Here is a 57671-nt window from a genome sequence, read left to right as displayed (position 1 = left end):
CAATGTACGGCTATGCAGGACAGGTGCAGCTAAGCGCGCAAGTTCGCTCGCTTCATCCAATCGCAGTAACGGCAACAAGCAAGCATCTTCTACTTTACGCGGGTCGGAACTAAACACCCCCGCCACATCACTCCAAATCGTCACTCGGCTCGACTCAGATAGCGCACCAATCACAGTCGCAGAGTAATCCGAACCATTACGGCCAAGCAGCACGGTTTCACCGGCTTGGTTGCGAGCCATAAAACCTGTAATGACTAAACGGCAATGAGAATGCTGTGCTAACACCGACTTCATAAGCGGCCAAGAGCGTGCTCGGTCCACTTCTGGTTGCGCACCTAAATCCGCACGGAGAAAATCGCGAGAGTCTAACCAAACTGACTCCATCTCACTTTGGCTAAGTAGTGCTGCTAGCAAACGAGCAGACCATACTTCACCATGACCAAGTGCTGCCGATTTTTGGGTGGCACTCAGCGGTGCACCCAACTCACCTAATGCAGCAAACTCTTGATTTAGCTGTTCAAGCAGTGGAGTGGCATAAGCTTCATCGAGCAGATCTTCCACCAGCGAGGTTTGAAACTGACGCAAGTTTTGTAAGTGCTCGTGAGCCACTCGACCATCTTTGTCCAGCGCCCCCAGCCAAGCGAGTAGCTGGTTGGTGGTGCTGCCAGCGGCAGAAACCACGACGATATCGTCAACTTGCGAGTATTCTTTTAAGATCCCAACCACACGTTTATAACAGTCTGGGTCGGCTAAACTGCTGCCACCAAATTTGTGCAGCTGTCGTGAATTAGTCATTGCCAAACTCCTTGGCTTTTGCAAAGGCTTGCTCAAGATCAGCGATTAGGTCTTCTTCATCTTCAAGACCCACTGAAAGGCGCAGCAACTTAGTCGTAATGCCCGCTTCCAGCTGTGCTTCATCGCTCATCGCTCGGTGAGTCATTGAGCTTGGGTGACAAATCAAACTTTCAACGCCACCTAGAGACTCCGCTAAAGAGAATAACTGCAATTCACTGACAAAGTGCTCCAACTTCTCTTGGCTGCCTGCAAATTCAAAGCTCAGCATCGAGCCAAAACCTTTCTGCTGCTTCTTAGCAATGTCATGCCCAGGGTGCTCAGGCAGACTTGGATGATAAAGTGTACCCACCAAGGATTGAGATTGAAGGTAAGTCAGGATTTTGGCAGAGCTTTCTTCATGCTGCCTCATACGAGCGCTCAAAGTGCGTAGGCCGCGCAAAGTCATGTAACTATCAAACGGAGTGCCCGTTGCCCCCAGACAGTTGCCCCACCAAGCCATTTCTTCAACGTGTTTTTCGTCTTTACAGATCAATACACCACCAATCACATCTGAGTGACCGTTGATAAACTTGGTGGTGGAATGAATAACAAAATCAGCGCCGAGAGTGAGCGGCTTTTGGTAAACCGGAGTAAGGAAAGTATTATCCACCGCTACCAGTGCGCCCACTTGACGAGCTTTTTCACACACTTGAGCGATGTCTACCACGCGCACCAATGGGTTGGATGGTGTTTCTAGCAACACCAGTTTCGGTTTTTTGCTAAGCGCAGCATCTAAGGCTTCACTGTCCGACTGATCGACAAACTCAACTTTAAAATCCCCTTTAAGGGCTCGAGTATTAAACAGGCGATAGGTACCGCCATAACAGTCGTGCGGTGCAATAATTAAGTCATCAGGGCCAAGTAAACTGGTCACCCACAGGTTAATCGCCGCTGTACCCGTGTTGGTTATCACCGCACCCGCACCTGATTCTAGCTCAGCAAGGGCCGTTTCTAATTGGTTGCGATTTGGGTTTCCTGAACGGGTGTAATCGAACTTTGGCACTTCTCCAAAAGAAGGGAAGCCATAGTTGGTCGATAGGTAAATAGGTGGAACAACGGCGTGATACTGACTATCTTCTTCAATACCTGTACGTACAGCAATGGTAGCTGGCTTGCGATCACTCATGGGGCTGGTCTTCCTTTCCAAATAGCATGCTATCTGTTATACCACTATTGGTATCAGACAACATTCGGTGTCTTACTTTTCGCTTTTGTTAGCGCTACACAATACTCTACCGATCACAGTTTAGGACGTCAACACTTCTAGACGTCTATATGTCTTTGCTTATGGCGGTAAAAGTCGCTAAAATCTATCCTTATTCAGATATTGAGGGGCTGCATAGATTCACTCAATATCCCACTGATGACAAAAGCATAATTAAAGGTGCGCAATGGCAGACTGGAACGGCGAATATATTAGCCCTTACGCCGAGCATGGTAAAAAGAGCGAACAAGTAAAGAAAATCACTGTATCTATTCCACTTAAAGTGTTGAAGGTATTAACCGATGAGCGCACTCGTCGTCAGATAAACAATCTGCGTCACGCAACTAACAGTGAACTTCTATGTGAAGCTTTCTTACATGCCTACACAGGCCAGCCACTGCCAACCGATGAAGACTTGCGTAAAGACCGCCCAGATGAGATCCCTGCTGAAGCCAAAGCGCTGATGACAGAAATGGGTATCGAATTTGAAGCGTTTGACGAAGAGTAAGACGTCAGTAGAACCAATAAAAAACGGGGTGCTCAATGAGCACCCCGTTTTTTATTCCAGCGGATTTTACGCCATGTAATTTTCTGGCATGTCGATGCGCGCCACACCTGAGTCAATGGCCGCTTGAGCAACCGCTTTAGCCACTCGAGGGAGCAGACGTGGGTCCATCGGTTTTGGAATGATGTAACCCGAACCAAACTCAAGGCTATCCACGCCCGCAGCCGTTAGTACTTCCGCAGGCACTGGCTCTTTAGCCAGCTGGCGAATCGCTTCAACGGCGGCAAGCTTCATCTCATCGTTGATTTCGCTAGCGCGAACATCCAGTGCGCCACGGAAGATAAATGGGAAACAGATAACGTTATTCACCTGATTCGGGTAATCCGAACGGCCTGTACCCATGATCAAATCGCTACGCACTTCATGCGCTAACTCAGGTTTGATTTCTGGATCTGGGTTTGAACACGCAAATACCACTGGCTTATCTGCCATCAAGGTCAGTGCTTCTGGCGCAAGCAGATTTGGACCTGATACCCCTAAGAACAGATCAGCCCCTTCAATCACATCTTCTAGTGTGCGCTTGTCGGTGTTGTTGGCAAACAGCTTCTTATATTCGTTCAAGTCATCACGACGAGTGTGGATCACGCCTTTGCGATCCAGCATGTAGATTTTCTCACGCTGAGCGCCACATTTAATCAACAGCTCCATACATGCTACCGCCGCTGCGCCCGCACCCAAACAAACAATGGTTGCTTCTTCTAGCTTCTTGCCTTGCAGCTCAATCGCATTAAGCATGCCCGCAGCCGTTACGATCGCCGTACCATGCTGATCATCATGGAACACAGGCACGTCACAGCGCTCGATAAGACGCTGCTCAATTTCAAAACAGTCCGGTGCTTTAATATCTTCTAGGTTAATTCCACCAAAGGTATCTGCAATGTTAGCCACCGTATCAACAAACTCATCAATGGTGCGATGCTTCACTTCAATATCAATGGAGTCTAGGCCAGCAAAGCGCTTAAACAGCAGCGACTTACCTTCCATTACTGGCTTTGACGCCAACGGACCAAGGTTACCCAAACCAAGAATCGCAGTACCGTTAGAGATCACTGCCACCATGTTGCCTTTAGCGGTGTATTTGTAGACGTTATCAGCATTTTGAGCGATTTCACGTACGGGCTCAGCCACACCTGGGCTGTATGCGAGCGCAAGATCTTCTACCGTGTCGGCAGGTTTGGTGAGTGCCACACCGATCTTACCTGCGGTAGGGAATGCATGGTAATCAAGCGCTTGTTGGCGAAAGTCATTTTGCTGATTGTCGTCTGACATGGTGGGGAGATTCCTAAAGCTGAAGTTACAAAAAAGTTAACAGGCTCGCTATTTTATTTAAGTTCGCTTTGAATGCCTATTAAGAAGTCAATAACCATAACATTGAGTTGTGATTGATAAAACATTCTGATTGGTAAAGTTTGGGCTAGATTCAAACTATGTGCAGGAATTTTAGGTATAAAAAAAGGACGCCGTAGCGTCCTTTTTCTCGAATTCGGTCAGAATTACTTCTTGCTTGATAGAGCACCGAAACGCTTGTTGAAGCGATCAACACGGCCGCCTGTATCAACGATACGTTGCTTACCAGTGTAGAATGGGTGACACTTGTCACATACATCTAGGTGGATGCTTTCTTTAGCAAGAGTTGAGTTGAACTCAAAAGTGTTGCCGCAAGAACAAGTTGCTTTTACAGCTTTGTATTCTGGGTGGATACCAGTTTTCATAGGGATAACCTCAATTAGGCCGTGTCGCTATCCGATTCTAAGCCGGACACCACACGTAGTTTACAAAAGACGTAGATGTTACGTCGATTAAGGCCGCGTATATTAAAGAATCGTTGGCGTAGGATCAACCAGTTTCGCTAAATTTTCGGCTTTTTTTTAAGCAATTGTCTTAGACAATTGGTGCCGGTTTCGATTCCTTCATTTTCATTGCTACAATAGCGCCACTTTCGATTCTATCTAACGGCTGTTATGTCTTTGACCATCGCTCAAGTTGCCCTACCCGTTCCTTTGGATAAACGCTTTGATTACCTGGTGAGTCAAGGGCAACACCCTGTGGTTGGTGGCCGTGTGAGTGTGCCATTCGGGCCAAAGACTCTAGTGGGTATAGTGACTGGGTTTAGCCATAAGTCTGAATTTGCGATTGAGAAACTCAAACCACTCAAAACCGTCATTGATGACAAACCGTTATGGCCATCGGACCTCTACGATTTACTCAACTGGTGCAGCCAATTCTATCAATACCCGCTGGGCGATACGCTTGCCAATGCGATGCCAACCTTATTGCGCAAAGGCAAACCCGCTGAACTTGCGCCGCAAGTTCAATGGCAAATGACCGAGGCTGGCAAGAATAAACTCATGCAAGGCTTTGCCAGTAATGCAGTAAAGCAGGCTCGCGCCATGCACTTACTGCAAAGTGGCCCAGTTAGCCGTGAGTTATTGAACGAAAATGACGTCACAAGCAGTGTGCTAAAACGCATCAAAGAAAATGGTTGGGCACAAGAGTTAGTGCAAATGCCCATCGCCAAACCTTGGCCTACAAATATTGAAGCGAACGTCGACAAACCCAAGCTCAATCAAGAACAATGTGTCGCCATTGCTGCCGTCAACAGCCAGCCTGGCTACGGCTGCTTTTTGCTGCAAGGCGTCACTGGGTCGGGAAAAACCGAAGTCTACCTCAACATGATAAAGCCTGTGCTCGAGCGTGGAGAGCAGGCTTTAGTTTTGGTGCCTGAAATTGGCCTAACTCCACAGACCATCAACCGCTTTCGCCAACGCTTTGACGTGCCCATTGAAGTGGTTCATTCAGGGCTCAATGACACCGAACGACTCAATGCTTGGCTTGCTGCGAAAGACAAACACGCAGGCATAGTCATTGGTACCCGCTCAGCACTGCTGACCCCGTTTACCAAGCTAGGCATTATCATCGTCGATGAAGAGCACGATAGCTCTTATAAACAACAAGACAGTCTTCGCTATCACGCTCGAGATGTGGCCATCATGCGAGCCCATAAAGAAGGTATCCCCGTCGTCTTAGGTTCTGCTACCCCAGCACTAGAAACCTTGTACAATGCCCGTAGTGGTAAATATCACCACTTGCGCTTAACGGCGAGAGCGGGCAATGCACGCCCGACAACCAATAAAGTGGTCGACATCAAGGGCCAATACTTAGAAAGTGGATTGTCAGCTGCGTTAATCGCCGAAATGCGCCGCCACTTGAATGCGGGCAACCAAGTGATGCTGTTTCTCAACCGCCGAGGCTACTCTCCTGCACTGATGTGCCATGACTGTGGCTGGACGGCAGAGTGCCAACGCTGCGATGCGTATTACACCTATCATAACAACACCCGAGACATGCGCTGCCACCACTGTGGCTCACAACGCCCTGTCGTTCATAGCTGCAAGCAGTGTGGCTCGCATCAATTGGTATCGGTCGGTGTGGGTACCGAGCAATTAGAGGGCTACCTAGCCCAGCTGTTTCCTGAGTTTAAGACCATCCGCATCGATCGTGATAGCACCCGCCGCAAAGGCAGCTTGGAGAGTGCGCTCAGTGCAATTCGTAACAATGAATACCAAATTTTAATCGGTACCCAAATGCTCGCCAAAGGTCACCACTTTCCAGACGTCACTCTCGTTGGCCTGCTGGACGTTGATGGATCACTATATAGCAGCGATTTTCGAGCATCAGAGCGGCTTGCCCAACTGTTCACCCAAGTTGCGGGTCGAGCGGGTCGAGCGAGTAAACCGGGAGAAGTGATCTTGCAATCACACCACCCTGAGCACAGTTTGCTGCAAGCACTATTGCACAAAGACTACGACCATTTTGCTGACGCCGCATTAATGGAGCGCCGCGCCGCCCAGCTACCGCCGTTCAGTTTCGTCACCCTATTTCGTGCAGAGGCGAACAACAACGCCATTGTAGAGCGCTTTATGCAGCAACTCAGGCAAACACTCGAAGCCCATCCACTATTTGACCACTATTGCCTAGTGCTGGGCCCAATGCCGGCACCTCTTGCTCGACGAGCAGGAAAGTTTCGTTGGCAACTCTTGCTGCAAGTGCCGAGTCGCCCACAAATGCAAAAAATCCTCTATAGCGCCAAAACTGTCATCGACCTGCTGCCCGATGCCAAAAAAGTACGCTGGACTCTGGATATCGAACCTCAGGACATGAGCTAAACCGCTTAGATTTGCCAAACGATTGCGTTTGATGTGAGAATGGTCACGTTTCAGATGTAATTTTTGTTAATCTCGCCGTAAATCCCATCGCTTTTTGAACATAAAATAGCCAAGATATACAAGCTTTTAATTTAAAGTTACTAACAAAAGTCACAATAACTATTATAACTTTGCCAAAGTTTACAGGCAGGGATCTTGTATCAAATTTCTGCTTAGTCAGTTCGCCGTATTATGACTAAGCCATGCAGAACCATGAGGAAAATCTATGGCGACAATGAAGGATGTTGCCCAGCTTGCTGGCGTATCCACGGCTACCGTATCTCGGGCGTTAATGAACCCTGAGAAAGTCTCATCTTCAACTCGCAAACGCGTTGAAGATGCGGTACTTGAAGCGGGCTACGCACCTAACTCATTAGCACGTAATTTGCGTCGCAACGAATCTAAAACGATTGTTACTATCGTTCCAGATATTTGTGACTCTTACTTCAGCGAAATCATCCGAGGGATTGAAGATGCCGCTGTCGAACACGGCTATCTCGTTCTGCTCGGTAACAGCGGACAACAAGAAAAGCGTGAAAGCTCCTTAGTCAATCTGGTGTTTACCAAACAGGCCGATGGCATGCTACTGCTAGGGACCCAACTACCATTTGACGTCAGTAAGCCTGAACAAAAGAACCTACCACCACTGGTGATGGGGTGTGAGTTTGCGCCAGAGCTTGAGCTGCCAACAGTTCATATCGATAACCTGACCTCTTCATTTGAAGCGGTTAACTATCTGACCCAAATGGGGCATCGACACGTCGCCCAACTCAAAGGGCCAGAAAATACTCAGCTTTGCCACTTTCGTAACCAAGGCTACCAACAAGCCCTTAGGCGCGCTGGCATTACCATGAACCCTGATTATCAGGTTGAAGGGGACTTTAGCTTTGAGTCTGGAGAAGCCGCTGCGGCGCAGCTACTTTCCCTGCCTGAGCCACCAACAGCGGTCTTTTGCCACAATGACGTCATGGCTATCGGTGCCATTCAAAAAGCCAAGCAAATGGGTAAAAAAGTACCTGAAGAGATCTCTTTTGTCGGCTTTGATGACATTCAGTTCGCTCAGTATTGCGATCCACCGTTGACAACCATTTCGCAGCCTCGCTATGAGATTGGTCGCCAAGCGATGTTGATGCTGCTCGAAATTCTAAAAGGACGCGATGTACGTGCGGGTTCTAGATTGCTCGATACTAAATTGGTGGTCAGAAAAAGTGCCTGTCCCCCAAGGGCATAACGGCACCAGCATCACCAATTTGCTATCTAACCTCTAGCAATAACGCCTAATTGTGGATTACCATGTTAGGCGTTTTTCCTTTTACCTAAGCAAATCAAAGTGGCGAATAAAGATTACGTTAGACGCGGCCGAGGACAAAAAAAACCGGCTCGTAGATCGGCTCCTAAATCCAAGCCGTGGAAAGCTGGCCTCGTTGCTATTCTGTTGGTTGGCGTGTTCGGCTACGGCCTTTTTACTTTAAGCCAAGACCCAGAGCCGCCCACTCCTGTAAGCAAACCTGCTGAGAAAAAAGTGGTCAAGAAGCCAAGCAAACCACTACCACCACCTCCAGAGGAGGAGTGGGAGTACATGGAGTCTTTGCCAAATAAAGAAGTGAAGGTCGAAGCCAAAGAAGCCGTGGTGTCTGACATTCCATACATCATGCAATGCGGTGCTTTTAAACTGGAATCTCAAGCAGAAGAGCGCAAGGTCAACATCGCTTTTCAAGGCATCAGCAGCCAGATCCGCAAGAAAGAAGGCAGTAGCTGGTATCGTGTCGTCCTAGGCCCGTACACCCGCAAACGCGACGCCGAGCGAGACAAGCATAAATTGCAAAAAGCACGAATTGAACCTTGTGCTATTTGGAAAGAAGCGCAATAGCACAATGTAAACAAGCGCCATGTCTACGACTGGCGCTTGTTTTTATTTCGGTTTAAGAAGCCACGAACTAATGCCCAACCTTTGGTTCGAATGACCCACCAGTGCGTCACTCGAAAGCGCGGTGAACTTTTCAAAAGTCCTTCATAAGCCTCTTGATCAAACGCCATCTCCCCCTGATGAGCCAACAGCAGTGTTTGTGGCTGATACTCATACACTCGCTTGAGCGAATACCGATACTGATGAGGCAAAAACACCGGGAACGGAGCAACGTATTTGTGCTTTAGCGCCACAATAAGATCGGCGACATAGAGTAACCTCGTCGGCTGATGACATAAGGTCAGATCTCTATCGGTATGTCCGACCGTATGCCAAACCTGCCAATCTTCGAACTCAGGGATAACCTCCCCGTCACCAAGTTTAATATCAGGAAAAAGATGGCGTGAGTACCACAAGTTTTTAAATCGAGACCCTTTGCGACTGGCCACGTAGGTCGCAAGCAATAAGTCCATCCAGTGCATTAAAATGCCCGCTACCCCCTGATACCACTGTCCGGGTTGGTCACCTGCGATAATTTTTGTGCCATAACGTTGCCTGAGCATGTTCGCCGCTCCAGCATGATCTGGGTGCATGTGAGTCACCACCACCGCTTTAAGATCATGTATACTGCGGCCCAGCTCATTCTCTATGTACGCCACTAACGGCTCGATGTCCGCCCGACAGCCCCCGTCAAGCAGCAACAGCTTATCTGGGTACTCCGCCAAATATATCGATTGAATATGACCGGGAATGGTATGCAGCTTCACAAATGGCTCACTTTGTTAATCTTTTGTTAAAACAAGTGTATCAAACATACGTTTGAATTGTCATGACAAATTTTTAACCCGCCCCATTATCACTCACCCTTGAAATTGATATTCCTAGCCGCATATATCATGTAATAGACAGGCGAATCATAAGGTAAATAACGTGACTACGATTGTATCAGTACGCCGCAACAACAAAGTGGTTATCGCTGGCGATGGCCAAGTATCGCTAGGCAACACAGTAATGAAAGGCAATGCAAAGAAAGTGCGTCGCCTGTACAACAACAAAGTATTAGCTGGATTTGCAGGGGGCACCGCAGACGCATTCACCCTATTTGAGCGTTTCGAAAGTAAACTGCAAATGCACCAAGGCCACCTAACTAAAGCGGCGGTTGAGCTGGCAAAAGACTGGCGTAGCGACCGTGCGCTACGCAAACTAGAAGCACTATTAGCCGTCGCTGATGAAACCGCTTCTCTTATCATCACTGGTAATGGCGATGTTGTTCAGCCAGAAAATGACCTGATTGCCATCGGTTCTGGTGGTAACTTCGCTCAAGCGGCTGCAACTGCGCTGCTAGAAAACACCGAGCTAGACGCTCGTGAAATCGCTGAGAAATCTCTAAAAATTGCTGGTGATATCTGTGTTTTCACCAACCACCACCACACTATCGAAGAGCTAGACGCTGCGTCTGCCGAGTAATAAGGAATCGACTATGTCTGAAATGACGCCTCGCGAAATTGTTCACGAACTAAATCGCCACATTATCGGCCAAGACAAAGCAAAGCGAGCGGTAGCCATTGCACTACGTAACCGCTGGCGTCGTATGCAGCTTGAAGAGAGTCTGCGCGCTGAAGTAACCCCTAAAAACATTCTAATGATTGGCCCAACGGGTGTGGGTAAAACTGAGATCGCTCGTCGTCTAGCTAAACTGGCCAACGCTCCTTTCATGAAAGTGGAAGCGACTAAGTTTACTGAAGTGGGCTACGTAGGTAAGGAAGTGGAAACCATTATCCGAGATCTTACCGATGTGGCGATCAAGATGACCCATCAACAAGCGATGGAAAAAGTGAAATTCCGCGCCGAAGAGCAAGCAGAAGAGCGCATTCTTGATGCCTTACTGCCACCACCTCGCGAAGGTTGGGGCTCAACCGATGGCCAAGAAGATACCTCGAACACACGTCAAATCTTCCGCAAGAAGCTGCGTGAAGGCAAACTTGATGACAAAGAGATTGACATCGACGTTGCCGCTCCTCAGATGGGCGTTGAAATCATGGCTCCTCCGGGCATGGAAGAGATGACCAACCAACTTCAGGGCATGTTCCAAAACCTTGCTGGCGATACGAAAAAGAGCCGCAAGATGAAGATCAAAGATGCCTTTAAAGCGCTGACGGAAGAAGAAGCTGCAAAGCTGGTTAATCAAGAAGAGCTAAAAGAGCAAGCGATCTACAACGTCGAGAACAACGGCATCGTATTCCTAGATGAGATCGACAAAATCTGTAAACGTGGCGAAAGCTCCGGCCCTGATGTATCTCGTGAAGGCGTTCAACGTGACCTACTGCCTCTAATCGAAGGTAGCACGGTATCGACCAAACACGGCATGGTCAAAACCGACCATATTTTGTTTATTGCATCAGGTGCATTCCAAGTGGCAAAACCTTCAGACCTCATTCCCGAGCTGCAAGGTCGACTGCCAATTCGTGTTGAGCTAGAGGCTCTGACCAGTGATGACTTCAAACGCATCCTAACTGAACCTAAAGCATCGCTCACCGAGCAGTACCAAGCGCTGATGGCAACAGAGGAAGTTGGGGTTGAATTTACCCAAGACGGTATCCAGAAAATCGCTGATGCTGCGTGGCAAGTGAACGAAACCACAGAAAACATCGGTGCACGTCGTCTACACACTGTGATGGAACGTCTGATGGAAGAAATTTCATTTGCAGCAACCGAACACCCACAAGATGAAAAAGTGATCGTAGATGCTGAATACGTCAGCAAACGTCTGGGCGAGTTTGTTGAAGACGAAGACCTAAGCCGCTTCATTCTTTAACCCTACTGCGAGCAAAATCCCAATGCCTGTTTCAACCATGGTTGAAACAGGCATTTTTTTGCTCTGAATTTGAATTGCATCGGTCGAACTTAGTCTTATTGTGGTTATACTGTCGCCATCTTTAGGTGATCTGTTTGACATTATGACCAACACTCTAGCCATCTGGCTTGACGCAGCACGACCAAAAACTCTCCCACTAGCTATTGCCTCAATTACCACCGGCAGTAGCATGGCGCTATTAAATGGTCAGTTGTCACTGCCAATCATGTTTCTGGCGCTGCTGACGGCAATCTTGCTTCAAATCCTCTCTAACCTAGCCAATGACTATGGCGATGCCGTAAAAGGCACAGACAACGAAGCACGACTTGGACCAACTCGTGCGATGCAATCTGGTGCGGTTACCCCGCAAATGATGCGCCGTGCCATCGCCATCAATATTGCGCTTACCATAGCTTCGGGGTTAGCCCTGGTGCTTTATGCGCTGCAATCACCGAGCAGCATCATCGCTTTCTTGCTACTTGGACTGCTCGCCATTATTAGCGCCATCGCTTACACCGTCGGCAGTAAACCTTATGGCTATGTAGGTCTGGGTGACTTATCCGTATTCATCTTCTTTGGCCTACTTGGGGTTGCGGGTACTTACTTTCTGCACACGGGCACACTATCGAGTGACGTTTTCTTACCTGCGTTAGGTTGCGGCCTGCTTGCGGTGGCGGTATTGAACATCAACAACATGCGAGATATCGACAACGATCGCGCTTGTGGCAAAAAAACCATGGCGGTACGCCTAGGCAGTGGCAAAGCAAAGCTTTATCACATGTTACTACTAGCAGGTGGTGGCGCAGCCTTCATCGCCTACCTATGGCTCAACACTTACATCACCTTGTGGTCAATGATCATGCTGGCGGCCATCGCCTTGCTACTCAAGCACGGCAAGGCGGTGCTCGCGGCAAAACAGCCCGTTGAGCTAGCGCCGATGATGCCAGTTATCGTCAAGTGTGCCTTAGTGACTAACTTGTTGTTCTCAATCGTGATCACAGGCCAAACTCTGGCCAGTTAATTGAGGCTTGTCATTGCAATGACTTATCGGGGTTATATACTCGAAGAAGACACTTGCTATAGAAGACGATGCGTATGGAATACAACACCTCAGCGTTATGCGATATCTACCTTGATTCGGTCGATGTAGTTGAGCCTATGTTCAGTAACTTTGGCGGTAGCGCCTCTTTTGCTGGCCAGCTCACCACGGTTAAGTGCTTTGAAGACAACGGATTGATCCGTTCCATCTTAGAGCAAGAAGGCCAAGGACGAGTGTTGCTGATTGACGGTGGTGGTTCACTGCGCCGCGCTCTTATCGACTCTGAACTCGCTTCTCTGGCAGAAGAAAACGAATGGGAAGGCATTGTCGTTTATGGCTGTGTGCGTGAAGTAGACGAGCTTGAAGACATGAACGTTGGCATTCAAGCACTGGCGTCCATTCCGGTTGGCGCAGCATCACAAGACATTGGTGAAATCGATGTAGCGGTAAACTTTGGCGGTGTTACTTTCCTGCCGGAAGATTACCTCTATGCTGATAACACGGGCATCATCTTGTCTCAGGAACCACTCGACGCCGACGGTGAAGAGCTGGAAGAAGATGAAGAAGAGTATCTAGAAGACTAACAATGAAAAAAGGGAGCCTTGGCTCCCTTTTTACTGTTTGATTGAGATTACTCAACGTCATCCATTTTACCAAGTAGGTTACGGATGCGCTCTTGCCAAGCATTGTGCTCTTCACGCATGCGTTGGTTTTGCTGCTCAAGCTCTTCGCGGTTGCCTTTAAGCTCGCTTGCTTCTGATGCTAGCTGCTCGTTTTGCTCTTTAAGCTCTTCAACTTCCATTTGTAGTAGTGCGATAGTGTCTACTGCTGTTTGAACTTTCGCTTCTAGTTTTTCTAACACTTCTAATGACATTTTAGCTACCTGTCTTCTTATCCGATTGACGTGAACACTCCATTCACGGTAATGAATCCATTCTACTGGGCTAGCACGTCAGACTCACGCCCAAAATCTGCCATATTTGTTCATTTGATTAAAAAAACTGCGATTTCGAGCAAATTTTGACACTTCCTTGTACTACCAAGCGCTTAGCCAGTATTTAACTCCGCCTTTTGCCAGCATAAACCACACTAGTGACAGTTCTCCTGCAAAAAAGCAAACGTTTACTCTAACTTGTGGTAGAATCGCCGCGAAATTTACCAATGCGATGAAAAAAAGTGCATTCAACCCAGTGTTGGAGCTTTTTGGCATGGCTTGGATACAAACTCTTCCCTCTTCTTCATAATTTTGGAGTCAGCATGAAACGCGATTTAGCGATGGCATTTTCTCGTGTCACCGAAGGTGCAGCACTAGCAGGATACAAGTGGTTAGGACGTGGTGATAAAAACGCAGCCGACGGTGCCGCCGTTGAAGTGATGCGTACCCTACTTAACAAAACTGATATCAGTGGCGAAATCGTGATTGGTGAAGGTGAAATCGATGACGCACCAATGCTGTACATCGGTGAGAACGTTGGCCTAGGTGGTGATGCTGTAGATATCGCCGTTGACCCAATCGAAGGCACTCGCATGACGGCGATGGGCCAATCAAATGCCCTAGCAGTGCTAGCAGCGGGCGAGAAAGGTAGCTTCCTAAAAGCACCTGACATGTACATGGAAAAGCTGGTTGTAGGCCCTGGCGCTAAAGGTGTTATCGACCTAAGTAAGCCACTTAAAGAGAACCTAGAGAACACTGCTAAAGCACTAGGTAAAACTCTAGAGACGCTAACCGTGATCACGCTGGCGAAACCTCGTCACGACGCAGTGATTGCCGAAATGCAAGCGATGGGTGTACGTGTATTTGCTGTGCCAGATGGCGACGTAGCCGCATCTATCCTAACTTGTATGCCAGACAGCGAAGTCGACATGATGTACTGCATCGGCGGTGCACCAGAAGGTGTTGTTTCTGCGGCGGTTATCCGTGCTCTAGACGGTGACATGCAAGGTCGCCTTCTACCGCGTCACGAAGTGAAAGGCGATACTGAAGAGAACCGCAAACACGGTGAACTTGAGCTTGAACGTTGTAAAGAGATGGGCGTTGAAGCGAACGTTATTCTTAAGATGTCTGACATGGCTCGCAGCGACAACGTTGTGTTCTCTGCAACGGGTATCACGAAAGGTGACCTACTAGAAGGCATCGCTCGCCAAGGCAACATCGCAACCACAGAAACACTGCTTATCCGTGGTCGCTGCCGTACTATTCGTCGCATTAAGTCGACGCACTACTTAGAGCGTAAAGATCCTGAGGTTCGCGATCGTATTCTTTAATACTTGCAGCGCACTTTGAAGGTTATGGAGCCGGGCTATTTAGTCCGGCTTTTTTGTGCGAACGGGGAAAGGGGACGCTTTGCTAACGGACGCTATCGCTAAGGGTAAAAGGGAAGTGCAATTTCGCCTTAAACCCTTAAACCCCACTATCTTTCAATTCCTCAAGAACCTTGGTTAGGCTTTCAGTTACCTTGTGCCCTAAAGCTATCACTTCCTCGCACGGTGAGACTAAATCGGGGATTTGGTAAGTGATCATCTGTGCGGCTACGGCTGAGCGTACACCATTGTTTGAGTCTTCAAACGCCAAACATGAATGTGCAGGTACGCCTAAACGTTTGGCGGCCAGCTGATAAATTTCTGGGTGTGGTTTGCCATGCTCAACTTCACAACCAGTTGTCACGTGGTCAAAGTAATGGTCTAGGCCTGCGTGTTGTAGCTTTAACACGGCAACCTCTTTACGCGTTGAGGTCGCTACCGCCGTTGGGATCTTATTGAGCTTTAACCATTCTAAAAGCTCCACCACGCCCGCCTTCTTTGGGATAGGTTCATGCTTAACGATCGCATCATATCGACCACGCCACTCGTTGTTTAACCGAGGGTAATCTAGCTTTGGTCCGTACCCATCCCTAATCACTTTCTCAATACCTTGTGCGTTGCGACCAATGATTTGTAGGTAAACATCTTCAAGAAATGGCTCATCCAAAGCCTCACACGCTTGCTTAAACACTCGCATGCAAACACGCTCAGTATCGAGCAGTAGTCCGTCCATATCAAAAATTGCGGCTTGGAAATTCATGACTCACCTGGTTGAAAAAACTAAGGGCAGTCAGTTTACTTGGTTTGTAAGCTATCGGCTATCGGCTATCGGCTATCGGCTATCGGCTATCGGCTACATGATAAAAGGCCAAGCCACTAACACAACCACAATAGCGCCCTTTTTCCTACTATCGTTTTCCGCTTACCCGTTTACCGTTTACCGTTTACCGAGAATATTTATAAGCCATTTGCTTTATTAACTGGATACTTCATAATAGCCATGAATAGCCTAGCCGATATGCCCAGTGGGGATGGATGAAAACCACCGATAGAATTCTCGATAAGATTAAACGCGAAGGTCCTTTGACCGCTAAAAAACTCGCTGAAGATCTATCCATGACCACCATGGGGGCAAGGCAGCACCTGCAAAGTTTGGAAGATGAAGGGTATTTGCAGTTTGAAGACGTGAAAGTCAAAGTCGGTCGGCCGACTCGGCATTGGCAACTGACGTCCAAAGGACATACTCGCTTTTCAGACCGACATGGGGAACTGGCGATTCAGGTCTTAGATTCCGTTGAAGCGCTATTTGGTGCAGATGCACTGTCGCAAGTAGCACTCGAGCGCGAAAACAAAACCTTCCTACACTATCAGCAAGCCCTATCTGGATGTGAAACGCTAGCAGAGAAACTCGAAACTATCCGTTCACTTCGAGAAAGCGAAGGCTACATGGCCGAGTTAAGCGAAACAGAATCTGGCTTTTTATTGGTGGAAAACCACTGCCCAATTTGTAAAGCTGCGGAGAGGTGCCCGAGTTTATGCCAATCTGAGTTAAACGTTTTTCAGCGTTTGCTCGGGGAAGAAATCGACATTTCTCGCCAAGAACACATCATCCAAGGTGAACGACGTTGCAGCTATCAGATCAATAATAAATGACGCAAAGCTGCTGAAAAACCTCTAATAAGTTCATTATAAAGCTCATAAATACGCCCTTCTTTATTCACCAGCGCACATATCTCAAAATTAAGACACCCCGCGATCAGTGCGTTTTTTAATCAATTATGGTTTATGCTTCAAGTATGGATACACGGATTCTGCTTGGAGTACGTATGGAACGAGCACAATATGACCAAACTCTACCGCCTTTTGATGAACTCGTAGAGCTTGCCGAGAACGACCCTGCCGCATTTGATGAATTTCGTCAGCAGATGTGTGAGGAGATGATTACTTGTGCCTCAACAGAAATGCAGCCAAGACTAAGAGCACAACAAACCCATATTGAACGAGTCATTCAGACCTGCAAGAACCCGACCCATACCAATGTCACCTTGATGTATGAGCTATCCAGCCAGATGGGGAAATTTCGTAGTGCACTCGAAGGTGATATCGAGCCTGAGCATCAAGCGACAGTGATCCCTTTTCAGCCCAGAGCTCGCCAATAAGCGCATCACTAGTGAACAACGCATCAGGGAAGAAAAGTATAAAGGACAACACAAAAGGGGCTTTCGCCCCTTTTGTGTTTATTTACTAGGCTTGCCGTAACGATTGGCCTCATCATCCCCCTTGAGCAACCCACACTCAATGAAGATCCATGCACCACAGACAAGCGCTACAATCGACACTAACGCTTGCATGGTTGTCGAACTGGTTTGCGTGCCTGCCACACTAGCAGGAACAAACACTCGACCAAGAATAAGAGGTATATTGAGCAGCAAATACCAATTCGATTTATTTCTGTCGTGCCAACGCTTAGCGGTGATCGCCAAATCAGGGATGAGTAACCCTGAAAGCAGCACGACGAGTATGATGCTCGCATAGGCAGGAAACAGCACCCCAACACCTATCGAGGCCCCCATGACACTGCCGTAATATATGGCGTTCCAGATCCAAAAATGCTTGCGCCCTATGCGCCCTTGAAACGAAAAAAGTAACGACTTAATCGACATCTAATACCCTTGGCTCAATTGAGCACTTTCTGAAAGCAGCTCCTATCCATGTCTCGTACGTTGACGGTTAGGCTATGAATAGAGTCTGCCTGTTGCTGTAAAACTGCCATTAGCTGACGAGATAAGTCGCGCTTTTGCTCCTCAGTCCGGCCAGATAACAGCTCAAAGCTGATATGAATAAAATCTTCGCTGTCCTCTTTATCACCAATTAGCCAGTGATGACAACGTAAAGCGCGTGATTTGATTGAGGCAATGTCAAACAATCCACTTTCCATCGCAACTTGGTGCAAATCTTCGAGCAGTCCTTGGACATTCACTCTTTGCTCTACCGAGTTAGAGTACTCCAATACTAAATTAGGCATAACAACACTCCCTGTTTGCTCGGTTAGAGTTTCATTTTAACTTTCCACTCTAACCCTCAACGACAAATTTGCCCTCAATGCCCTAACATAGCCCAAAAAAGTATGAAATCCGATGTAACACCAGTGGAAATGCCTGACTGATCACGCCATGCCACCAAGATCTCCTGACTCAATTCGGTCACTTGTGAGAAAAATTGTTAGCAGCTACTCTGACCTTTACACCAGAAGCGTAAAAGAGATGATGCGAGTCATGTTTTTGGCTTATGAATCTGTTATATTCTTTCGCATCAAGGGAAGTTTTTTACATTAATCGAAATAAATTTGGAGAAAATCCTATGCGTCAACCTGTAGTTATGGGTAACTGGAAACTGAACGGCAGCAAGGCAATGGTAACTGAGCTGTTAAACGGACTTAATGCCGAGCTTGAAGGCGTAACGGGTGTCGACGTTGCAGTTGCTCCACCAGCACTATACATCGACCTAGCTGAGCGTCTAATCAAAGAAGGCGGCAGCAAAATCATTCTTGGTGCACAAAACACTGACGTAAACAACAGCGGTGCATTCACTGGTGACGTATCTCCAGAAATGCTAAAAGATTTCGGCGCTAGCCACATCATCATCGGTCACTCAGAGCGTCGTGAATACCACGCTGAGTCTGACGAGTTCGTTGCTAAGAAATTTGCATTCCTAAAAGAGAACGGCCTAACTCCTGTTCTATGTATCGGTGAGTCTGAAGCACAAAACGAAGCAGGCGAAACTGTTGCTGTATGTGCTCGTCAAATTGACGCAGTAATCAACACTCAAGGTGTTGAAGCTCTTGAAGGCGCTATCATCGCTTACGAACCAATCTGGGCAATCGGTACTGGTAAAGCAGCAACAGCAGAAGATGCACAACGTATCCACGCTGCTATCCGTGCTCACATCGCAGAGAAGAGTGAAGAAGTTGCTAAGAAAGTTGTTATCCAATACGGCGGTTCTGTTAAGCCAGAAAACGCAGCATCTTACTTCGAGCAACCAGACATCGACGGCGCTCTAGTAGGCGGTGCAGCACTAAACGCTGAAGGTTTCGCAGCAATCGCTAAAGCAGCGGCAGCAGCAAAAGCGTAATCTAGATAGATTCTAGACAATAAATGATAAAGGCCAGCATTCGTGCTGGCCTTTTTAGTTCTATACGTGTTGCCTAACGATATTTCTTCTTCAATGCCCAGTTCACAAGTGCAATCAGAACCGGCACTTCAATTAAGGGACCAATCACCCCAGCAAATGCTTGGTCTGAGTGAATACCAAAGATAGAAATCGCCACTGCAATAGCCAGCTCAAAGTTGTTGCCAGTTGCGGTAAACGCAATAGATGCGTTCTTGTCGTAAGCGATACCCATGCGCTTACCAAGCCAGAAGCTAATAAAGAACATAGCGACAAAATAGATACACAGTGGGACAGCAATGCGCAAAACATCCATTGGTAGCTCTAAGATAAGCTCCCCTTTAAGGCTGAACATCACTACGATGGTTGCCAAAAGTGCCACCAAAGTCATCGGTGACACCTTTGGTAAGAACACTTGCTCGTACCAATCTTTACCATTACGAGCGACCAATATTTTTCGCGATAAATATCCCGCCGCAAATGGAATGCCTAAGTAGATCATCACGCTATGAGCAATGTCTAACATCGACAAATCGACCTCAAAACCTTGATAGCCCAGCATTGGTGGCAATACCGTAATAAATAGCCACGCCATAAAACTGTAGGTCACGATTTGGAAAGCACTATTTAACGCCACCAGCGCTGCACCATACTCCCGATTGCCACCACCAATATCATTCCATACCAACACCATAGCGATACAGCGAGCTAAACCAATCAGGATCACTCCCACCATATACCCTGGATGATCCCCAAGAAACGTCAGCGCCAGTACGAACATCAATACCGGGCCGACTAGCCAGTTCATGACCAAAGATAGCTTGATCGCTTGCTTATCCTTAGCCACTTGCCCAAGCAGGCTGTAATCAACCTTCGCGAGCGGTGGGTACATCATCAAAATCAAGCCAATCGCCAAAGGTATATTGGTACTGCCAACACTCATGGATTCCTGCCACTCGGCCATTTGCGGAAAAGCCACTCCTAGACCAACACCAACCGCCATCGCCAAGAATATCCAGACCGTTAAATACCGGTCGAGTAGGCTCATCTTCGCTGAGCCCAATTGCTCAGCCATTGCATTACTCATTTTTCTCTCCAACACTTCATCGCCAAAAGACGATTAATTCAGAACGTAAAAAGCCGCTCAGACTTATTTGTCTCAGCGGCTTAACTTAATTCAACCAAATAGGTCACCGAATAGCGCCTGGAAACCTGCTAGGTTTTGACGATGGATTCGGTAACAAGTTCTCGGAGGGTTCGATTCCGCTATCACCAATTCAGCGTTTTTTAAAATGCGTAGATGCTCTGACACCGTCGATTGTGCCAGCCCAAGCTCCGCCACTAAATCACCATTTAAGCACACACCATAGTTATCGAGCTGATGCAGCATTTTTAGGATACGAACTCTCACAGGGTGCGAGAGCGCTTTGGCCTGTTCGGCAAACCTTTTCTCTCTAGCGAGGTCAGCTTCAGTCGCCTGAATATCTGACACTGCCATACATACTGTTTGCATTTGAGCATTACCCTTCATCGTCTATCGACGATAAAGTATGTTTAATTGGGCACAATTGCAACCAGTAATCATGGAAATTTGCAAAGACTCGCTTTTATTACAGTTCTTCACTCATAAACAAAATTCTTTCCATCGCTTCTGGCCAACCTTCTTCAAACATCGGCATGAAGTCTGGATGGGTGGTCACCTCCACGACTAGCGTCGCTTGCAAGCCTTGTTGATGGATTTGGTATTTCTCAAGCGAGCCTATCCACTTATCAGCCATCTCTCCGCTGCGGTTTTTTTGTCCGTCTTTATCTACCAGTGCAATATGACGAATCACCAACTCTTGCTCTGGTGACCAGACGTCTACCTCGGCGATGGTGCCGCCCAGCTCGGGGTCGAAAAAGCACACTTGCGCCCCTTCTTTCCATTCCCCTTGCAATGTCGAACCAGGCGAAAACACACTCGCCCAACGCTGATAATGGGCTTTTTCGGTCAGCACTTGCCATATCTTCTGTGGAGATGCTGTGATCGCTTTTTTATACACTCGGCTTAACATCTTATCGCCTCTTCACTCTCAACTTCCCCTGAGTATAGACATAAAAAAAGCCGCTGATAAATCAGCGGCTTGTTATCTTTTGACGAGATTCGCTCTTAGAACAACTCTTTCGCTACTTGGAACAGATCGTCACGTACTGGACGCTTCATGTTCTCAATACAGTCGATGATATCGTGGTGAACCAACTGTTCTTTAACGATACCTACACAACGACCACCCTCGCCCTCTAGCAATAGGTGAACGGCGTAGTTACCCATACGAGAAGCCAGTACGCGGTCAAACGCTGTTGGACGACCACCACGTTGGATATGACCAAGCACAGTTGCACGTGTCTCACGGCCTGTCGCTTCTTCAATGCACTCTGCTAGGTCGTTAGCATCCATCATCAACTCTGTTAGTGCGATGATTGCGTGCTTCTTACCTTTTGCAATGCCTTCTTGAAGACTTTCGATAAGCTCTTTCTTGTTCAGACCTGTTTCTGGAGTGATGATGTATTCACAACCACCAGCAATCGCAGACATTAGAGTCAAATCACCACAGTGGCGACCCATGATTTCTACGATAGAAATACGTTGGTGAGAAGACGAAGTATCACGCAGACGGTCAATTGCGTCGATAACTGTGTTCAGTGCTGTTAGGTAACCGATTGTGTAGTCCGTACCTGCAATGTCGTTATCGATTGTGCCCGGCAGACCGATACATGGGTAACCCATCTCCGTCAGTTTTTTCGCACCCATGTACGAACCGTCACCACCGATAACTACCAGTGCTTCGATGCCGTGTTTTTGCAAGTTTTCGATTGCCTTCTGGCGTACTTCAACTTCCTTAAATTCAGGGAAGCGAGCAGAGCCAAGGAAAGTACCGCCGCGGTTGATCACATCTGAAACGCTAGAACGGTCTAGCTTTTCAATGCGGTCTTCATATAGGCCTAGGTAGCCATCATGGATGCCGTACACTTCTAGACCTTCCGATAGTGCTGTACGAACAACACCACGAACGGCTGCATTCATGCCCGGTGCATCACCGCCACTTGTCAAAACACCAATCTTTTTAATCATGGTCACCCTCTAATCTTTGAGATTCAAATACTTATTTTTATGCCATCAATGGCGAATCTTTATAGTGTCGTCAGTGTGCCACTTCTCGTTGCTCACACCAACACCTGACGACTGAAACTTTTTTACTTATGTAAGAGTATTACAATTATGCCCATATTCTAAGTTGATTCATATCACAATCAAATAGAGTTTATGTCGTTTTAACAAAAAAGGCGCATTTGTTTAATTCGACAATATTCAACCAAAGGCATGTCAACTTGGCGATTCCCACCCACGCTGCTGCTCCTGCTCTCTATCAGAGGTAAGCACAACAGACAATGGGTCTTGGTGGATCAATATGTCAGCCATAGGGAAATGCTCCATTAGCTTGTCTTCAACCAAATCGGACAAACGATGAGCTTCGATCAGCGGAATGGTATCTTCAAGTTCAAGATGTAACTGAATAAAACGAACAGGGCCAGACATGCGAGTTCTTAACTGATGCACACCAAGAACACCTTCCACAGAACAAGCAAGCTGCTTAATCTCTTGCAGCTCTTCATCAGGCAACTGACGATCAAGTAAGGATTGGATCGCCTCTCTGGCCATCTGAATCGCACTGTAAAGAATAAACACCCCAATACCGACCGCAAATACCGCATCCGCTTGGCTAATGCCATACCATGTCAAGCCAAGTGCCACCATGATGGCGACATTCATATACAAGTCAGATTGATAATGAAGTGAGTCTGCCGCGATGGCTTGGCTGCCGGTTTTTCTCACCACATATTTTTGAAAGCTAACCAAAGCGCCCGTAACAACGATAGCAAAAATGCTGACGTAGATACCTAATTCGGGGGCATGCAGTTCATGTGGTCGGAAGAAACGATCGATACCATTTAAGATCAAGAAGATGGCTGAGCCTGAGATAAACATCGACTGGGCTAGTGCCGCCAAAGATTCGGCTTTACCGTGACCAAAGGTGTGTTCTTTATCAGCGGGTTGCAGCGCATAACGCAGCGCCAATAAGTTAACCCCAGAAGCGGCAATATCTAAAAATGAGTCGATGAGTGAAGCAAGTAGGCTCACCGATCCTGTCATCCACCAAGCGATGACTTTGACGATTAGTAATACGGTGGCGGTGAGTGTGGCTAACCATGCTGCCCAGGTCACCAGTTTTGAGTAGTCGTTGTTCATTGCACTGTTTGATTTATAAGCGTGACCTCAGTATAAACCTTGAACAAATACAATGGCATAAAAAAAGCAGCCCGAAGGCTGCTAGGGAACGAATAATTACAGTGGACAATTATTCAGAATCTTGTTTGTCCATGCGCTCTTGCATGCGAGTTTGACACTTTTCAGCGCGCTCTTTTTGCAGTTCAACCAATTGCGCTTTTTGCTCTGCGGTCAGCACGCTTAGCATCTGGTGCTGTTTCTCAAGTTTTTGCAGGCGACGTTCAGTTTGCTTCTCTACCATGTCTGCTGCTAGCGCCTGTGCCTGCGCTTGATCAAAGGTATCGGCTAGCAACAGTGCTTGTACCTTTTCTTGCTGAGCTTGACGCTCAGCAAACTTCGCACTCATGTCGCCTTTGTTCGCTTTGCGATTTTCACGCTCCGCTTCACGCATCTCTTTAAGCTGAGTTTTCTGCTCTTCGGTTAGGTCGAGCTTTTTGAAAATCTTTTTGTCAAAACCGCCACCACATTTGTTGTGGAAGCCTTTGCCATCACGGCCACCATCTTTACCACCAAATGCATATGCACTTGCAGAACCTAAAGCGATTGGAAGAACAGCAGCGGCGATAACCATTTTTTTAGCGAATTTCATAATCTTTTCCTCAATAGTCTGTGATTCGACCTGCTGTTTTCACAGCGGTTGAGTGTAGATTACAAATTGGTGTGTAAAGTGGTGTTTAGGAAGCGTAAAGATACGTAAAGAGGCGCAAAAGCCTACCCACAATGCGTATGATTTAATCATCAAAGTAGTAAAGATCAGGAACACCATGGCTAACATTCTTATTGTCGATGACGACACCGAACTCACCGGTCTACTTAAAGACATTCTATCTTTCGAAGGTTTCAACGTCTCGGAAGCCAATGATGGAATAGAAGGCCTGCAAGCGATCAACGACGAGATTGACCTTATCTTGCTCGATTACATGATGCCACGACTCAACGGCATGGAGATGCTTAAAAAGCTACGTGAGAATTATGAAACTCCAGTGTTGATGTTAACAGCCAAAGGCGAAGAAATAGACCGAGTCATTGGATTAGAGCTTGGTGCGGATGATTACCTGCCCAAACCCTTTTCTGACCGTGAACTGCTGGCAAGAATACGGGCGATACTGCGACGCACGCAAAAAGACACCAGCAACCCAAAAGCTTCTGACAAGCTGGTTTACCAAGATATCGAAGTCTATCCAAGTAAGCAGGAGGCCTACTGCAACCAAGCGCTCATCGAGCTAACCACAACTGAATTTAGCTTGTTGCAGCACTTTATTTCTCACCCTTGTGAAGTGATAACCAAAGAAGTACTGAGCTTAGAAGTGCTAGGGAAACGTCTGGCTCCGTTTGACCGAGCGATCGATATGCACGTCTCAAACCTTCGTAAAAAACTGCCATTGCGCCCTGATAACAAACCACGCATCAAAACACTGCGTGGCCGTGGCTACATGCTGGTGGAGTCAGAATAATGCGTTTGCCTCGCCGCCTGCCCACCATATCCAGCCTTTACGGGCGGATCTTTGCCATCTTTTGGTTCACCATGTTACTGGTGCTCTTGGCGGTGCTACTGATCCCAAGACTCGATCCTCGACAGAGCCACCAGATTTCAGAGCAGCACCTAGAGCGTATCGAAAAACTGAGCTCGGGCTTAGAAATGCGTTTTAGTGATGCACCTGATCTTAACGTGCTGATGGCACAGCTCAATAATTGGGATCGACGCAATGACAAAGTCGATTTCTACATCACAGATCTTGAAGGCAACTTGCTCAATCGCAAACACTTTAAACTCAAGCGCATGATGCAGAACTTCATCAGTGAGCGAGACCTAACGCAGCCTGCCAAGCAAAAACTGTATGGAAGAAATATGGTCGCAGGTCCATTTCCAATCACCCTCGCTAATACCCCTTTATTGATGTTTAGTTCGGTAAAATGGAAAGAGTCTCCACCGTTTCTGATTCAACTTTTAGACCAACCTTTCCGCTTACTCTTAGTGGTCATGGTGGTCTCAACTCCGCTATTGCTATGGCTGGCTTGGGCTCTCAGCATCCCTGCTCGTCGCCTAGAAGAAGCGGCTAAACGCGTTGCTCAAGGCGAGTTCACCGTTGACCCAGAGCTTGAAAAAGGCACTAAGGAGTTTCGTCAAACCGGGGCGAGCTTCAATCAGATGGTAGAAGCAGTCAATCAGATGATTGGTGGTCAGCAGCGCCTGCTTTCCGATATCTCCCACGAACTGCGTTCTCCCTTAACACGACTGCGGATGGCGAATGCGCTTGCGACGCGCAAGCAAGGGGAAAGTGCCGAATTAAGCAGAATTGACACTGAAGCAGAGCGCTTAGAAAAAATGATCAGCGAGCTGCTGACCTTGTCGCGAATGCAAACTAATAGCCACCAAGAACGAGAAAGTTTATCCGCTAATGAACTGTGGCTTGATCTGCTCGAAGACGCCAAGTTTGAAGCGGAAAACAAAGATAAATCTCTCACCTTTGGCTCAATACCGAATGTCTTGATCAAAGGTAATCCAAACCTATTGATGAGTGCGGTCGAAAATGTAGTACGCAACGCAATCCACTACAGTGAGTCGAGCATAGCTGTTAGTTTAACCACCAGTGAAAAACGTTTATCGATTACTGTAGACGACGATGGTGCAGGGGTCCCTGAAAGTGAGTTAGACCAAATTTTCCGACCGTTTTACCGAGTATCGACTGCTCGTGACCGCCACTCGGGTGGCGCAGGTTTAGGCCTAGCGATCACTGAAAGTGCCATACGCCAGCATAGCGGAAGCTTGTCGGCCTCAGTCAGCCCAATGGGAGGGTTACGAGTCACTATGACGCTTCCTTGCAACCAAGAGTAAATCGCACCAGTAATGGCGAAGCGAAGACTTTGCCCTACTTTTTTGCGTATACTGAGCAAAATTTGTCATCAGAGAACATAGTAACCCATGTTTGATATTGCGCTTTATGAGCCTGAAATTGCCCCAAACACAGGCAATATTATTCGTTTATGTGCCAACTGTGGCGCTAACTTGCATCTTATCGAGCCACTAGGCTTCGATCTTGAAGAAAAAAAAGTGCGCCGTGCGGGCTTGGATTATCATGACTTGGCGCGAGTAAAGCGCCACAAAGATTACGCCGCTTTCTTAGAGCACTTAGAATCGCGGGAAGGTGACTACCGCTTATTCGCCTGCACCACCAAAACGACAGGCCATCATACCGACGCTCAATATCAACTAGGGGATGTACTGCTGTTTGGCCCTGAGACTCGTGGATTGCCCGCAGAAGTGATCGAAAGCCTACCTATGGAGCAGCGCATTCGCATCCCGATGATGCCAGATGCCCGCAGCCTGAACTTATCCAATGCGGTCGCAATCATTGGCTACGAGGCGTGGCGTCAGTTTGGGTTTGAAGGTGCAGTTTAAACCCCTAATTCAATCTAGTGCGCAAAACCATCCTCCCCCTTTTCAAGGGGAGTTAGAGGGGGTTAACCCTTAGCTATCAGATAATTATAAAGTTTAAAGCTTGCATTCAATCTAACAACTTAGAGCTTCGCTCTATTCAAGTTCAGAGTATATCTTAAGATCTTTTTAACCCCTCCTAACCTCCCCTTTTCAAGGGGAGGGACTAGTCCTGCGCAATAAAAAACGGGCAAGTTGATAACCAACCTGCCCGTTTTTTTATTTAAAAGCTCACACAAGATCAATTCAAGCGATTGCGATCGTTATGATCATCATCCTTACGCTCATACTCTCCCTCAAAGGTCGATCCATCTTGATCACGCTTAAAGGGGTCTTGCTGCTCGAATGGGTTGTGTTGCTCAAAGCCACCTTGACCAAACTGGCTATGAGAAGAAAAGCCCCCATGCATACCTTGGACTTTCACTCGGCTCATCAACTGTTTTGCCAAGTAAGCACGTGGCGCAGGCAGTAACACCGCCATCCCCATTGCGTCGGTCATAAAGCCGGGAGTCAGCAACAGCACACCAGAAACAGCAAGCATCACTCCTTCAACAATTTGCTGCGCAGGCAACTCGCCTTGTTGTAGACGGCTTTGCACCGACATCAAGGTCTGCAATCCTTGGCTTCGAACCAGTGAAGCGCCAACAAATGCCGTTAGCAGTACAAGACCCATGGTTGGCCAAAAACCTAAAAACCCGCCCACCTGAATAAACAGGGCAATCTCAATCATTGGAACGGCAATAAATAGCAGTAATAAAATCGGGAACACACATCCTCCTCAATGTTTGAGTTCAGTGTATTAACTAACACAATAAACAACAAACTTTGTCAGTAAAAAGACCGATGTGATCGGCTTTTGATTCCCATGCAATGATTGAAAACATTTAGCTCAAAAGGTGATCTAGCTACTATATTTAAGCCACCAGTCGTATAAGATGAGCTACAGAAAACTCGGAGAAGTTTTACAGTTTTATCGTCTAAAGAATGGATTCCTTAACACACGATAAACCAATAATTGCTCAATAATTCAATAAATTATTCTAAGGAATCCAGTATGAATAAGACTGAAGCTCTTACTCAAACCACTCCCCATGCTGCGACTCGAATTGAAGAAGACCTGTTAGGCCAACGTCATGTTCCTGCTGATGCGTACTACGGTATCCATACCCTACGTGCGGTCGAAAACTTTAATATCTCAAACGTTACCATTTCCGATGTGCCTGAATTTGTCCGTGGCATGGTAATGACCAAAAAAGCGGCAGCGCTGGCCAACAAAGAGCTGGGAGTGATTCCGGCTGACGTCGCACAATACATTGTTGATGCGTGTGACCTGATCCTTACCACAGGTAAGTGCATGGATCAGTTCCCTTCAGATGTCTTCCAAGGCGGTGCTGGCACTTCGGTTAACATGAATGCTAACGAGGTAATCGCCAACGTAGCGCTCGAGCTGATGGGCAAACCAAAAGGCGATTACGACACCTGTAATCCCAACGATCACGTCAACAAGAGCCAGTCGACCAACTGTGCGTACCCGACGGGTTTCAGAATTGCGGTCTACAACAGTGTGCAAAAGCTGGTTGAAGCCATTGAATACCTGAAAGGCGCTTTCGAAGCCAAAGAGCATGAGTTCAGTAACATCCTCAAGATGGGGCGCACCCAGCTGCAAGACGCAGTACCAATGACGGTAGGCCAAGAGTTCCGCGCGTGGAAAGTCACCTTAGCAGAAGAGATCCGTAACTTAGAATATACCGCTAAGTTACTGCTTGAAGTTAACTTGGGCGCAACAGCCATTGGTACGGGTCTAAACGCCGCTGAAGGCTACCAAGCGCTTGCAGTGAAGCACCTTGCCAAAGTGACTGGCCACGATTGTGTGCCTGCAGAAGATTTGATTGAAGCGACCTCTGACTGTGGTGCTTACGTCATGGTACACGGCGCTTTGAAACGTCTGGCGGTCAAAATGTCGAAGATCTGTAATGACCTGCGCTTATTGTCATCCGGCCCACGCGCTGGCCTCAACGAGTTGAACCTTCCTGAGCTTCAAGCGGGCTCATCGATCATGCCTGCCAAAGTTAACCCTGTAGTGCCTGAAGTGGTTAACCAAGTCTGCTTCAAAGTGCTTGGCAACGACAACACCATTTCTTTCGCAGCCGAAGGCGGACAGTTGCAGCTCAACGTGATGGAACCTGTCATCGCTCAGGCCATGTTTGAGTCGCTCGATATCTTGAAAAACGCCTGCCTCAACCTGCGTGATAAGTGCATTGATGGCATCACCGTCAATAAAGAGGTCTGTGAAGGTTATGTGTTTGGCTCAATCGGTATCGTGACCTACCTAAACCCTTACATTGGTCACCATGAAGGCGACATTGTCGGCAAGATCTGTGCAGAAACAGGTAAGAGTGTCCGAGAAGTGGTCTTAGAGCGTGGATTACTCACCGAAGACGAGTTGGATGACATTTTTTCTATCGACAACTTGATGCATCCAAAGTATAAAGCCAAGCGCTTTAACTAAACGCAAAGAGGGCTGTGTTTCACAGTCCTCTTTTACTTGCCAGACGCCTTTTTATTTTCACTTTTTCTGGCATTCCAAATTCCCCGTGTGTAAGTGCCTACTCCTCCATTGCACTTGCGCATTTAAATTTATGAAAAATAAAGAGGTATGCTTATGATCGTCGCAGAACTGCTGGTCGTTTTATTCTTCATCTTCTTAGGTGCAAGAATTGGCGGCATTGGTATTGGTCTCGCCGGTGGTGCGGGTGTGGTCGCCCTATCACTGATTTTAGGAGTCCCAACCAGCCAAGCGTTTATCCCAGTAGACGTAATTCTAATCATCATGTCGGTAATTACTGCCATCGCAGCCATGCAAGTGGCGGGTGGTATGGATTGGCTTGTGCAATTGGCGGAAGACTTTTTGCGTAAACACCCTGAGCGCATCACCTTCTATGCGCCAATCGTGACTTTCGTGATGACGCTGATGGCGGGTACAGGCCATACGGCATTTTCAACCTTGCCAGTGATCGCTGAAGTGGCTAAAGGTCAAGGCATTCGCCCTTCGCGTCCATTGTCGATTGCAGTTGTTGCCTCTCAAATTGCTATTACTGCATCACCAATCTCTGCAGCCGTAGTGGCATTTGCTGCGATGTTGGCACCCTTTGGTGTAGATTACCTGACACTACTGGCAGTGTGCATCCCAACCACTTTCATCGCGTGTATGATTGGTGCGTTTGTTGCGAACTTTATGGGCAGCGAACTTAAAGATGACGAAGTGTATCAAGAGCGCCTAGCGAAAGGCCTTATTAAGCTTAACACTCAAACTGAGCGCACTATTCTACCAACAGCAAAAACGGCAACTTACATCTTCTTAGCCGCAATCGGCTTGGTGGTATGTTACGCAGCAGCCATTTCTAATTCAGTTGGCCTCATTACTGACCCTGCGCTGGGTCGTAACGAAGCGATCATGACTTTCATGCTTGGTGCTGCGGCAGCAATCGTACTGATCACTAAAATTGATGCAGCGAAAATCCCATCAGCAGCAACTTTCCGTTCAGGTATGACGGCGTGTATCTGTGTTCTTGGTGTGGCATGGCTTGGCTCAACCTTCGTCAACGCTCACGTTGATGGCATCAAAGAATTTGCAGGCACGCTATTGGCAGACTACCCATGGATGCTAGCACTGGTGCTCTTCTTTGCTTCTATGCTGCTTTACTCACAAGGTGCAACGACAGTAGCACTGATGCCTGCGGCGCTTGCCATTGGTGTTGCTCCACTTACGGCAGTAGCTTCATTTGCTGCGGTATCTGCGCTATTTGTTCTGCCAACTTATCCAACGCTGCTAGCGGCAGTAGAAATGGATGATACTGGTTCAACTCGCATCGGTGCGTACGTGTTCAACCACCCGTTCTTTATCCCTGGTGTGGTGACCATTGCTTCTGCGGTAACTCTAGGCTTCACCTTCGGTAGCCTGTTCATCTAATCGCAACGCAATAGAATGTCTAAGGGAGCTTTGGCTCCCTTTTTTTATACCTAAGTAACCTCTGAGCTGCTGTTCAAGCACAGAAATCATGGTATTGGTCATGTTGCCAAGATATGATGAAACTTATTCAAATCAATTCCGGTCTGAATAGGTACCTTAAAACTGTAGTATCTTGATATGATGAATTTTCTCTGGCGCCAATGGCTAGTGGTCAGTGCAATTGCGCTTTCTATGGCTTCGGGTTTTGCTATCGCCAACACCTTCACCGCTCAACCCTTAAGTGACTTCAACCAAAACCAGCAGTTTGTGCCGGTTGACCAAGCTTTTGCATTTAATTTTGTTCACCAAGGTGACCAACTAACACTGCAATGGGATGTGGCAGAAGGTTACTACCTATACCAAGACAAGATCTCTATCTCAGCCGCTAATCTCACGCTCACAGATATCAAGATGCGCGAGGGTGAGCCTTATCACGACGAATTCTTTGGTGACGTAAAAATCTACACCACCCCGCTAGAAGTCACCGTCTCCTTGCCAGCCATTACCCAAGCGACTGATTTGGTGGTGCGTTATCAAGGCTGTGCCAAAGCTGGGTTTTGTTATCCGCCAGAGATCCGCACCATTCCTTTGAGTGCTGACGGCAGCGATATCGCGGGCATTGTAGACTCGTCACCAAGCTCAACACCTTCTTTGCCTCAATCGAATGATTTCGCCAGTCACCTGGCGCAGCAGTGGTGGACCCCGCTGCTATTTTTGGCGCTTGGCGTAGGGCTGGCTTTCACTCCATGTGTCTTGCCGATGTATCCGATTTTAACCAGCATTGTGCTTGGTGGAGAGAGGCTAAACCAACGTCGTGCGTTAATGTTGTCGCTCATTTACGTACAAGGCATGGCGCTCACCTATACCTTGTTAGGCTTAGTGGTAGCCTCCGCCGGACTGCAATTTCAAGCGGCAATGCAACACCCGTATGTGCTGATTGGTCTTAGCACCTTATTTGTGTTGTTATCTTTGTCCATGTTCGGTGTTTACACCATACAACTGCCAGCCAGTGCGCAAACTTGGCTTAACAACCTCAGTAATCAACAACAAGGCGGTTCCAATGCTGGCGTCTTTGCCATGGGAGCAATTTCTGGGTTGGTCTGCTCGCCGTGTACCACGGCACCTCTATCTGGGGCTTTGCTGTACGTGGCACAAAGTGGCGATCTACTTACTGGAGGCGTCGCACTTTATGCGCTCGCCCTAGGCATGGGTATTCCACTTATCGCCGTTGCCGTATTTGGTAATAAATTGCTGCCAAAAGCAGGCGCTTGGATGGACCGAGTCAAAGTCCTATTCGGTTTCGTTTTGCTGGCTGCGCCAATATTCCTTCTTGAGCGCATCCTACCGGAGTTGTGGAGCCAAGCCCTGTGGAGCGTACTGGGTGTAGCGGCCTTCGGTTGGCTGTACTATTTGAAAAATCAGCTACCTTTTGGCGGTTGGAAGCAAAGTGCGGTTGGCATCACGGCCATGTTGGGCATATTGGCATCCGCACAACCGATAATGCAGCACTTCTTTGCACCATCCACCGAACTTCAAGCCAAACAAGATAGTGGCTTTATTCGTATCCACAATGTTGAAGAACTTAGCCAACAGTTAGCACTGGCGAAAAGCCAAGGCAAACCCGTCATGCTCGATTTCTACGCGGATTGGTGCGTCGCCTGTAAAGAGTTTGAGAAGTACACCTTCCACGACCCAAGTGTGGCACCCAAGCTCGATAGCTTTGTGCTTCTGCAAGCCGATGTCACTAAGAACCAACCCCAAGATATCGAGTTACTGAAGCAACTTCAGGTATTAGGTTTACCAACGCTGGATTTTTGGGATAGCCAAGGCAACCCTCTACCGAATGCTCGCCTGACTGGCTTTATGCCTGCCGAACCGTTCAGCCAGCATCTAGATGCGATCAACTAAGCAATTCTGAGCCAGCGTAAGCTGGCTCTTTCACATTTTAAGGCGAAAGATCCGTGCTTGAGTTGTTGATTTTACAAACGAATGTTAATACTTAAAGAGTCGCTTTATAAAGAGAGCCAAGCCCCATGGATTCGAGTTACACCATTATTATTGCAGATGATCATCCGTTGTTTCGCAATGCCCTATTTCAGTCGGTGCATATGGCGGTCAGCGGTGCAAATTTACTCGAAGCAGACTCGCTAGAGGGCTTGCTCGACCTACTCAAAAAAGAGCCAGATGCCGACCTTATCTTGCTCGATCTGAAAATGCCGGGCGCAAATGGGATGTCTGGGCTTATTCAGTTACGTGCCGAATATCCAGATATGCCGATCGTCGTCGTATCTGCCAGCGAAGAATCAAGCGTGGTGACGCAAGTCAAAAACCATGGTGCATTTGGATTCATTCCTAAATCATCCGATATGCGTGCTTTGGTGTCTGCGCTCAATCAAGTCCTAGGTGGCGAACCTTTCTTCCCTGCCGATCTACTGATCGAAAGTGAAGCCAACAACGATTTAGCTGAGAAAATCGCAGCGCTTACCCCGCAACAATATCGCGTGCTGGGCATGCTTTCTGATGGTCTATTGAACAAACAGATCGCCTACGAGCTCAACGTCTCTGAAGCGACCATTAAGGCGCATATGACGGCGATCTTTCGCAAACTTGGGGTGAAAAACAGGACTCAAGCGGTGATCTTGCTTCAGCAGATGGAAGGGGAATTATAAGCCCTAACTCCTGACCTTAGGCTAACCTTTACTCAATCACGCTATGCTAATGTATAGCGCCATGTAGAGGAGAGCCTGACTTGATAAGCTTAATTATCACCCAATTCATTGTTCTTTGGGCGGTTATCGACCCTGTAGGTACCGTACCTGTCTACTTGTCACAAACTCAGCACCTTCCCGCTAATCAACGTCGAGTCGTGGCATATAAAGCCATTGCTATCGCCACAGGAGTGCTACTGTTCTTCCTCGTGGTCGGCCAGATCCTGCTCGAAGCGATGCAAATTCCCCTACCCGCTTTTCAGGCTGCTGGTGGCTTAGTGCTATTGCTGTTTGCACTCAGCATGATTTTTGGGGAAAGCAAACCCGAGCAAGAACAAAAGATCAGTCAAGAAGTGAGCCGTTCTGAACTAGGTAACCTCGCCGTCTACCCATTAGCTATCCCATCCATTGCTTCACCGGGAGCGATGATGGCCATTGTAATGCTCACTGACAACCACCGCTTTTCACTCGTTGACCAAGCTATAACCGCAGGTGTCATGCTGGCAGTGCTACTCACTACCCTACTCTTGCTAATGAGTGCCAACTGGATCCAAAAATGGCTTGGTAACATTGGTGCTGCGATCATTAGTCGCGTTATGGGACTGATCCTTGCGGCTGTGGCGGTCACAAATTTGCTGACTGGGATAAAAGATTTTTATCTTTAATCACCAATAGTGTTAGACCTTTGGCTAAGTTAACACCCTGTTAACATCACATTTTGACGTCAGTATTTATATAACCGCCCAATTTATGGGCGGTTTTTGTTTTTATGCGCCCGACTAAAGTTGAAAAGCTTTCTTGAAATACGCTTGCTAAGGTAAATCGTGTAACACCTCGTTAACAACGACTAACCAATAGCGTAAGGAGAAGGCAATGGCGTTCGAATCAACAGAACATGCTCAAGCCTACTGGAAAGAAAACCTAGGGATCATGGGCTCACTACTAGCAGTTTGGTTCTTAGTTTCCTACGGAGCAGGCATCTTATTCGTCGATGTACTTAACAACATCCAATTCGGTGGATTCAAACTAGGATTCTGGTTTGCACAACAAGGCTCAATATACACCTTTGTCGCCTTAATCTTTGTTTATGTTGCGCGCATGAATGCGCTCGACAAGAAGTACAACGTACAAGAAGACTAAGAGGCAGGCACAAAAATGGATATTCAAACTTGGACGTTTATTCTGGTCGGTATCACCTTCGCTCTGTATATCGGCATCGCAATCTGGGCTCGTGCGGGCTCAACCAGTGAATTCTACGTAGCAGGCGGTGGTGTACACCCAGTCGCTAACGGCATGGCAACCGCTGCAGACTGGATGTCAGCAGCATCTTTCATCTCAATGGCAGGTATCATCTCATTCATCGGTTACGATGGCGGTGTTTACCTCATGGGTTGGACTGGTGGTTACGTACTACTTGCACTTTGTCTTGCGCCTTACCTGCGTAAATTCGGTAAGTTCACCGTGCCAGATTTCATCGGTGACCGTTACTACTCTAAAACCGCTCGTATGGTGGCAGTATTCTGTGCGATCTTCGTATCGTTCACGTATGTTGCAGGCCAAATGCGTGGTGTAGGTGTGGTATTTGCTCGTTTCCTAGAAGTTGATATCAACATGGGTATCATCATCGGTATGGCAATCGTATTCTTCTACGCTGTAATGGGCGGTATGAAGGGGATTACCTATACTCAGGTTGCGCAGTACTGTGTACTTATCTTCGCTTTCATGGTGCCAGCTATCTTTACCTCGCTAATGATGACAGGTACTCCAATCCCACAAATTGGCTTCGGTTCAACCATGGCGGGCAGCGATGTCTACCTACTTGAGAAACTCGATGGTCTGACCCAAGAACTCGGCTTCACCGCCTATACCGACGGCTCGAAGAGTATGGTTGACGTATTCTTTATCTGTGCGGCACTTATGGTAGGTACTGCAGGACTTCCACACGTTATTATCCGCTTCTTTACGGTTCCTAAAGTATCAGATGCACGTATCTCAGCAGGTTGGGCACTAGTATTTATCGCGTTCCTATACACCACTGCACCAGCAGTCGCAGCGTTTGCTCGCGTTAACATGATCGACACCATTAATGGTCCAGACATGAAAGGTGTAGCAGCGACAGAAGCACCTAGCTGGTACAAGAACTGGGAAAGCACAGGTCTAGTTTCTTGGGAAGATAAGAACGGCGATGGCAAGATGTTCTACTCGGGCGATGCTCGTAACGAAATGAAGATCAACCGAGACATCATCGTACTAGCATCTCCAGAACTAGCACAGCTACCAAACTGGGTAGTTGCACTATTGGCTGCAGGTGGTCTAGCAGCAGCACTATCGACGGCAGCAGGTCTACTACTGGTAATCTCCACCTCGATATCGCACGACTTACTCAAGAAAGGCTTTAAACCCGACATGACCGATAAACAAGAGCTACTCGCCGCCCGAATAGGTGCAGCTCTGGCCATCGTCGGCGCAGGTTACTTGGGCATCAACCCACCGGGCTTCGTAGCGCAGGTTGTCGCATTCGCCTTCGGCTTAGCAGCATCCTCGTTCTTCCCAGCAATCATCTTGGGTATCTTCTACAAGAAGATGAACAAAGAAGGCGCAATCGCAGGTATGTTGTCAGGTATCTTCTTTACCGCAGCTTACATTGTTTACTTCAAGTTCATCAACCCAGCGGCCAACACGCCAGATAACTGGTGGTTTGGTATCAGCCCAGAGGGCATCGGTACTCTAGGTATGTGTGTAAACTTCACAGTATCTATTGTGGTGAACAAGTTCACTGCTGAAGTGCCAAAAGAAGTACAGGACATGGTGGAGTCTATCCGCTACCCGAAAGGGGCTGGCGAAGCGCACGACCATTAATCCTAGCTCTTATCCAAAAAGACTATAGGTAACCAAAAGCCGACGCAGATGCGTCGGCTTTTTTGTTTATCGGTGCAGGTCTTGAGGCTTTCGGATCACTGGTGACTTTTTTACAACCAGAACATCCTAACCAAGGATAAATTCCATTTTTTCATAGCCTTATAACTTAAAAACGAAACCAAAAATGAGACTCGAAAGCTTTTGGAACATGACAAACCTAAAGCCTACACAAAATAAGTCCTCCCCCTTGAAAAGAGGGAGGATCGGTTCTGCAGTCGCTGAAATAGTTCAGAAACCTTTTAGATCATAGATAACCCAAAGCTACCCTACCCGATTCAATACCGCTCTGAGCTTCAATGGTTTGACGGGCTTAGCAATAAAGCTGAAGCCGTTACTGCGGATGCTTTCGAGCATTTCATCAGTGCGGTCGGCACTGATGATGACGCCCTCGAAGCTATCACCTAAGCGTAATCGGCACTGCTGCAGCACCTCTAACCCAGTGCGCCCGTGGTCGAGTCGATAATCGGAGAAAATCACATCAGGATGCCAGCCTGACTCAAGCGCTTTCATGCTCTGCACTAAATCTTCCGCCAGACGCACATCGCAACCCCAGCGCTCGAGAAGATTTTGCATGCCAACCAAAATGTCAGGTTCGTTATCCACACATAAGACTTTCAACCCAGCAAGGTCACCACTGGGCTTATTCGCCTCAACCACTGGCTGACTTGGCGTGGCCTGCTGCGCTCTTGGCAAACTCAGTGAAAATACCGTGCCTTTTTGTGGCCACGAGCGCAGTGATATTTCATGGCCCAGCACCCGAGCAATGCCTTTGGCAATGGCCAGTCCCAGCCCCAACCCTTGCTCAGCGTGACCGACATCAACTCGAGTAAATTCTTCAAATATCTCTGCTTGCTTATCGGGCTCGATACCGATCCCGTTATCCCACACTTCAATACGAATATCTTTTCCGGCTCGGCGAGCACCTAAGGTCACCTTCCCTTTCGGGCTATAACGAAACGCATTGGTGAGGAAGTTTTGCAATACACGACGCAGCAACTTAGGGTCCGATTGAACCAACACATCACTTGGCACCATGGTGAAATCGATGCCCTGCTGTTTTGCCAATGCGCTAAATTCTGCATTGAGCTTATCGAGTACATCATTGAGCGGGAAAGCATGCACATGTACGTCCAACTTGCCAGATTCCAAGCGCGAAATGTCCAACAGGTCACCAATGAGCTCTTCCGCCGCCCCCAGTGCACTTTCAATGTGCTGAGCAAATTTTTGCGCATCAGGCTCTTTTGCCGTCTCAGTCAATGAAGATGCAAACAGCCGAGCCGCATTAAGCGGCTGCATTAAATCGTGACTCACTGCGGCCAAAAAGCGGCTCTTCGAGTGCGATTCTGTTTCGGCATTTTTGGTCGCCGTGATCAACCTTTTATTCAAGTTTTCAAGCTCTTGAGTACGTGCTTGAACTCGGCTTTCCAAGGTTTCGTTCGATTCTTTTAATGCCAGTTGTGCTTGATGGAATGCGGTAATATCAGTAAAGCTCATCACAAACCCTCCGCCCGGCATAGGGTTCCCTTGCACCTCTATATACCTGCCATCGGGATAAACCCTTGAAGAAGTATGGCGTGTGCCTCGCTCAAGGTGTTCAACACGGCGACGTACAAGTTCGTCAACATCGCCCTCACCGCAAAGGCCCATTTGTGCGTTGTGACGTATCACATCAGCAATCGGTCGGCCGACCTGTATCAAGCCGAGTGGAAATTCAAACAGTTCAAGGTAACGTTGGTTCCAAGCCACTAGCCTAAGCTGTTTATCTACTACAGTGATGCCTTGGCTGATGTGCTCAATCGCCCCTTGCAATAACCCACGGCTGAAGTCGTACAGCTCCGAAGCTTCATCGACTATGGTTGCAACCTCTTCCAACTGCATGTTGCGCCCCTGAAGTGCGGAAGTAAGCACCAGCTTGGCCGACGATGCACCGAACACCCCAGCGAGCACCCGCTCGGTATGACGAATCAGGGCAGAGCTCGCCTGTTGATTAGGCAGCATTTCACCACCATAGTGTTTCCAGAACTGAGTAAAAGCGCTTTTGGCTCGGCGACGTCCGACAAATCGAGAAGCGAGCATCTCCAGTTCTGCAACCGTGACGCGGCTTTGATACAAGCTGAAGTTTTCCGCCTCAGGTAGTGGTGTGCCCACAAATGCGGCAGACTGTAAACGCTCACTCAAGCTGGCGCGAGTGAAGAGGGAGACCAAAATATAACAAGCGGTATTGGCGATTAAACTTAGCGCCATACCCCAATCAGATGAGCGTAGCTCAGAACCTGCCAACCATGCGGGAGGCTCTATCAGCCATAACAAAAAGTTGGATTGTTCGTCACCGGCGAGCATACCTGTTTGCTGCATGAGCGTTATCAGCCACAAAGCAAAGCCAAACAAGAGTCCGGTGTAGACACCTTTACGATTGCCGTGTCTCCAATACATGCCACCAATCAAGGAAGGGGCAAACTGGGCGATTGCGGCAAATGAAAGCAATCCAATCACGGATAATGACGGGATAGCACCCAAGACCTGATAAAAACCCCAAGCCCCCGCTAATAACAGCAAGATCAGTGCTCGGCGAATATTGAGCAGCAAGCCAGAGAAATGGATATGAGTACGTTCATTAAGCTTCAATCGTCGCAGCAGCAGGGGCAGCACGAGATCGTTAGACACCATGATTGCCAATGCGATCGTCGATACGATCACCATGCCAGATGCGGCCGATGTTCCACCCAAAAAGGCAATCAGGGCAATGCTGTTGGCATCCACAGATAGCGGCAAACTGATCACAAAGCTATCGGCGGGTGTGCCAGAAAGCATCGCCTGTCCCGCCCAAGATATCGGCAGCACAAACAGCCCCATCAATACCAGATAGGTAGGAAACAACCAGCGAGCGGTTTGCAGATCTTTCGGTTTTTCATTTTCCACCACCATGGTATGAAACTGGCGTGGCAAACAAATGATAGCCGTCATGGTAAGTAAGGTGTGGATCACCAACGTGGGAATATTTGGTGATTGATAGGTTTGGGCTGCGACACTCAACAGCTCGACATCCGGCCTTGCCAGCACCATGCCTAGAATGAACAAGCCAACTAACAAAAAGGCACCGAGCTTAACGATAGATTCAAAAGCAATCGCCATCATCATGCCGCGGTGGTGCTCGGTATTGTCGATATGACGAGTACCAAACAACATGGTAAACACCGCCAGCCCCAAGACTACAAACCATGAAATGTCAGCATCTTGATAGCCAAACTCACTTTGTAGACCCGGAGCCACCAGCTCCAGCCCCATGGTAATGCCTCGTAACTGCAATGCGATATAAGGAAGAATCCCCACCACCGCAATGATGGTTACCACGACAGCTAGCCCTTGCGACTTTCCATATCGAGCAGCGATAAAGTCCGCAATCGAGGTGATATGTTCACGTTTGGCGGTCAATATCAGCCGAGCCAACAGCCGCCAACCTAAGGTAAAAATCAAGATGGGGGCAAGATAAATAGGCAAAAATGACCAAGGATTATTGCTTGCTTGCCCAACCGTGCCGTAGAAGGTCCAAGAGGTACAATAAACGGCAATGGAAAGGCTGTAGATCCACGGTCGCCAGCGAGCGAGCCATTGAGACTGCCTGTCCCCATACCATGCGATTAAAAAGAGTATGCCGAGGTAGGCCAGAGATACTGGCACCACTATCCAATCTTGCATTCGTACCGTCCTTGATCAAAAAAGACCAGCGCAACATGCGATTGCATATGCCTCTGGTCTTTTCATTTTAGCGGTGATGCTTTTTTAGCCTCAAATAGTTAGCTCTGAATTTGTGGCTCGGTCATAGGTTTCTTGGTATCCAAACGAATAAACAGTGTTGCAGCTCCCATTGCGGCCATGATCCAGAAGATATTTGCACCCCATTGTTCAAAGCCCCAACCGCTAAACGCCGTCATCAGTGCCATAAATGCCCCAAGAGGAATGGCATTATAGATCGATTGCAGTGCCACCATTCTGCTCGAACACTGTTGCTGCACATAACGAATGGCGGCAATATGCGCCACGGCGAAAGTCACACCATGAAGCGCTTGCACCAATACCAGTGCTGCAATATCGGTTGTTGCAGCAGTCAAACCCCAACGAGCCACAACCCCTACCGAAGCCAATAAAAACAACTTATTCAGCGACCATTTACCGAACAAGCGAGCACTGAAGGCAAAGATGCCTACTTCAGCAACCACACCAATGCTCCACAAGTAACCAATAATGTCTTCTGCATGTCCGGCAGACTTCCAGTAAATAGCACTGAAGCTGTAATACGCAGCATGGCTACCCTGAATAAGCGCAACCAACACTACAAAACGAATCACCTCACCTTCAAGCAACAATTTCCAGACACTTGGGCGAGCTTCATCTGCGCTTACTTCAGGCTCAGGCATGATGCTTGGATTACGCATTGCCACCAGCATGGCCAGAACAAACCCAGCTAAAGCAGTGTAAACGATCATGCTGGCACCAAACTGCGCAGCAAGATAACCGACCGAAGTAGAACCTGCGATAAATGCTAGTGATCCCCACAAACGAGTCTTGCCATAATCGAGCAGCTCTCGTTTACCGTAGTGGTTAGCCATCGCATCAGACAGAGGAATAATCGGCCCAAACGATAGATTAAACAGCACCGTTACGGCTGCAAGCGCCCATAAGTTAGCATCTGCGCTAAGGTGCGCGGCCAAGAAAATCACACATGCCAAGGTTGCCCATCGAAGCGCAGGCAATACCTTTTCGATGCGATGAATTCGAGGGGTGATCACTAAGTTAGCCACACAACGGGTCGCAAAGCCCAAGCCCATCAACATGCCCACGTCAGTGGCGGAAACCCCTTGGTCCTCAAACCACAGCGCCCAGAACGGCAAATACACACCGTAAGAGAAAAAGAAGCCAAATAAATACTGAGACAGCCAAGCAAATGGCGAGGGAGAAATCATAGCGCAAATACACCTAGTAAAATTTGGCGCCATTATGGACCTAGTTGCAAATAGGAAAAAGGGTAGAAATAAGAAAAGTTCTTTCCTTATTCTTAATGAGTCATTGTTTCATTATTAGACCAAAGTCGTCTGGAGCTTAAGTCGATTTTTGCCAGACTAGAAGTACCTACTCTGACTATGGTTGCTTCGACATGCCCGAAAAATTCAATATGCAGGCGGCACCTTTTGATCGCCTAACAATAGAGCAACAAAAAAACCTAAGATCGGCGCTCGATGTGGCCTACTTTCGTCAGGGAGAAGCACTGCTCAAACCGGGCCAAACGAGCGAGTTTTTACACGTTATTATTAAAGGTGGGGTAGAAGAGTGCTCGGGAGATGGGAAAGAGATCTTGGCTCACTATGCGCCTGACGACCTGTTTGACGTACGCGCACTACTCGATGGTGAAAGCAAACACAGCTATATTGCGCTAGAAGATACGCTGAGTTATCTGCTACCCAAGCAGGTATTTATCGACCTCTATCAGCAAAATAGTCAGTTTTCCGCCTACTTCGACGGTAACCTCGCCAAGCGACAAGAGCTGTTAGATACCGCTCATCAGCAAAAAAATCTCGCCGAATTCATTTTGACTAAAGTCGATAGCAGCATCTATCACCCCGTCGTGACCTTCGCCCCAGACACACCACTGGATAAAGTCACCAAAGCGATGAAAGAACGTGGTGTGGATAGCGCTTTGGTTGAGCTTAAACACGATGATCCAAGAGTGTTAGATTCCGATAACCCTTACCCGTTTGGCATCATCACCCGTACCAATATGCTGCATGCAGTGATGCTCGATGGGCACCCACTCAACACTCAAGTTGGCAAGATTGCTACCTACCCAGTCTATTACGTTGAAGAGGATGACTTCCTATTCAACGCCATGATCACTATGACTCGCCAACGGATGAAACGGGTCATGGTATGCGATGGAGAGAAGCCAATCGGCATGCTCGACATGACCCAAATTCTCTCGAGCTTCTCTACCCACTCCCATGTATTAACCTTAGCCATTGCTCGCGCTGACAGCATTCAAGAACTGGCACTAGCGGCAAACAGGCAGCGAGCCTTGGTGGAAAGCTTAGTCAGTAACGGTATACGCACCCGATTCATCATGGAGCTTATCTCTGCCGTCAATGAACAGATCATCGAAAAGGCGTTTAACCTGATTGTGCCGAGCGCCATGCGTCAACACTGTTGCTTGATTGTCTTAGGCTCTGAAGGGCGCGGCGAGCAAATCCTCAAAACTGACCAAGATAATGCCCTGATCGTCAAAGAGGGAGTGAGTATTCACCAACTTGAACAGACTATGAATACCCTAACCCATACGTTACAGCAGCTAGGATATCCGCTTTGTCCCGGTCAGGTGATGGTCAACAACCCAGATTGGGTAAAAAGCCAATCAGAGTGGAAGCAAACAATATCCAAGTGGGTCAACCAAGCCCAACCAGAAAGCGTGATGAAACTAGCCATCATGGCAGATGCCCACGCTGTAGCGGGCAACCACAGCTTGCTTAAACCAATACGTGAGCACTTACTATCACTCATGGCCGACCAAGAGCTGATTTTGACTGAGTTTACCCGCCCAGCAATGCAGTTCTCTTCACCTTTGACACTGTTTGGTAATGTCAGAGCCAGCAAAGATGGGCTAGACATCAAACAAAGCGGTATTTTTCCGATTGTGCACGGCATTCGTGCCTTGAGCCTCGAATACTCGCTAGCACCGAGAAATACTTTTGACCGTATCCACGCCCTGACCAAGAAAAAAGTGCTAGAGCAACAGACGGCAGACAACCTTAGCGAAGCGCTAAAACTGTTCGTCAAACTGCGATTGGGGCAACAATTGAGTGAACATCAGACCAGCAATAATATCGACATCAAAGCCCTAGAGCGCTCAGAGCGGGACGTCTTACGCCATAGTCTACACGTGGTGAAGAAATTTAAGCAGTGGCTTGGTTATCACTACCAAATCCGCGACTAGGGGTGAGCATGAATCGACTAAAACGACTGTGGTGGTATCACAAACTCTCGGGCTCAAAGTATCAAGCTTTGTTTGATGCCCCTCATCCTAGTGAGTGTGTTTCACTGGACTGTGAAACCACCAGTTTAGACCCGAAAAGCGCTGAGTTGGTGACCATTGCTGCCACCAAAATTGTCGATAATCGAATCATTACCAGTGACCCATTCCACATTCGCTTAAGAGCGCCACAGTCACTCGATTCCGGCTCAGTAAAAATTCACCGTATCCGCCATCAAGACTTAATCGGTGGCATGAGTGAAAAAGAGGCGATTGAGGCGCTAATAGCATTTATTGGCAATCGGCCTATTGTGGGTTATCACATTCGCTACGACAAAACCATTCTCGATCGTGCCTGCAGGCGACACCTTGGTTTTCCCCTACCCAACCCCTTGATTGAGGTTAGCCAGATCTATCACCAAAAATTAGAGCGCCATCTGCCCAATGCCTACTTCGACCTTAGCCTAGATGCCATCAGTAAACACCTCGATTTGCCTGAGCAAGAGCGTCACGACGCCTTGCAAGACGCCATTTCAGCGGCGCTTATTTACGTTCGTCTCACCTATGGCGACTTACCTGCTCTGACCTCTGCCTACCTACGCCAATAAAAACACGAGCTAGGTCTCAAATTACCCACAAAATCAGCTGTATAGCCACCTCAGTTCAAACACTCATCCTAAAGTCTAATTGTCGAAACCTCGGTTGTAGCGGACAGTTAATAACATATCCGCAACAACACAGTATTGGCTTTGATCCCCCAAGAGATCGAACTTACAAGGAGAGTAGCAATGAGTGAAGGTCACGTTTATCCAGTAAAATCTGAGATCGCAAACAGTACCCATGCCGACAACGATACCTATTTGGCAATGTACCAACAGTCGGTTTCAGACCCAGAGGGCTTCTGGGCAGAGCACGGCAAAATTGTCGACTGGATTAAGCCTTACACTAAGGTCAAACACACTTCGTTTGATACTGGCCACGTCGACATTCGTTGGTTCGAAGATGGCACCCTCAACGTTTCAGCAAACTGTATCGATCGCCACCTCGCTGATCGTGGTGACGAAGTTGCCATCATTTGGGAAGGTGACGACCCAGCGGACGATAAAACGCTGACATTTAACCAGCTACACCAGCAAGTGTGTCGCTTCTCCAATGCTTTAAAAGAGCAAGGTGTACGCAAAGGCGACGTGGTCTGCCTCTACATGCCGATGGTGCCAGAGGCAGCCGTAGCCATGTTGGCATGTACCCGAATTGGTGCGGTGCATACTGTGGTATTTGGTGGTTTCTCTCCTGAAGCACTTTCTGGCCGTATCATTGACTCAGATGCCAAAGTGGTCGTGACCGCTGACGAAGGGGTACGTGGCGGACGTGCAGTACCACTGAAGAAAAATGTCGATGAAGCGCTAACTAACCCTAACGTGAAAACTATCGAGAAAGTGGTTGTCTTCCAGCGCACTGGTGCTGACGTGGATTGGCATGAGCACCGTGACGTTTGGTGGCACGAAGCCACTAGCAAAGTTTCAGATCAGTGCCCACCTGAAGAGATGAAAGCCGAAGATCCACTCTTCATCCTTTACACATCTGGTTCAACGGGCAAACCAAAAGGCGTATTGCACACCACAGGTGGCTACTTGGTTTACGCTACGATGACCTTCAAGTACGTATTCGACTATCAGCCAAATGATACTTTCTGGTGTACAGCAGACGTTGGTTGGATCACAGGTCACACCTACCTCGTGTACGGGCCTCTATCTAACGGTGCTAAAACCATCTTGTTTGAAGGCGTGCCAAATTACCCTCAAACCAGCCGCATGAGTGAAGTGGTTGATAAACACAATGTCTCTATCCTATACACTGCGCCAACAGCGATTCGCGCCCTAATGGCTAAAGGTGATGAAGCGATCAAAGGCACTTCTCGCTCCAGCTTGCGTATCATGGGCTCAGTGGGTGAGCCAATCAACCCAGAAGCATGGGAGTGGTATTACCAAACCATCGGCGACAGCAAGTCGCCTATCGTGGATACTTGGTGGCAGACAGAAACCGGCGGTATCTTGATCACACCGCTACCGGGAGCAACGGCGCTTAAACCAGGTTCAGCGACTCGCCCATTCTTTGGTGTACAACCTGCATTGGTCGACAATATGGGTAACATTGTAGATGGAGCGACAGAAGGTAACCTCGTCATCCTAGACTCGTGGCCAGGTCAAATGCGCACGGTTTATGGTGACCATGAGCGCTTTGAGCAAACCTACTTCTCAACGTTCCGAGGCATGTACTTTACCGGTGACGGCGCTCGCCGCGATGAAGATGGCTACTACTGGATCACAGGTCGTGTCGATGACGTACTTAACGTCTCAGGCCACCGTATGGGCACAGCAGAAGTTGAATCGGCACTGGTAGCGTTCGATAAGATTGCTGAAGCGGCAATTGTTGGTGTTCCGCATGACATCAAAGGCCAAGCAATTTACGCCTATATCACCCTCAACGATGGTGAAGTCCCAAGTGCCGAACTGCACAAAGAGGTGAAAGATTGGGTGCGTAAAGAAATTGGTCCAATTGCAACGCCAGACGTACTGCACTGGACAGACTCTCTACCGAAAACGCGCTCGGGTAAAATCATGCGTCGTATCCTGCGTAAGATCGCCACAGGTGATACGGGTAACCTAGGGGATACTTCAACCTTGGCTGACCCAAGTGTCGTCGATAAGCTGATTGAAGAGAACCAACAGCTGGCATAATTCAAACACAGCGTAATCATAAAGCTAGGCGTAATGCCTAGCTTTTTTCATTAATCACTGCTTACCATTTAAACAACCCTCAGCATTTAGTGCCCTTTTCGTAGATTTTAGCGACTAAATTGCCCTACCTTGCTCACAAAACTCACACCAAAATCGGCAAATCTAGTGAGATTAGACCAGTAAATTGCTGCCATTTGCGCTGAATTGTCTATAATCGACAGTTAATTCGTGTTTGGAACCCCTACGGACACATCCAAGCCACTAATAATTGGAATATCGCATTAACTGCGCTAGATAACGGAAGATAAGCCCAAGATGTCTGCAAAGTCACGAATTCTGGTTCTAAATGGACCTAATTTGAACCTACTCGGCCTACGAGAGCCTGCCCATTATGGTAGTCAAACCCTATCAGATATCGTTAGCGACCTTGAGCAACATGCCCAAGACCTTGGGGTAGAAATCGAACACCTGCAATCCAACCGTGAATATGAGTTGCTCGAAGCAATCCATGCGGCGTATGGCAAATTCGACTTCATCGTTATCAACCCAGCAGCCTTTACTCATACCAGTGTTGCATTGAGAGATGCCTTACTGGGTGTGGCCATTCCTTTTATTGAAGTACATCTATCCAATGTGCACAGCCGTGAACCTTTCCGCCACCACTCTTACCTTTCAGATAAGGCAGTGGGCGTAATTTGTGGTTTAGGCGCACAGGGATACCAATTTGCTCTGAGTGCCGCCGTCAAACATTTGAGCACTCAAAGCTAACAATTGCTATGAACCGCGCCATCAAAGGCGTGTCATTCAACAGATAAAGAGAAAGTAAACATGGATATTCGCAAAATCAAAAAGCTGATTGAACTGGTTGAAGAGTCTGGCATCGCTGAACTTGAAATCTCTGAAGGTGAAGAGTCGGTACGCATCAGCCGTAATGGCACTGCACCAGTAGCGGCACCAGTGCAATACGCAGCTGCGCCTGCACCAGTGGCAGCACCAGTAGCCGCAGCACCTGCTGCAGCGGCACCAGCAGAAGAAGCAGCGCCAGCTGCACCTGCAGGTCACGAAGTGCTTTCTCCAATGGTAGGTACTTTCTACCGTGCGCCAAGTCCTGACGCAAAAGCGTTCGTAGAAGTAGGCCAATCAGTAAACGTTGGCGATACGCTGTGTATCGTTGAAGCGATGAAAATGATGAACCAAATCGAAGCGGACAAAGCTGGCGTAGTAACAGCAATCCTATGTGAAGATGGCAACCCAGTAGAGTTTGACCAGCCGCTAGTTATCATCGAATAATCGAGGCGATAGTATGTTAGATAAAATTGTTATCGCTAACCGTGGGGAAATCGCACTGCGAATTCTTCGTGCGTGTAAAGAACTAGGTATTAAAACAGTTGCGGTTCACTCCACTGCTGACCGTGACCTAAAACACGTACTGCTTGCGGATGAAGCTATCTGTATCGGTCCTGCTCGCAGCATCGACAGCTACTTAAACATTCCACGCATCATCTCTGCTGCGGAAGTCACTGGTGCGATCGCTATCCACCCAGGTTACGGCTTCCTGTCTGAAAATGCGGACTTTGCTGAGCAAGTTGAGCGCAGCGGCTTTATTTTTGTTGGCCCTAAAGCGGAAACCATTCGCATGATGGGTGACAAAGTTTCTGCAATCACGGCGATGAAAAAAGCTGGCGTTCCTTGTGTACCGGGTTCAGATGGCCCGCTAGACGACGACGAAGGCAAAAACAAAGCTCATGCGAAGCGCATTGGCTACCCAGTGATCATCAAAGCCTCTGGTGGCGGCGGCGGTCGTGGTATGCGTGTAGTTCGCTCTGAAGGCGATCTAATTGAAGCCATCGCAATGACCCGCGCCGAAGCGAAAGCAGCGTTCAACAATGACATGGTTTACATGGAAAAATTCCTAGAAAACCCACGCCACGTTGAAGTTCAGGTAATTGCCGATGGTCAAGGCGGTGCAATCCACCTAGGTGAACGTGACTGTTCAATGCAACGTCGTCACCAAAAAGTGGTTGAAGAAGCGCCAGCACCGGGTATCACTGCAGAAATGCGTAAGTACATCGGTGAGCGCTGTACTCGTGCTTGTATCGAGATCGGTTACCGCGGCGCAGGTACGTTTGAATTCCTATACGAAAACGGCGAGTTCTACTTCATTGAAATGAACACCCGTATTCAGGTAGAGCACCCTGTGACTGAGATGGTGACTGGTGTTGACCTAATCAAAGAGCAGCTGCGTGTTGCGGCAGGTCAGCCTCTGTCATACACCCAAGATGACATCAAGATCAGTGGTCACGCTATCGAGTGTCGTATCAATGCTGAAGACCCAGAGCGCTTCCTACCTTGCCCAGGCAAGATTGATCGCTTCCATGCTCCAGGTGGCATGGGTGTTCGTTGGGAATCACACATCTACACGGGCTACTCGGTACCACCGCATTACGACTCAATGATCGCTAAGCTAATCACTTACGGTGAAAACCGCGATGTTGCGATTGCTCGCATGAAGAATGCTCTTGATGAGCTAGTAGTCGAAGGTATTAAGACCAACGTACCGCTGCAAGAAGCCATCATGAATGACGAAAACTTCCAACACGGTGGCGCTAACATCCACTACCTTGAGAAGAAACTCGGTATTCACGAGTAATCGGCTTACAATTCGAATGAAAAAACACTCCCTTGCGGAGTGTTTTTTTTGTCCAAATCCGCTAGACTTCCCGCAAAATTCACTCCAACTAAGAAGGCGCATCCTATGCCTTGGATTCAAATCAAACTTAACGCTAGCGATACCAACGCAGAGCAAATCGGCGACATGCTCATGGAGCAAACAGGTGCTCTATCCGTCACCTTCCTTGACGCAAAAGATACGCCTGTGTTCGAACCTTTGCCGGGTGAGACTCGCCTATGGGGTGAAACCGATGTAGTGGCGCTTTACGATGCTGAGACCGACACTGCTCTAGTGCTTGAACAAATCAAGGCAAGCGGCCTACTTGAGCAAGGCTTTGCGCATAAAGTCGAGCAGCTAGAAGATAAAGATTGGGAGCGCGAGTGGATGGAAAACTTCCACCCAATGAAGTTTGGTGAGCGTCTATGGATTTGCCCAAGCTGGCGTGAAATCCCAGAACCTGATGCAGTGAACGTCATGCTAGACCCTGGCCTTGCATTTGGCACTGGTACTCACCCAACCACCTCTTTGTGTTTAGAGTGGCTTGAAGGCCTCGACCTTGAAGGTAAAACCGTGGTCGACTTCGGCTGTGGTTCAGGCATCCTAGCGATCGCTGCGATCAAACTGGGCGCCGCGAAAGTTATCGGGATCGACATTGATCCTCAAGCTATCCAAGCCTCTCGAGACAACGCCCAGCGTAATGGCGTTGCCGATCAACTGGAGCTCTTCCTTCCACAAGATCAGCCGCAAGATCTTATTGCTGACGTTGTGGTAGCAAATATTCTAGCCGGCCCTCTGCGTGAGCTTTCTGCCATCATCAAAGGATTGGTAAAACCTCAAGGCTTGCTCGCAATGTCTGGTGTACTCGATACTCAGGCAGAAGATGTAGCAAATTATTACCGTGACGAACTTGCTATCGATCCGATTGTCGAAATGCAGGAGTGGTGCCGAATTTCTGGCCAAAAACAGGCTTAAGAATACACAATTAAAGGACGTGCTTCGCTAATTGACTGAATTTTAGACATTTTCGAAAACAATTTCTTAATGCTCAAAATTTAGGCTTTTCACTTTGCGAAAAAAACCGTAAAATGCGCGCCCTTGCTGGATTAGAACTGTGTAGCTGTTTTGAAAATCGGAAACTATCAACTTGACAATAATCTTATCGTTGCCCCAATGGCGGGAGTCACCGATAGACCCTTTAGAGAGTTGTGCCTTCGATATGGAGCGGGCATGGCCGTCAGTGAAATGATGTCCTCCAATCCTAAAGTTTGGAACACTGCTAAATCCCAACAACGCATGGTACATGAGGGCGAATCGGGCATTCGTTCGGTACAGATTGCGGGGGCAGATCCCCAGCTTATGGCACAAGCAGCTCAACACAGTGTTGAAAACGGTGCGCAAATCATCGACATCAACATGGGTTGCCCAGCCAAGAAAGTGAACAAGAAGTTAGCAGGCTCAGCGCTGCTGCAATACCCCGACATTATCGAGCAGATTTTGACGGCGGTGGTGAATGCAGTGGATGTTCCTGTGACTCTGAAAACACGTACGGGTTGGAACACAGACAATAAAAACTGTGTAGAAATTGCCAAAATGGCCGAAGGCTGCGGCATACAAGCATTAGCGCTCCATGGGCGCACCAAAGCCTGTATGTACAAAGGCGAGGCAGAATATGACAGCATTAGAGCGGTAAAAGCGTCTATCTCGATTCCGGTTATCGCTAACGGTGATATCGATAGCCCAGAGAAGGCGAAAAAGGTACTGGAGTACACTGGTGCCGACGCTCTAATGATTGGCCGTCCTGCCCAAGGACGTCCGTGGATTTTCCAGGAAATCCAACACTATTTGGAAAACGGCACCACCATGCCTGAACTTCCAACTGAGGAAGTGAAAAGCATCATGCTAGGTCACGTAGCGGCTCTTCATGAGTTCTACGGCGAATATTTAGGGCCACGTATCGCACGCAAACACGTGGGATGGTACCTAAAAGAGCAAGACCAAGCGGGTGAGTTTCGCCGTACCTTCAATGCCATCGATGCAGCTGAGCTGCAGCTTGAGGCATTGACAGGTTATTTTGAAAACGTTGCATCATAATTACAGAAAGAGCTAGACCGAATATGTTCGAACAAAATCTGACTTCCGAAGCATTGACAGTAACTACAGTGACCTCACAAGACCAGATCACTCAGAAGCCACTACGTGACTCTGTAAAAGCGTCTCTTAAAAACTACCTTGCTCAGTTAAACGGCCAGGAAGTCAACGACCTGTACGAACTAGTATTGGCTGAAGTTGAACAACCACTACTAGACACCATCATGCAGTACACTCGCGGTAACCAAACTCGCGCAGCGACTATGATGGGCATCAACCGTGGTACTCTTCGCAAGAAGCTAAAAAAGTACGGCATGAACTAATAGCGGTTAGCTAAATAGTTGAATTCAAAAGGCTGAACTTCCTGAGGGAGTTCAGCCTTTTTCATTTCTGCAGCCAAATCAGACCTGTATTACATTTTTTCTGTGCAATAGAGCACATAACCTATGAAAGTTAATGCTTTTTTGTTTCTTTTTTAACCAGAGCAAAGATAGGGATATATACTTTTTAAAACCCAGTCCCAAAAGTGGCACAACTTGCCGAATAATACACAGGACACGCTCTATGAATGGAAATTGGCTACGCATCACCTCTATACGTCACCGCCTCTACTTGATGACCCTTAGCATCACTTTGCTTATTCTTATCCCCTTTGCCCTATTTGTCAGCGACTATAAACAGGATCTAATGACCGCAAAGCAGGTCAAGACTCGTCACTTAGTCGAGGCCGCTCACAGCCTGACTAATCACTATTACCAGCTTCAGCAATCTGGTGAGCTGAGCGAAGCGGCAGCCAAAGAGCAGGCCAAGATGGCGCTATCAAAGCTTCGATACGAGCAAAACGATTACTACTGGGTGAACGACTCCGAACCTCGTATGGTGATGCACCCAATTAAGCCTCAGCTCAATGGTAAAAATCTCTCCCAAGTTGCAGACCCAACGGGTAAGAAGCTGTTCGTTGAGTTTGTAGATGTTGTCAAACGCCAGCAACAAGGCTTTGTCAACTACATGTGGCCTAAGCCAGGCTCAGAAACCGATGTCGAGAAGCTCTCCTACATCAAACATTTTGCACCTTGGGACTGGATCATTGGTACTGGTGTTTACATTGATGACGTTGAAGCACTGTTCTGGGAGCGAGTCAGCACCACTTTGGCCATTGTGGGTGTGTTTATTGTATTGATGCTAGTTGTCGCCATGGTTATCAGTACTTCAATTGTGACCCCTTGTCACAACATCGAAAAAGCGCTCGATGAAATTGCCGAAGGTGACGGCGACTTAACCCAACAACTCCACTCCAACGGGCGAGATGAGTTCAACCACATCGCTCGGGCTTTTAACCGCTTCACCACTAAAATTCGCAGTATCGTGCAAGATATGCAGCCAGTTAGTGTGTGTATATTCTCCACAGCAACTGAGCTCAACCAGTTAGCCCAGCACACCACTAGCCAATCTCGCCAACAACAGCAAACTGTCGCTCATGTCAGCCAAGAGATGGAACAATTGCAATTGTCTAACCAAGAGGTCTCCTCATCAGCGCAAGCGGCTGCTGAGGCGGCAAAGACAGCCTCAGAGCATGGTCAAACAGGCACAACCGTGATCATCAAGGCGACTGAGCACATGGCATCACTGTCTGAGCTTCTTACGGAGACGGAACAAAGCACGGTACAACTGGCGGAAGATTCTAAAAACGTCAATACCGTGCTGGAAGTGATCCGTGGTGTTGCCGAGCAAACCAACTTACTAGCGCTTAATGCGGCTATTGAAGCGGCTCGTGCAGGCGAGCAAGGTCGAGGTTTTGCAGTTGTTGCCGATGAAGTTCGCACCCTTGCGACTCGCACCCAAGCCAGCACCGATGAAATCGAACAAATTGTGGCGAATTTGCAGCAAACCGCCCAGTTGGTCACCGACGCAATGGCAAAAACACAACAGCAATCCGATGCGACCAAGCAACAAGCGCAGGAAGCACGCCATGCGCTAGAAGAAATTGACCAACAAATCCAATCGATACTGACGCTCAATCAGCAGATTGCCGATGCCAGTCAGCAACAAAACAACTCCACTATGGAGATCACGGACAACCTAGGCCAAATCTCTGATAACAGTCACCAATCGGCCGCTCAAGCAAGCCAAGTAGCTAATGCTAGCCAACAACTGCTCGAAAACGGCCAGAACCTGCAACACATCATTCAACAATTTAAGGTGTGATTCTATTTATCGCAGCAGGTAGCATGCTGGTCCTGCTGCGCTAACGCCGAAAGAATGGAACAATGACTAGCGTCATCACTAGGATCTCCGCAGCAAGCGTCGTTGATCGACTTTAATGCGCTTCGGATACGAGAAAGCTCGGCAATTTTTTGGTCAATAATGGTGAGCTTAGCACTAGTAATGGATTTCACTTCGGCACAGCTATGCTCGGTTGCCTCGAGCTTGATTGCCAATAATTCGTGTATTTCATCCAAACTGAGCCCAAGTTGCTTGGATTTGAGGATAAACTGCACTTGTTGCTGATTTTTTTCATCATATAGGCGATAACCCGAAGCACTGCGCCCAGCTGGAGCAATCAAACGATTTTTTTCGTAGAAACGCAGCGTGTCTGTCGTGACTCCGCATCGCTTGGCGAGTTCACCGATCTGAAACATATTTTTTCACCCATTTGGTATCGAAAGTGGTTAATTTCCAATCTTTTTCGAAGAAATTTTGTGATGCTAATCGATTGCGCGAGCTTTTTTATCATTATTTGGTTAGAATACGCGCCATCAAAAAATGATGATAGGCATCAATCACTGTCATCAACGGAATATCGGGCATTAAGGTGTTTTCCAAAATTGAAGCTAAACCCACTACTGGGTTAAAGCAATCTTCACTTTTGGTAAGTATCTTAACTTTTCAACCTAACAACTCCGTGAATTTGAGGAAGACTGAAGCATGACTAACGCTCGTCCAATTCGCCGCGCTCTGATCAGCGTATCAGACAAAACTGGTATTGTAGAGTTTGCACAAGCTCTAGCTGAACGTGGTGTCGATATCCTATCGACTGGTGGTACCGCTCGCCTACTGGCTGAGAAAGGCATCTCTGTAACAGAAGTATCTGACTACACAGGTTTCCCTGAAATGATGGATGGTCGCGTTAAGACTCTGCACCCGAAAGTTCATGGTGGTGTACTAGGTCGTCGTGGTCAAGATGATGAAGTGATGGAAACTCACGGCATCAACCCAATCGATATGGTAGTTGTTAACCTTTACCCATTTGCTGCGACCGTAGCAAAAGAAGGTTGTACCCTAGAAGACGCTGTTGAGAACATCGATATCGGTGGCCCAACGATGGTTCGTTCTGCGGCGAAAAACCACAAAGACGTAACTATCGTAGTTAACGCTCACGATTACGACCGTGTTATCGCAGAAATGGATGCTAATGAGAAGTCTCTAACTCTAGAAACTCGTTTCGACCTAGCAATCGCTGCATTTGAGCACACCGCTTCTTACGACGGCATGATCGCTAACTACTTCGGCACTATGGTTCCATCTTACGGAGAGAACAAGGAAGGTGACGAAGAGTCTAAGTTCCCACGCACTTTCAACCAGCAGTTCGAGAAGAAGCAAGACATGCGCTACGGTGAGAACAGCCACCAAGCAGCAGCATTCTACGTTGAAGCGAACCCAGAAGAAGCCTCTGTAGCAACGGCTCGCCAAATCCAAGGTAAAGCACTGTCTTACAACAACATCGCTGATACTGACGCAGCACTTGAGTGTGTGAAAGAGTTCGACGAACCAGCATGTGTGATCGTTAAGCACGCAAACCCATGTGGCGTTGCGCTAGGTAAAGACATCCTAGAAGCTTACAACCGTGCATACAAAACTGACCCAACGTCAGCGTTTGGTGGCATCATCGCGTTCAACAAAGAGCTAGACGCAGAAACTGCAACGGCTATCGTTGAGCGTCAATTCGTTGAAGTTATCATCGCACCATCTGTATCAGCTGAAGCTGTTGAAGTCGTTGCGGCGAAGAAGAACGTTCGCCTACTAGAGTGTGGTGAGTGGACTGCTAAGACAACTGGTTTCGACGTTAAGCGTGTTAACGGTGGCCTACTGGTTCAAGACCGTGACCAGGGCATGGTTGAAGCATCTGACCTAAAAGTAGTATCTAAGCGCCAGCCAACAGAAGAAGAGCTAAAAGATGCGCTATTCTGCTGGAAAGTCGCTAAGTTCGTGAAATCTAACGCTATCGTTTACGCAAAAGGCGACATGACTATCGGTGTGGGCGCTGGCCAAATGAGCCGCGTTTACTCAGCGAAAATCGCTGGCATCAAAGCCGCTGACGAAGGTCTAGAAGTAGCAGGTAGCGTAATGGCATCTGACGCATTCTTCCCATTCCGTGACGGCATCGATGCAGCAGCAGAAGCTGGCATCAAGTGTGTTATCCAGCCAGGTGGCTCAATGCGTGATGACGAAGTTATTGCAGCAGCAGATGAGCACGGCATGGCGATGATCTTCACAGGTATGCGCCACTTCCGCCACTAATTACTCGTCGCATTTGACGCTGTAGCGGCGTTAGCGATTTCATTCACCCCGGTCACATAGCTAGGCTATGCTCCCGGGGATGAATTCAACCGCTGCCTTGCTACAACGCTAACTGCTTAGAGTAATCCACTTTTTTAAAGGATTTATTATGAACATTCTTGTAATCGGTGCTGGCGGTCGTGAGCACGCTCTTGGCTGGAAAGCCGCTCAAAACCCTAAAGTTGAGAAAGTATTTGTCGCACCTGGCAACGCAGGTACTGCGCTTGAGCCTAAGCTTGAGAACGTGGCTATCGGTGTTGAAGATATCGAAGCACTAGTTGCATTCGCGAAAGAAAACAACATCGAGCTAACTATCGTAGGCCCTGAAGCGCCTCTAGTTATCGGTGTGGTTGATGCCTTCCAAGCAGCTGGCCTACCTATCTTTGGCCCAACCGAAGCGGCAGCGCAGCTTGAAGGCTCTAAAGCATTCACTAAAGATTTCCTAGCTCGCCACCAGATCCCAACCGGTGCTTACGCGAACTTCACAGAAATCGAACCTGCAATCGCATACGTACGTGAGCAAGGCGCTCCTATCGTTGTTAAGGCTGACGGCCTAGCAGCGGGTAAAGGCGTAATCGTTGCGATGACGCTAGAAGAAGCTGAAGACGCAATCAAAGACATGCTAGCAGGCAACGCATTTGGCGAAGCTGGTAGCCGTGTGGTTATCGAAGAGTTCCTAGACGGCGAAGAAGCTAGCTTCATCGTAATGGTTGATGGCGAAAACGTTCTGCCAATGGCAACGAGCCAAGACCACAAACGTGTAGGCGACAAAGACACAGGTCCTAACACCGGTGGTATGGGTGCATACTCTCCAGCGCCTGTTGTTACTCAAGAAATCCATAACCGCATTATGGAAGAGGTAATCTACCCAACGGTACGTGGTATGGCTGCTGAAGGTAACCCTTACACAGGTTTCCTATACGCAGGTCTTATGATCGATAAAGATGGCACACCTAAGGTTATCGAGTACAACTGCCGCTTCGGCGATCCAGAAACTCAACCAATCATGATGCGTATGCAGTCTGACCTAGTTGAGCTTTGTCTTGCAGCAGTTGATAAGAAGCTAGACACCGTTGAGTCTAAGTGGGACCCACGCGCTTCTATCGGTATCGTACTGGCCGCTGGCGGCTACCCTGCGTCTTACAACAAGGGTGATGTGATCGTAGGTCTTCCTCAAGCTGACGTTGAAGGCGAGAAGGTGTTCCACGCAGGTACTGCTGATAAAGATGGCAATGTTGTGACTAACGGCGGCCGTGTACTGTGTGCAACGGCGCTAGGTAACAGCGTATCTGAAGCACAAACTCGTGCCTACGAGCTAACTAAGCAGATCAGCTGGGATGGCATGTTCCACCGCAACGACATCGGCTACCGTGCTATTGCACGTGAGCAAGAGAAGTAACCTCTCTAGCTTATCCTATTGATAAGATGCAAAAATGGCGCTCATTGAGCGCCATTTTTTTATTCAGTTTGAGACAGAGGCTCACTCAGAGATCATTCATCGCTCTGTATGAGTCGAGGGCGCTCGATACAGTCAAAGTTATCTTCAGCTAGCATCAGTAGTTGCTGCACCGATAACGTGCTTTCTAGCTCCTGTTTACCCACAAAGGCCACATAACTATCAACGGTGGCTAATCGATTCACCACGAAGCTTGGTAAGGTTTGGTTGAACTCTAGGTTCGAGAAGTCTCTGTCATCGCAAGTTTCAAACTCATCACCGTCCCAATACCCTTGGATCAAGCTTAAGTTAGTTTTGTTTTGCGATTCAGTAATGTCGATTACGGTTTGAGCTTCTTGCTGCAGCTGTAGGATCTGTTCTGGTTTGAGAGGCAATACTCGACCATCAACGCGGTTTTGTTGGTAAACCGCTTCCCCATCATTCGAGTAACGAATATGGATCTTATATGGGATTAACTCCGGATTTTGACCAGCGGCAGACTCTTTCAAGCGCTTACCTTCACGAATTAATTCACGAAGCACGCCTGATTGCCAACGATATTCGGTGGCATAATGCCCATAGTCTCCCGAGGTGACATAATCTGAAGCTGCAACAGGTCCACTGAGGGCCTTGGTGTACCAATAAAGGCTGGTTGAGTCACCAATGGTCTGACCGCCACTCAGTTCGGAGGTT

54 protein-coding genes (2 of these 54 running past the window's edge) are annotated in these 57671 nt (G+C 48.0%); 34 read left to right on the top strand and 20 right to left on the bottom strand.

Annotated elements, in window-relative coordinates; genetic code table 11:
• Both J4N39_RS01125 and J4N39_RS01120 read right to left on the bottom strand, forming a co-directional pair.
• A protein-coding gene (locus J4N39_RS01125; RefSeq protein ID WP_252021206.1) for a bifunctional aspartate kinase/homoserine dehydrogenase II crosses the window boundary here: on the bottom strand, window positions 1–795 show its 5' portion. Its footprint begins 1617 nt before the window's first position; the window shows 795 of its 2412 coding nt (coding positions 1–795); it begins with the start codon at window positions 793–795; its stop codon lies off the left edge, out of view.
• Window positions 788–1960 carry an O-succinylhomoserine (thiol)-lyase gene (locus tag J4N39_RS01120; RefSeq protein WP_252021204.1) on the bottom strand — a complete coding sequence of 391 codons (1173 nt, stop codon included), beginning with the start codon at window positions 1958–1960 and terminating at the stop codon, window positions 788–790. Before J4N39_RS01120 ends, J4N39_RS01125 begins: the two co-directional genes overlap by 8 nt.
• A gap of 265 nt (window positions 1961–2225) precedes the next feature.
• Between J4N39_RS01120 and metJ the strand changes: the two genes are divergently transcribed.
• Window positions 2226–2546, top strand: coding sequence for a met regulon transcriptional regulator MetJ (gene metJ / locus J4N39_RS01115; protein WP_252021202.1), 321 nt, complete (start codon window positions 2226–2228; stop codon window positions 2544–2546).
• 66 nt (window positions 2547–2612) lie between these two features.
• On the opposite strand, the gene J4N39_RS01110 is transcribed toward metJ, so the two are convergent.
• Both J4N39_RS01110 and rpmE read right to left on the bottom strand, forming a co-directional pair.
• On the bottom strand, window positions 2613–3872 hold the full coding sequence (locus tag J4N39_RS01110) for a malic enzyme-like NAD(P)-binding protein (protein ID WP_252021199.1): 1260 nt from the start codon (window positions 3870–3872) through the stop codon (window positions 2613–2615).
• Between the two features lie 224 nt (window positions 3873–4096).
• Window positions 4097–4315, bottom strand: a complete 219-nt coding sequence (rpmE, locus tag J4N39_RS01105) for a 50S ribosomal protein L31 (RefSeq protein WP_252021187.1) — start codon at window positions 4313–4315, stop codon at window positions 4097–4099.
• Between the two features lie 249 nt (window positions 4316–4564).
• Between rpmE and priA the strand changes: the two genes are divergently transcribed.
• The 3 genes from priA (at window position 4565) to J4N39_RS01090 (ending at window position 8678) form a co-directional block, all read left to right on the top strand.
• Window positions 4565–6769 carry a primosomal protein N' gene (gene priA / locus J4N39_RS01100; protein WP_252021184.1) on the top strand — a complete coding sequence of 735 codons (2205 nt, stop codon included), beginning with the start codon at window positions 4565–4567 and terminating at the stop codon, window positions 6767–6769.
• A 265-nt stretch (window positions 6770–7034) separates the two neighbouring features.
• On the top strand, window positions 7035–8039 hold the full coding sequence (gene cytR, locus J4N39_RS01095) for a DNA-binding transcriptional regulator CytR (RefSeq protein ID WP_252021182.1): 1005 nt from the start codon (window positions 7035–7037) through the stop codon (window positions 8037–8039).
• A gap of 99 nt (window positions 8040–8138) precedes the next feature.
• Window positions 8139–8678: an SPOR domain-containing protein gene (locus tag J4N39_RS01090; RefSeq protein WP_252021181.1), complete on the top strand. Its 540-nt coding sequence runs from the start codon at window positions 8139–8141 to the stop codon at window positions 8676–8678.
• A gap of 23 nt (window positions 8679–8701) precedes the next feature.
• Here the strand turns inward: J4N39_RS01090 and J4N39_RS01085 are convergent, their stop codons facing one another.
• Window positions 8702–9481, bottom strand: coding sequence for an MBL fold metallo-hydrolase (locus J4N39_RS01085; RefSeq protein WP_252021180.1), 780 nt, complete (start codon window positions 9479–9481; stop codon window positions 8702–8704).
• 163 nt (window positions 9482–9644) lie between these two features.
• Here J4N39_RS01085 and hslV point away from each other — a divergent pair, with 163 nt between their 5' ends.
• The 4 genes from hslV (at window position 9645) to rraA (ending at window position 13191) form a co-directional block, all read left to right on the top strand.
• Window positions 9645–10181 (top strand): ATP-dependent protease subunit HslV, encoded by a 537-nt coding sequence (gene hslV, locus J4N39_RS01080; RefSeq protein WP_252021179.1) that lies wholly within the window; start codon window positions 9645–9647, stop codon window positions 10179–10181.
• Between the two features lie 13 nt (window positions 10182–10194).
• On the top strand, window positions 10195–11529 hold the full coding sequence (gene hslU / locus J4N39_RS01075; RefSeq protein ID WP_252021178.1) for an ATP-dependent protease ATPase subunit HslU: 1335 nt from the start codon (window positions 10195–10197) through the stop codon (window positions 11527–11529).
• 142 nt (window positions 11530–11671) lie between these two features.
• Window positions 11672–12589: a 1,4-dihydroxy-2-naphthoate polyprenyltransferase gene (locus J4N39_RS01070; RefSeq protein WP_252021177.1), complete on the top strand. Its 918-nt coding sequence runs from the start codon at window positions 11672–11674 to the stop codon at window positions 12587–12589.
• 74 nt (window positions 12590–12663) lie between these two features.
• Window positions 12664–13191 carry a ribonuclease E activity regulator RraA gene (gene rraA / locus J4N39_RS01065; protein ID WP_252021176.1) on the top strand — a complete coding sequence of 176 codons (528 nt, stop codon included), beginning with the start codon at window positions 12664–12666 and terminating at the stop codon, window positions 13189–13191.
• Window positions 13192–13238: 47 nt separating this feature from the next.
• Here the strand turns inward: rraA and zapB are convergent, their stop codons facing one another.
• On the bottom strand, window positions 13239–13481 hold the full coding sequence (gene zapB, locus J4N39_RS01060; protein WP_252021175.1) for a cell division protein ZapB: 243 nt from the start codon (window positions 13479–13481) through the stop codon (window positions 13239–13241).
• Window positions 13482–13864: 383 nt separating this feature from the next.
• On the opposite strand from zapB, the gene glpX reads away from it, so the two are divergent.
• Window positions 13865–14872 carry a class II fructose-bisphosphatase gene (glpX, locus tag J4N39_RS01055; protein WP_252021174.1) on the top strand — a complete coding sequence of 336 codons (1008 nt, stop codon included), beginning with the start codon at window positions 13865–13867 and terminating at the stop codon, window positions 14870–14872.
• A gap of 136 nt (window positions 14873–15008) precedes the next feature.
• Here the strand turns inward: glpX and J4N39_RS01050 are convergent, their stop codons facing one another.
• Complete coding sequence (locus J4N39_RS01050) at window positions 15009–15668, bottom strand: HAD family hydrolase (RefSeq protein WP_252021172.1); 660 nt, start codon at window positions 15666–15668, stop codon at window positions 15009–15011.
• A gap of 275 nt (window positions 15669–15943) precedes the next feature.
• On the opposite strand from J4N39_RS01050, the gene J4N39_RS01045 reads away from it, so the two are divergent.
• Window positions 15944–16561, top strand: a complete 618-nt coding sequence (locus J4N39_RS01045; RefSeq protein ID WP_252021170.1) for a helix-turn-helix transcriptional regulator — start codon at window positions 15944–15946, stop codon at window positions 16559–16561.
• Window positions 16562–16734: 173 nt separating this feature from the next.
• Window positions 16735–17067: a DUF3135 domain-containing protein gene (locus J4N39_RS01040; protein WP_252021168.1), complete on the top strand. Its 333-nt coding sequence runs from the start codon at window positions 16735–16737 to the stop codon at window positions 17065–17067.
• A 78-nt stretch (window positions 17068–17145) separates the two neighbouring features.
• On the opposite strand, the gene J4N39_RS01035 is transcribed toward J4N39_RS01040, so the two are convergent.
• On the bottom strand, window positions 17146–17571 hold the full coding sequence (locus tag J4N39_RS01035; RefSeq protein WP_252021166.1) for a DUF805 domain-containing protein: 426 nt from the start codon (window positions 17569–17571) through the stop codon (window positions 17146–17148).
• Window positions 17572–17585: 14 nt separating this feature from the next.
• A complete protein-coding gene (locus tag J4N39_RS01030) occupies window positions 17586–17933 on the bottom strand; it encodes a 5-carboxymethyl-2-hydroxymuconate Delta-isomerase (protein WP_252021164.1) in 348 nt (115 codons plus the stop codon).
• A gap of 335 nt (window positions 17934–18268) precedes the next feature.
• Between J4N39_RS01030 and tpiA the strand changes: the two genes are divergently transcribed.
• On the top strand, window positions 18269–19039 hold the full coding sequence (tpiA, locus tag J4N39_RS01025) for a triose-phosphate isomerase (RefSeq protein ID WP_252021162.1): 771 nt from the start codon (window positions 18269–18271) through the stop codon (window positions 19037–19039).
• Between the two features lie 73 nt (window positions 19040–19112).
• Here the strand turns inward: tpiA and arsB are convergent, their stop codons facing one another.
• The 6 genes from arsB to J4N39_RS00995 form a co-directional block, all read right to left on the bottom strand.
• On the bottom strand, window positions 19113–20162 hold the full coding sequence (arsB, locus tag J4N39_RS01020; protein ID WP_286036822.1) for an ACR3 family arsenite efflux transporter: 1050 nt from the start codon (window positions 20160–20162) through the stop codon (window positions 19113–19115).
• 90 nt (window positions 20163–20252) lie between these two features.
• Complete coding sequence (locus tag J4N39_RS01015) at window positions 20253–20588, bottom strand: ArsR/SmtB family transcription factor (protein WP_252021160.1); 336 nt, start codon at window positions 20586–20588, stop codon at window positions 20253–20255.
• A gap of 97 nt (window positions 20589–20685) precedes the next feature.
• Window positions 20686–21129, bottom strand: coding sequence for an SRPBCC family protein (locus tag J4N39_RS01010; RefSeq protein ID WP_252021158.1), 444 nt, complete (start codon window positions 21127–21129; stop codon window positions 20686–20688).
• Between the two features lie 95 nt (window positions 21130–21224).
• Window positions 21225–22187, bottom strand: a complete 963-nt coding sequence (gene pfkA, locus J4N39_RS01005; protein WP_252021157.1) for a 6-phosphofructokinase — start codon at window positions 22185–22187, stop codon at window positions 21225–21227.
• Between the two features lie 252 nt (window positions 22188–22439).
• The gene (fieF, locus tag J4N39_RS01000; RefSeq protein WP_252021156.1) at window positions 22440–23363 is read right to left on the bottom strand and encodes a CDF family cation-efflux transporter FieF; all 924 of its coding nucleotides are present in this window, start codon (window positions 23361–23363) and stop codon (window positions 22440–22442) included.
• A 109-nt stretch (window positions 23364–23472) separates the two neighbouring features.
• Window positions 23473–23991, bottom strand: a complete 519-nt coding sequence (locus J4N39_RS00995; RefSeq protein ID WP_252021155.1) for a CpxP family protein — start codon at window positions 23989–23991, stop codon at window positions 23473–23475.
• A 175-nt stretch (window positions 23992–24166) separates the two neighbouring features.
• Here J4N39_RS00995 and J4N39_RS00990 point away from each other — a divergent pair, with 175 nt between their 5' ends.
• The 3 genes from J4N39_RS00990 to trmL all read left to right on the top strand — a co-directional run bounded on the left by J4N39_RS00990 (window position 24167) and on the right by trmL (window position 26802).
• Window positions 24167–24856 carry a response regulator gene (locus J4N39_RS00990; protein WP_252021154.1) on the top strand — a complete coding sequence of 230 codons (690 nt, stop codon included), beginning with the start codon at window positions 24167–24169 and terminating at the stop codon, window positions 24854–24856.
• Window positions 24856–26238, top strand: coding sequence for an envelope stress sensor histidine kinase CpxA (gene cpxA, locus J4N39_RS00985; RefSeq protein WP_252021153.1), 1383 nt, complete (start codon window positions 24856–24858; stop codon window positions 26236–26238). Before J4N39_RS00990 ends, cpxA begins: the two co-directional genes overlap by 1 nt.
• 87 nt (window positions 26239–26325) lie before the next feature.
• Window positions 26326–26802 carry a tRNA (uridine(34)/cytosine(34)/5-carboxymethylaminomethyluridine(34)-2'-O)-methyltransferase TrmL gene (trmL, locus tag J4N39_RS00980; RefSeq protein WP_252021152.1) on the top strand — a complete coding sequence of 159 codons (477 nt, stop codon included), beginning with the start codon at window positions 26326–26328 and terminating at the stop codon, window positions 26800–26802.
• A 277-nt stretch (window positions 26803–27079) separates the two neighbouring features.
• On the opposite strand, the gene J4N39_RS00975 is transcribed toward trmL, so the two are convergent.
• Window positions 27080–27607: an FxsA family protein gene (locus J4N39_RS00975; protein WP_252021151.1), complete on the bottom strand. Its 528-nt coding sequence runs from the start codon at window positions 27605–27607 to the stop codon at window positions 27080–27082.
• Window positions 27608–27892: 285 nt separating this feature from the next.
• On the opposite strand from J4N39_RS00975, the gene aspA reads away from it, so the two are divergent.
• The 7 genes from aspA (at window position 27893) to J4N39_RS00940 (ending at window position 36414) form a co-directional block, all read left to right on the top strand.
• The gene (gene aspA, locus J4N39_RS00970) at window positions 27893–29347 is read left to right on the top strand and encodes an aspartate ammonia-lyase (protein ID WP_252021149.1); all 1455 of its coding nucleotides are present in this window, start codon (window positions 27893–27895) and stop codon (window positions 29345–29347) included.
• 153 nt (window positions 29348–29500) lie between these two features.
• Window positions 29501–30808, top strand: a complete 1308-nt coding sequence (locus tag J4N39_RS00965) for an anaerobic C4-dicarboxylate transporter (protein WP_252021146.1) — start codon at window positions 29501–29503, stop codon at window positions 30806–30808.
• A 231-nt stretch (window positions 30809–31039) separates the two neighbouring features.
• The gene (locus J4N39_RS00960; RefSeq protein ID WP_252023575.1) at window positions 31040–32755 is read left to right on the top strand and encodes a protein-disulfide reductase DsbD; all 1716 of its coding nucleotides are present in this window, start codon (window positions 31040–31042) and stop codon (window positions 32753–32755) included.
• Between the two features lie 125 nt (window positions 32756–32880).
• The gene (locus J4N39_RS00955; protein ID WP_252021144.1) at window positions 32881–33516 is read left to right on the top strand and encodes a response regulator; all 636 of its coding nucleotides are present in this window, start codon (window positions 32881–32883) and stop codon (window positions 33514–33516) included.
• 80 nt (window positions 33517–33596) lie between these two features.
• Window positions 33597–34220 carry a MarC family protein gene (locus J4N39_RS00950; protein WP_252021142.1) on the top strand — a complete coding sequence of 208 codons (624 nt, stop codon included), beginning with the start codon at window positions 33597–33599 and terminating at the stop codon, window positions 34218–34220.
• 208 nt (window positions 34221–34428) lie between these two features.
• Window positions 34429–34695, top strand: a complete 267-nt coding sequence (locus tag J4N39_RS00945; RefSeq protein ID WP_252021140.1) for a DUF4212 domain-containing protein — start codon at window positions 34429–34431, stop codon at window positions 34693–34695.
• Window positions 34696–34710: 15 nt separating this feature from the next.
• Window positions 34711–36414, top strand: coding sequence for a sodium:solute symporter family protein (locus J4N39_RS00940; RefSeq protein ID WP_252021139.1), 1704 nt, complete (start codon window positions 34711–34713; stop codon window positions 36412–36414).
• Window positions 36415–36735: 321 nt separating this feature from the next.
• Here J4N39_RS00940 and J4N39_RS00935 read toward each other — a convergent pair whose 3' ends face one another.
• Window positions 36736–40170 (bottom strand): hybrid sensor histidine kinase/response regulator, encoded by a 3435-nt coding sequence (locus J4N39_RS00935; protein WP_252021138.1) that lies wholly within the window; start codon window positions 40168–40170, stop codon window positions 36736–36738.
• A gap of 98 nt (window positions 40171–40268) precedes the next feature.
• Window positions 40269–41435: a 3-phenylpropionate MFS transporter gene (locus J4N39_RS00930; protein ID WP_252021137.1), complete on the bottom strand. Its 1167-nt coding sequence runs from the start codon at window positions 41433–41435 to the stop codon at window positions 40269–40271.
• Between the two features lie 191 nt (window positions 41436–41626).
• Here J4N39_RS00930 and J4N39_RS00925 point away from each other — a divergent pair, with 191 nt between their 5' ends.
• From J4N39_RS00925 to J4N39_RS00880, 10 genes are all read left to right on the top strand, one after another.
• Window positions 41627–43453 carry a DUF294 nucleotidyltransferase-like domain-containing protein gene (locus J4N39_RS00925; RefSeq protein WP_252021136.1) on the top strand — a complete coding sequence of 609 codons (1827 nt, stop codon included), beginning with the start codon at window positions 41627–41629 and terminating at the stop codon, window positions 43451–43453.
• An 8-nt stretch (window positions 43454–43461) separates the two neighbouring features.
• Window positions 43462–44097, top strand: a complete 636-nt coding sequence (locus J4N39_RS00920) for a 3'-5' exonuclease (RefSeq protein ID WP_252021135.1) — start codon at window positions 43462–43464, stop codon at window positions 44095–44097.
• Between the two features lie 180 nt (window positions 44098–44277).
• Window positions 44278–46227 carry an acetate--CoA ligase gene (acs, locus tag J4N39_RS00915; protein WP_252021134.1) on the top strand — a complete coding sequence of 650 codons (1950 nt, stop codon included), beginning with the start codon at window positions 44278–44280 and terminating at the stop codon, window positions 46225–46227.
• 315 nt (window positions 46228–46542) lie between these two features.
• Window positions 46543–46995: a type II 3-dehydroquinate dehydratase gene (aroQ, locus tag J4N39_RS00910; protein WP_252021133.1), complete on the top strand. Its 453-nt coding sequence runs from the start codon at window positions 46543–46545 to the stop codon at window positions 46993–46995.
• Between the two features lie 60 nt (window positions 46996–47055).
• Window positions 47056–47517 (top strand): acetyl-CoA carboxylase biotin carboxyl carrier protein, encoded by a 462-nt coding sequence (accB, locus tag J4N39_RS00905; RefSeq protein WP_252021132.1) that lies wholly within the window; start codon window positions 47056–47058, stop codon window positions 47515–47517.
• A 13-nt stretch (window positions 47518–47530) separates the two neighbouring features.
• Window positions 47531–48877, top strand: a complete 1347-nt coding sequence (gene accC, locus J4N39_RS00900; RefSeq protein ID WP_252021120.1) for an acetyl-CoA carboxylase biotin carboxylase subunit — start codon at window positions 47531–47533, stop codon at window positions 48875–48877.
• Window positions 48878–48982: 105 nt separating this feature from the next.
• Window positions 48983–49870, top strand: a complete 888-nt coding sequence (gene prmA / locus J4N39_RS00895) for a 50S ribosomal protein L11 methyltransferase (RefSeq protein WP_252021118.1) — start codon at window positions 48983–48985, stop codon at window positions 49868–49870.
• A 150-nt stretch (window positions 49871–50020) separates the two neighbouring features.
• Window positions 50021–50989: a tRNA dihydrouridine synthase DusB gene (gene dusB, locus J4N39_RS00890; RefSeq protein ID WP_252021116.1), complete on the top strand. Its 969-nt coding sequence runs from the start codon at window positions 50021–50023 to the stop codon at window positions 50987–50989.
• Between the two features lie 23 nt (window positions 50990–51012).
• Complete coding sequence (gene fis, locus J4N39_RS00885; RefSeq protein WP_002542007.1) at window positions 51013–51309, top strand: DNA-binding transcriptional regulator Fis; 297 nt, start codon at window positions 51013–51015, stop codon at window positions 51307–51309.
• Between the two features lie 241 nt (window positions 51310–51550).
• On the top strand, window positions 51551–53191 hold the full coding sequence (locus tag J4N39_RS00880; RefSeq protein ID WP_252021115.1) for a methyl-accepting chemotaxis protein: 1641 nt from the start codon (window positions 51551–51553) through the stop codon (window positions 53189–53191).
• Window positions 53192–53193: 2 nt separating this feature from the next.
• On the opposite strand, the gene zntR is transcribed toward J4N39_RS00880, so the two are convergent.
• Window positions 53194–53625, bottom strand: a complete 432-nt coding sequence (zntR, locus tag J4N39_RS00875) for a Zn(2+)-responsive transcriptional regulator (RefSeq protein WP_252021114.1) — start codon at window positions 53623–53625, stop codon at window positions 53194–53196.
• Between the two features lie 286 nt (window positions 53626–53911).
• Here zntR and purH point away from each other — a divergent pair, with 286 nt between their 5' ends.
• Window positions 53912–55504: a bifunctional phosphoribosylaminoimidazolecarboxamide formyltransferase/IMP cyclohydrolase gene (gene purH, locus J4N39_RS00870; RefSeq protein ID WP_252021113.1), complete on the top strand. Its 1593-nt coding sequence runs from the start codon at window positions 53912–53914 to the stop codon at window positions 55502–55504.
• Window positions 55505–55652: 148 nt separating this feature from the next.
• Entirely contained in the window at window positions 55653–56942 is a 1290-nt protein-coding gene (gene purD / locus J4N39_RS00865) for a phosphoribosylamine--glycine ligase (RefSeq protein ID WP_252021112.1), read from the top strand.
• A 92-nt stretch (window positions 56943–57034) separates the two neighbouring features.
• On the opposite strand, the gene J4N39_RS00860 is transcribed toward purD, so the two are convergent.
• Window positions 57035–57671: the 3' portion of a DUF1481 domain-containing protein gene (locus tag J4N39_RS00860; RefSeq protein ID WP_252021111.1), read on the bottom strand. The gene runs 83 nt beyond the window's last position; only the last 637 of its 720 coding nucleotides appear in the window; its start codon lies off the right edge, out of view — the gene reads right to left on this strand; its stop codon occupies window positions 57035–57037.

This window comes from Vibrio sp. SCSIO 43136 (assembly GCF_023716565.1).
Taxonomy (GTDB): domain Bacteria; phylum Pseudomonadota; class Gammaproteobacteria; order Enterobacterales; family Vibrionaceae; genus Vibrio.
Note: the sequence above shows the minus strand (reverse complement) of the source record. Positions and strands in the feature narration are given on the sequence as shown.

Coding starts and splice junctions, on each gene's coding strand:
- J4N39_RS01120 (WP_252021204.1), bottom strand. CDS start 1,960: ATGAGTGATCGCAAGCCAGCTACCATTGCTGTACGTACAGGTATTGAA.
- metJ (WP_252021202.1), top strand. CDS start 2,226: ATGGCAGACTGGAACGGCGAATATATTAGCCCTTACGCCGAGCATGGT.
- J4N39_RS01110 (WP_252021199.1), bottom strand. CDS start 3,872: ATGTCAGACGACAATCAGCAAAATGACTTTCGCCAACAAGCGCTTGAT.
- rpmE (WP_252021187.1), bottom strand. CDS start 4,315: ATGAAAACTGGTATCCACCCAGAATACAAAGCTGTAAAAGCAACTTGT.
- priA (WP_252021184.1), top strand. CDS start 4,565: ATGTCTTTGACCATCGCTCAAGTTGCCCTACCCGTTCCTTTGGATAAA.
- cytR (WP_252021182.1), top strand. CDS start 7,035: ATGGCGACAATGAAGGATGTTGCCCAGCTTGCTGGCGTATCCACGGCT.
- hslU (WP_252021178.1), top strand. CDS start 10,195: ATGTCTGAAATGACGCCTCGCGAAATTGTTCACGAACTAAATCGCCAC.
- J4N39_RS01070 (WP_252021177.1), top strand. CDS start 11,672: ATGACCAACACTCTAGCCATCTGGCTTGACGCAGCACGACCAAAAACT.
- rraA (WP_252021176.1), top strand. CDS start 12,664: ATGGAATACAACACCTCAGCGTTATGCGATATCTACCTTGATTCGGTC.
- zapB (WP_252021175.1), bottom strand. CDS start 13,481: ATGTCATTAGAAGTGTTAGAAAAACTAGAAGCGAAAGTTCAAACAGCA.
- glpX (WP_252021174.1), top strand. CDS start 13,865: ATGAAACGCGATTTAGCGATGGCATTTTCTCGTGTCACCGAAGGTGCA.
- J4N39_RS01050 (WP_252021172.1), bottom strand. CDS start 15,668: ATGAATTTCCAAGCCGCAATTTTTGATATGGACGGACTACTGCTCGAT.
- J4N39_RS01045 (WP_252021170.1), top strand. CDS start 15,944: ATGAAAACCACCGATAGAATTCTCGATAAGATTAAACGCGAAGGTCCT.
- J4N39_RS01040 (WP_252021168.1), top strand. CDS start 16,735: ATGGAACGAGCACAATATGACCAAACTCTACCGCCTTTTGATGAACTC.
- J4N39_RS01035 (WP_252021166.1), bottom strand. CDS start 17,571: ATGTCGATTAAGTCGTTACTTTTTTCGTTTCAAGGGCGCATAGGGCGC.
- J4N39_RS01030 (WP_252021164.1), bottom strand. CDS start 17,933: ATGCCTAATTTAGTATTGGAGTACTCTAACTCGGTAGAGCAAAGAGTG.
- tpiA (WP_252021162.1), top strand. CDS start 18,269: ATGCGTCAACCTGTAGTTATGGGTAACTGGAAACTGAACGGCAGCAAG.
- arsB (WP_286036822.1), bottom strand. CDS start 20,162: ATGAGTAATGCAATGGCTGAGCAATTGGGCTCAGCGAAGATGAGCCTA.
- J4N39_RS01015 (WP_252021160.1), bottom strand. CDS start 20,588: ATGCAAACAGTATGTATGGCAGTGTCAGATATTCAGGCGACTGAAGCT.
- J4N39_RS01010 (WP_252021158.1), bottom strand. CDS start 21,129: ATGTTAAGCCGAGTGTATAAAAAAGCGATCACAGCATCTCCACAGAAG.
- pfkA (WP_252021157.1), bottom strand. CDS start 22,187: ATGATTAAAAAGATTGGTGTTTTGACAAGTGGCGGTGATGCACCGGGC.
- fieF (WP_252021156.1), bottom strand. CDS start 23,363: ATGAACAACGACTACTCAAAACTGGTGACCTGGGCAGCATGGTTAGCC.
- J4N39_RS00995 (WP_252021155.1), bottom strand. CDS start 23,991: ATGAAATTCGCTAAAAAAATGGTTATCGCCGCTGCTGTTCTTCCAATC.
- J4N39_RS00990 (WP_252021154.1), top strand. CDS start 24,167: ATGGCTAACATTCTTATTGTCGATGACGACACCGAACTCACCGGTCTA.
- cpxA (WP_252021153.1), top strand. CDS start 24,856: ATGCGTTTGCCTCGCCGCCTGCCCACCATATCCAGCCTTTACGGGCGG.
- trmL (WP_252021152.1), top strand. CDS start 26,326: ATGTTTGATATTGCGCTTTATGAGCCTGAAATTGCCCCAAACACAGGC.
- aspA (WP_252021149.1), top strand. CDS start 27,893: ATGAATAAGACTGAAGCTCTTACTCAAACCACTCCCCATGCTGCGACT.
- J4N39_RS00965 (WP_252021146.1), top strand. CDS start 29,501: ATGATCGTCGCAGAACTGCTGGTCGTTTTATTCTTCATCTTCTTAGGT.
- J4N39_RS00960 (WP_252023575.1), top strand. CDS start 31,040: ATGGCTTCGGGTTTTGCTATCGCCAACACCTTCACCGCTCAACCCTTA.
- J4N39_RS00955 (WP_252021144.1), top strand. CDS start 32,881: ATGGATTCGAGTTACACCATTATTATTGCAGATGATCATCCGTTGTTT.
- J4N39_RS00945 (WP_252021140.1), top strand. CDS start 34,429: ATGGCGTTCGAATCAACAGAACATGCTCAAGCCTACTGGAAAGAAAAC.
- J4N39_RS00940 (WP_252021139.1), top strand. CDS start 34,711: ATGGATATTCAAACTTGGACGTTTATTCTGGTCGGTATCACCTTCGCT.
- J4N39_RS00935 (WP_252021138.1), bottom strand. CDS start 40,170: ATGCAAGATTGGATAGTGGTGCCAGTATCTCTGGCCTACCTCGGCATA.
- J4N39_RS00930 (WP_252021137.1), bottom strand. CDS start 41,435: ATGATTTCTCCCTCGCCATTTGCTTGGCTGTCTCAGTATTTATTTGGC.
- J4N39_RS00925 (WP_252021136.1), top strand. CDS start 41,627: ATGCCCGAAAAATTCAATATGCAGGCGGCACCTTTTGATCGCCTAACA.
- J4N39_RS00920 (WP_252021135.1), top strand. CDS start 43,462: ATGAATCGACTAAAACGACTGTGGTGGTATCACAAACTCTCGGGCTCA.
- acs (WP_252021134.1), top strand. CDS start 44,278: ATGAGTGAAGGTCACGTTTATCCAGTAAAATCTGAGATCGCAAACAGT.
- aroQ (WP_252021133.1), top strand. CDS start 46,543: ATGTCTGCAAAGTCACGAATTCTGGTTCTAAATGGACCTAATTTGAAC.
- accB (WP_252021132.1), top strand. CDS start 47,056: ATGGATATTCGCAAAATCAAAAAGCTGATTGAACTGGTTGAAGAGTCT.
- accC (WP_252021120.1), top strand. CDS start 47,531: ATGTTAGATAAAATTGTTATCGCTAACCGTGGGGAAATCGCACTGCGA.
- prmA (WP_252021118.1), top strand. CDS start 48,983: ATGCCTTGGATTCAAATCAAACTTAACGCTAGCGATACCAACGCAGAG.
- fis (WP_002542007.1), top strand. CDS start 51,013: ATGTTCGAACAAAATCTGACTTCCGAAGCATTGACAGTAACTACAGTG.
- J4N39_RS00880 (WP_252021115.1), top strand. CDS start 51,551: ATGAATGGAAATTGGCTACGCATCACCTCTATACGTCACCGCCTCTAC.
- zntR (WP_252021114.1), bottom strand. CDS start 53,625: ATGTTTCAGATCGGTGAACTCGCCAAGCGATGCGGAGTCACGACAGAC.
- purH (WP_252021113.1), top strand. CDS start 53,912: ATGACTAACGCTCGTCCAATTCGCCGCGCTCTGATCAGCGTATCAGAC.
- purD (WP_252021112.1), top strand. CDS start 55,653: ATGAACATTCTTGTAATCGGTGCTGGCGGTCGTGAGCACGCTCTTGGC.